This window comes from Lichenifustis flavocetrariae (assembly GCF_026130545.1).
GTDB lineage: Bacteria > Pseudomonadota > Alphaproteobacteria > Rhizobiales > Beijerinckiaceae > Lichenihabitans > Lichenihabitans flavocetrariae.
On the sequence record NZ_JAMOIM010000003.1, the window covers coordinates 171,872 to 228,047 of the forward strand.

The following is a 56,176-nucleotide window of genomic DNA, read 5'->3' on the forward strand; positions in this document are numbered from 1 at the left end:
CCGGCTCTTCGGCAAGCTGCCGCCGATCGAGAAAGGCGCCGCCGCATGAGCCTCGTCGTCACGGTCCTGGGCTGCGGCTCCTCGGGGGGCGTTCCGCGTCTCGGTCAGGGCTGGGGCGATTGCGATCCGACGAACTCGAAGAACCGCCGCACGCGCTGTTCGATCCTGGTAGAGCGAACCGCGGCGGATGGCGGGCGGACCACCGTACTGGTCGACACCTCGCCCGACTTGCGTGAGCAACTGCTCCGTACCGGCACTGACCGGCTCGACGGGATCGTCCTGACACATTCGCATGCGGATCACACGCATGGCATCGACGACGTCCGGCCGCTTGTCATTCACATGCGGCGCCGCATCCCGATCTACATGGATGCCCCAACCTGGAACATCGTGGGGCGCGCATTTTCCTATATTTTCGAAACGCCGTCGGGCAGCATGTATCCGCCGCTGCTCGACCGCCATGAGATCACGCCCCTCGACGAGCTGACGATCACCGGACCGGGTGGCCCGATCACTCTGATGCCGTTCGAACTGGATCATGGGGAGATCCCGGCGCTTGGCCTTCGTATCGGGTCCTTCGCGTATATGCCGGATGTCAAGCGGGTGCCGGATGCGGCCATCCCGGCGCTTTCGGGCCTGTCGATCCTGATGATCGACGCCCTTCGTTATCAGACCCACCCGTCACACTTCTCGCTCGCCGAGGCTCTCGACTGGATCGAGCGTCTCAAGCCGGAAACTGCGATTCTGACGAACCTGCATACGGATCTCGACTACGCGCGCCTCTCCGCGGAAGTGCCCCCGCACGTCCGGGCTGCATTCGACGGCTTGCAAATCGATCTGTCGGAGGGCGATCAAAACAGGTGAAGCAGGACCGATGTATTTGAGTCCACTTAGCTCCGGAGCATTCCGCAGAATTGGCGGCTCGGCCTCAACGATCTCGATGCTGAGTGGCCTATGAGGATAGCATCTCGAAGCATGCCCTACGGTCGATGCGCCATCGATGGTGGCTAACAGCGAGACTGAGGAACGGCGGGGTCAGGTTGGCCGGACAGCCTCGCGCCTGACCCGATATCCGATCCTATTGCTTGGCCAAGCACCCCTGCGAAAAATCCTTCCAGGTCATGCCGCTGGCAGCGCCGTTCTTCTTCATGCTCGACCATTGATGGCCACATTCCCGCATGCGGGACCGCGCCGCGTTGCGCGACTGGGCCGCGTCGGCGCCAGGCACGTCCTTTGCGGCTGAATTGGTGGTGTCAGCCACCAGGCGGCTCGCCGGAAGGGCCTGATTCACGGGTGTGCTCGACCGAGGATCTGTGCCGGACATTGCGGGCAAGGCCGAAGCCGGGCTCCCCAACAGACCAGGGCCGACGAGGGCGGCAATGGCCAACAACCGGATCAGCGTTCTCATATTCATCGTGGGTCGCGTTGGAGGTCGATACTCAGCCCACAGGTCGGAGGCCTGAGCCTTTCTCGGGGACGTCGGTGGCGAGATCAAGGCTGTCCCCGCGCTTGATCGTGATGCCGGCGCTTGACGTGATCGCGGTCCGGCGTGCAAGCCGAGGCTGTCACTCAAGGAGAACCAGATGCCCTTAACGCTGGCCACGGCCCAAACCCTCGTCACAGCTGCTCTCGCGCATGCCCGCCAGCAGGCGTTCAAGCCGCTCGTGGTCGTGGTTCTCGATGCACGGGGCGCCGTCAAGGCGGCGGCGGCCGAAGACGGAACCTCGCTCAAGCGGTTCGAGATCGCGCACGGCAAGGCCTTCGGGGCGCTCGCCCTTGGCATGGGATCTCGCGCGCTGACCAAGCGGGCCGGCGAACAGCCGAGCTTCATCGCGGCGGTCACGCATGCGGTCGGCGGGAGTCTGATCCCCGTGCCAGGCGGCGTGTTGCTCGTCGACCGGGACGGTACGCACATCGGAGCCGCGGGCGCCTCCGGCTGCCTGTCGGACAATGACGAAGCCGCCCTGCTCGCCGGAATCGCAGCCGCCGGCCTCACCGGCGACACGGGCGCGGCGTAGCGGACGCCGAGGACCGCCTACCCTCCGAAGGGACACCGCTCGACGACCACGAACCGGCCCTCCCGGTCGGGCTGGACGAACAGGCTGAGCGCTTCGACTGTCAACCTGAGCGGCACCTTCGCGAGAAGGTCCCGCAGGACAGGTTCGAGGCGATGCCGGTCGGCTGGCTCCATCGCGCCCGTCAGAGTCATGTGGAACTGGAAATCGTCGAACACATAGGGGTAGCCCCAGGTGTCGAGGTTTTCCACCTGCCTTTGGATCAATGTCTCCGGATGCCGCCGCTCCCGGTCCTCGGGTGTCAGTGGTGCCCGATAGGGATCGAAATGGCGGACACAATCTGCCGCGAGAGCGTCGATAGCCTGCTCGGGAGCCACGGCAACGAGGGCGAGGAAATGGCCCACGACGGCAAGCGTCAGATCGAGCGTGAACGGCTTGCGCCCCTTGCAAAAGCCGGCCAGATCCGCCTGCAATGCCGCCGCGTCGCCGCCTTCGGCCAAGTGAAATGGCGCCTTCAAGGTCGCGTGGAACCCATAGCGCCGCGGCTCGGCGCTCCAGGCGAGACTGAGCGGGTCGTGGAACACGGGATGATCCGGGAAGGGAACATCACGACCCGTCACCGCGTCGTATCCCAGGATCGACGACCCCAGATCCCAGAGTGCTGAATCGGTGGGCGGCGTCGCGTAGATCGCGTAGCGCGTCATTGAAGTTCCTGCCTCGGGTCATGCCGGCCGCTGCTTTACCGGCGCAGGCCGTTCTTTTAGGGTCTTTCGGTCCGCAGGGGAATGATGCGGTCGACTTGGGGGCACTCGAATGGAGCGATCACAAGCGACGGCGGAGGTCCCACGCCTGGGATTCATGTCGTCTGGCACTCCGGAAGCCGACACCGCGCTCCGTGTGCTCACCGACCGCTACGGGTGCGTCGCGCCAGAGAAGGCGGATGTTCTGGTGGCGCTTGGCGGGGACGGCCTCATGCTGCAGGCGCTGCACAAGGCCATGGAGTTGCGCAAGCCGATCTACGGCATGAACCGCGGCACGGTCGGCTTTCTGATGAACGAATATGCGGTCGACGACCTGATCGGGCGCATCGCGGCCGCCAAACCCTCGATTGTTCATCCGCTCGTGATGTCGGCAGAAACCGTGGACGGCTCGATCGTCACGGCGCGCGCCATCAACGAAGTGGCATTATGGCGTCAGTCCTATCAGGCTGCAAAGATGCGGGTCTCGGTCGATGGAAAGGAACGGCTCGACGAACTGGTCGCCGACGGAATGATGATCGCGACGCCCGCGGGATCCACGGCCTATAATCTTTCGGCCAATGGACCGATTTTGCCTCTGGACGCACCCTTGATGGCACTGACCCCGATCTCGGCCTTCCGGCCGCGACGCTGGCGCGGCGCACTGCTGCCGGACCGTGCCAAGGTGACGATCGACGTGCTGGAGGCCGAGAAGCGACCGGTGGCCTCAACGGCCGACCAGGTCGAGGTCAAGAACGTGATCCGCATGACGGTGTGGATGGATCATCAGATGGGCCTCGTGTTGCTGCACGATCCCGGACATTCGTTGGACGAGCGCATTCTGCGGGAGCAATTCGGCTACTGACGCCGGACAGCGCCAGTGCAGACCGGCCGGGCTTCGCGTTGGACGGGTAACTACAACCATCGAAGCGTCTCTCACGCGCAGAGGCGTGAAACCGAAGACTACGCGGCCGACAGAAGAGGCACACGGCCGACGGGCGCAACCGATGGGATCCTCCGGAGCGCCGGACCCGCCATCGGTTGTGCAACCGGCGGCGCTTCGAGCGCCCACATCGAGGCCTTCAGGCTGTCGCGCAAGGACTCTGCCTCGAAGCGGCGGAGCAAGGCCGCGACCCGCATGAACTCGGGATTCTCGGTTCGGGTACAGACCTGAAGCACATGAGTGACGGCAGGACGGAGGAGGTCTGAACGGACCGCCGCGGCCTGCGTTCCATGGCGTGCAACGGCTTCGAGGGCCGCGCAGAACACCGGGAGGAGCGCGGACGGCATGGCGGCCTTGCCGTAGAGCGACGCGAACCCGAGACCCATGGGGGACCGCAGATGGCCCATGGCCGTCTTCGACGAGACGCCCGCGAGTTGGGACAGGGCAGCCGCGAACAATTCGAGGTTGCCGCTCAGCAGTGAACGCAGAAGAAGCGCCGGCGTCAGATGACCGATCGCCCGGAGATGCGCGGCGAGATCGAGGGGGCCCTGAACGCCCAGGCTTCGGGCGCTGGTCGCGGCAATCGTCACCGCACCCTTTTCGCGTCCCTCACGCTTGATGCAATCGGCCCGCTGCGGCGACATCCAGGCGCAGGACATGGCGAAGGCCGTCAGGGCTTCGGCCGTCACGACGACGAGATCGTGACGCGTGGCCGGATCGAGATCGGTCCGCATCAGCAGCACCTCGCGCATCTCGGCATCGTGACCGAAGCGATCGACGATGCGGCGGAGAAGAGGCGGCGACAGCCGGCTCGACACATTGGCGGCGAGCGCGAGAACGGCGTCACGCCCGGCGATCTCGACCAGTGCCGCGGCCACGGCCCCGGACACGCCGGCTCGGGACGCCACCGCGACCTGCGCCGCCGTATCGCCCACCGCGACCGCATCGACGAGGTCTCCATCCGCCAGGAGGCACGAGGCCCGAAGCACCGGAACGGCGACGCGGCTGTCGTCGCGCGACAGAGCGACGACCACATAGCGGGGCACGTCGACACTGCCGGCCGCTGCCTCGGCCAGCGCGCAACGCACCAGCAGCGACGGATCGTCGAGGAGCGCGGAAAGCATCCGGTCGAGATGGATGGTGCGCTGACGATCCGTGCCGACCGTACCGCAAGCACCGACGAGCGCCCGGGCCGCGTCGGCCCGGGCCTGGGCGGGCGCGTCTGCAACCCATCGGAGAAATCGTTCCAAGACCATCGCGGGACCTTCGGCCGGATTCGCTGCCCACGCGGCATGCGGCTCCGTGGTCGAATCATCTCTGGTTTATGGTAAAGGCCATGTTAAGCGCGCCTTTGCGCGATCAGCTCTGAGAAGGAAATCCATGCGCTCCGTGCTGGTTGTGCCGGTCACCGACCCAAAAGCCCTCGATGCGGCCTTCGCGGCCGCTGCCGATGCCATCGTGCTTGATCTCGTCACCGACCGGAAGAGAGATCCCACAGCTCGCGTGGCCGTCCGGCGGACGGCACGCGACATTCTCCGGGCCGCGCAGATCGACGCGCATCGCCCTCACCTTTATGTCCGGCTCGAAGGTCTGGACGAGGATGCCTTCGATGATGACCTCTCGGCGGTCATGATCGGGGAACCCGACGGCATTCTTCTGGCCGGCAGCCGATCGGGGATCGACGTGCAGCATCTGGGCGCGAAGCTGGCGGTTCAGGAAGCCGAATACGGCCTGACGGACGGCGAAACCGGTGTCATCGCGGAGGCGGGCGCAAGCGCGCGCGCACTGTTCACCCTTGCGAGCTACGACGGAGCAAGCGCCCGACTTGTCGGACTGACATGGCACGCAGAGCGTCTGGCTCTCGATCTCGGCAGCGATCACGATGTGACCGAACTCGCCGATTTCGCGCCGTTCCAGACCGTGCGGCACCTGACCCTCTTCGCCGCTCGGGCGGCCGAAGTCGCGGCGCTCGATACAGCGAGCGCAATTGTCGACGAGACCCTCTTCCTGGCCGAATGTCAGGCTGCCCGACGGCATGGCTTCAACGCCAAGTTGACGACGTCGCCCAGCCAGGTCGCCATCATCAATGCCGTCTTCAGCCGCGATCCGGCTTGAACAAGAGGTCCGTTGCGGACGCGCCGGAATCGCCATTTACCGCAAAGAGCAACAATCAGTTAGACCGACACATGCCTGTCAAGACGCGCTGCTAACGGCTGCGGCTCAGGTTAAGCAAAGGGACGAAGATGGCACGCACTCCTCACGGCATCGCACTGGTTTCGGCTCTGGCGCTGCAAGCAGCCGCGGGCGCTGCCCATGCGCAAGCGCCCGAAGCCCTAGTTTCGGCCGCGAAAGGCGAGGGCCAGTTGACCGTGATCGCCCTCCCGCATGACTGGTGCGGTTACGGCGCCATCATCGACGGCTTCAAGGCCAAATACGGCGTCAAGATCAACGAACTCAATCCCGATGCCGGCTCTGGCGACGAGGTCGAGGCCATCAAGGCCAACAAGGGCAACACGGGCTCTCAGGCCCCGGACGTGATCGACGTCGGCTTGTCGTTCGGCCCGCAGGCCAAGACCGACAAGCTGACGCAGCCCTACAAGGTCTCGACCTGGGACACGATCCCGGCCGACCAGAAGGATGCCGACGGCTATTGGACGGGCGATTACTACGGCGTGCTGGCCTTCGAGGTGAACACCGACATCATCAAGAAGGCGCCGACCGATTGGGCGGACCTGCTGGGTGACGACTACAAGAACTCGGTGGCCCTGGCCGGCGATCCACGCACCTCCAACCAAGCCATTCAGGCCGTCTACGCCGCGGGCCTGTCTGTCGCCAAGGGCGACGCCGCGAAGGCCGGGGCCGCGGGCCTCGACTATTTCGGCAAGCTGAACAAGGCCGGCAATTTCGTGCCGACGATCGGCAAGGCGGCGTCGGTCGCTCAAGGCGCAACGCCTCTGGTGGTCCGGTGGGATTACAACGCGCTGACGGATCGCGACACGCTCAAGGGCAACCCCACGATCGACGTGGTGGTGCCGAAGACGGGTGTCGTGGCAGGCGTCTACGTGCAGGCGATCAGCGCTTTCGCGCCCCATCCGAACGCCGCCAAGCTCTGGCTCGAATATCTCTACTCCGACGAGGGACAGGGCGGCTTTCTCAAGGGATATTGCCATCCCGTCCGCTTCGCCGACCTGGTCAAGAACAAGAAGGTCGACGCGGCCGTTATGAGCAAACTGCCGCCGGCAGAAGCCTATGAGCATGCGGTGTTCCCGAGCCTGGCCGAACAGGACAGCTCCAAGGCAGAGATCACCAAGCAGTGGGATTCGGCGGTCGGCGCGAACGTCAAGTAGGCGAACGGTCGTCACCGGGAGGCGGGACAACCGCCGCGGCAATCCAGGCCAAATTGTTTGGTTCTGGATTGCTTTGCTCGGCTCCCGCTGATGAACTTCAAAGGCGGCCGGATATATTCCGACCGTCGCTTCGCCTGCCGCAACCTGACCGGATCACGATCTCCCCATGGAGCAGCCCCTCGAAGCCTTGGCGCTACCGACGGCCCAGCCGTCGCGGCCCCTCCGGCGTCTGCCGACGATGCCGCTGGCATGGCTTGGAGTCGTTCCGTTCTTCGTCTTCGCCCTCATGTTCCTGCTCCTGCCGACGCTGTTCCTGATCGCCGGAGCGTTCCAGGATCCCGACGGCCATTTCACGCTGCAGAACCTGCGCGACCTTCTCGCGCCCAACATCATCAGCGCTTATTGGATCTCGATCGAGATCAGTGCGGCGTCAGCGCTTGGCGGAGCTTTCTTCGGAGCCCTGCTGGCGGCGGCGGTCGTGCTCAACGGCCTGCCCGGCTGGCTCCGGCCGACGCTCATGACCTTCAGCGGCGTGGCGTCGAATTTCGCCGGCCTTCCGCTCGCCTTCGCGTTTCTGGCAACCCTCGGCCGCATGGGGCTCGTGACGGTGCTGCTGTCGAGCCTGCTGGGGTTCAACCTCTATCGCACCGGCTTCAACATCCTGAGTTTCTGGGGCCTCACGATCACCTATCTGTATTTTCAGATCCCGCTCATGGTGTTGATCCTCACGCCGGCGCTCGATGGGTTGAAGAAGGAATGGCGCGAGGCATCGCAGACGCTTGGCGCGACGCCCTGGCAATATTGGCGCATGATCGCCTTTCCGGTGCTGTGGCCGAGCCTGCTCGGCACCACGCTGCTGCTCTTCGCCAATTCCTTCGGCGCGGTGGCGACCGCCTATGGGCTGACGGGTAGCACGCTCAACATCGTTACCATCCTGCTCTATGCGCAGATCCGGGGAGACGTGCTGCACAACCAGAACCTCGGCTATGCGCTGGCTCTCGGCATGATCGTCATCACGGGCCTGTCCAACGTGGCCTATATCGTGTTGCGCACGCGCAGCGAGAGGTGGCTGAAATGAAGCGCGCCCGTCTCGGCCCCTGGATCGCCGTCATCCTCGGCGCGATCTACTTCCTGGTGCCGCTCATCGCGACTTTCGAATTCTCACTCCGGGTGCGCCGCAACCAGTATAGTTTCGACGCCTATGCCAATGTGTTGGGCGATCCGCATTTCCAGGCCTCGTTCCTGTATTCGACGCTCATCGCTTTCGCGACGATCGTGGTCGGCGTGATGCTGGTCGTACCGACCGCCTATTGGGTTCAGTTGCGACTGCCCAAACTCCGGCCCGTCATCGAATTCATCACGCTGCTGCCGCTCGTGGTGCCGGCCATCGTGATCGTCTTCGGCTACCTGCGGATCTACAATTCATCGTCCTGGCTGCCGCTGACTGGCAGCCCCGCTTCGACCAACGTGTTGCTCGTCTTCGGCTACGTGACGCTCGCCCTGCCCTATCTCTACCGCTCGGTCGACACCGGTCTGCGCACCATCGACGTCCGCACGCTGACGGAGGCCGCCGAAAGCCTGGGCGCCCGCTGGCCACGGATCCTCTTCACGATCATCTTTCCGAACGTCCGGGTGGCGATCATCGGTGGCGCGTTCCTGACCTTTGCGATCGTCATCGGTGAATTCACCTTCGCGGCGCTGCTGGACCGTCCGGCCTTCGGCCCCTACCTCCAACTGGTTGGTGCCAATCGGGCCTATGAGCCAGCGGCCCTTTCGATCATCGCCTTCGCGATCACCTGGGCCTGCATGGGCCTCATCCAGATCTTTGGCCGCGACCGCCGCACCGGCGTCGCGGCGCGGCCCTGAGAGCATCCATGACCTTCCTCGTTCTCGACGGCCTTCAGAAAATCTACGGCACCCATCAGGTGGTGCAGCGTTTCGACCTTTCGGTCGAGCGCGGGGAATTCATCTCCTTCCTGGGTTCGAGCGGCTGCGGCAAGACCACGACGCTGCGCATGGTGGCGGGGTTCGAGACGCCCACGGTCGGCACGATTCGGGTTGATGGCCGCGACGTGACACAACTCGCGCCGAACCAGCGCAAGGTCGGCATGGTGTTCCAGAGCTACGCGCTCTTCCCCAACATGACGGTCGCGCAGAACGTCGCCTTCGGGCTGAAGGTAGCGGGCAAATCTCCGGCCGAGATCAAGACACGGGTCGGGGAGATGCTGGAGCTGATCAAGCTTCCCAAGCTCGCGGACCGCTACCCCTACCAGATGTCAGGCGGCCAGCAGCAGCGCGTGGCGCTGGCCCGCGCCATCGCCACGAAGCCGCAGATCCTGCTGCTCGACGAACCCCTCTCGGCGCTCGACGCCAAGATCCGCGTCTCCCTGCGCGACGATATCCGCACCCTGCAGCGTGAGCTCGGCATCACGACGATCTACGTCACGCACGACCAGGAAGAAGCGCTCTCCATGTCCGACCGGATCGTGGTGATGAGCGAGGGCCGCATGGAGCAGGTCGGCACACCGTTCGAGATCTACAACCGGCCGGCGACCCGGTTCGTCGCCTCCTTCGTGGGTCATTTGAATTTGTTGAAGGCCACGGTCGTGGCCCCAAGCGAGGGCCGCATCACCGTCAATGGCCAGGCTATACGGACAGCGGCGGCCCTGAACGGCGTCCCGGTCGGCGCGCCGCTGACCTTGGCTCTACGCCCCGAGGCGATCCGGATCGGCGCGAGCGAGACCGGCAACCGCCTCGACGGCACGATCAGCGATGTCGCCTTTCTGGGGGCGATTGTCCGCATCCGCGTGCAGGTCGGCGACAACCGCCTCTCGCTCGACACTTTCAACAACCCTGGCTCACCGCCACCCGCACGCGGTGAAGCCGTGCATCTCGGCTTTTCTCCCGAAGATCTTCACTCTGTGTCGGACGCGTAGAGCCGAGGACCATAAAAGGTTCTGTGTTTCCGCTGCCGAGCATCGGGCCGTCGATATCGCCCCACATCTCCAAGATCCTTGCCGGGAGACCTATCGTAACGGTGGATGCAGCAATGACCGTCTATCGACCGACCCCGCTGGCCGCGCCCGCCAGCGCCGAAAGTTGATCCCGATCTGACTCCGACAGTCTGTCCGCGCCCGGATCGACGGTCACGGAAGGCGTCGCGGTCGCCAGATAGGCGCTGGCTCCCGGGCCGTTATATTCCTGCGGCTGTGGCGCTGGTCGTCCACCCTGCGCGATGTCGAGGTCTTCGTCGACGGGCGGCGGTTCCGGCAACGTGTCGTGGGCCGGAGGTTCGGGCAGCGCCTGCTCTGGCGCTGGTTTGCAGATCCGGCGCAGGCCCCGCGAGGTGCTGCCGTGCATCGCGAGATCCATATGAATGTGGTTGTAGTGAAAGACGTTGGAGCCCGGTGCCAGCACGGTCGTGAACAAGCCGCAGGCGCCGGCCTGGGCCTCGCGGAGGAACGCCTGTTCCTGCTCGTCGCCGCCCTTCCAGCCCCGCATGACGCTGATCTCGCGTCCGCTGCGCAAGACGAAACCGCCAATGTCGATCGCATTGCCGAAAGCGTGCTCGGACAGGTTGGCACCGCTCTGGTTGTTGATGCCGCGGCAGTTATAGGACCCCATCGTCTTGATCTCGGTGACCGGTTCCCCGAAACGCGCCGACGCGGCCGGTTGCAGTACGCCCGTAACCCAGCTGTCGAGAGCCGGGATCATGGAACAGTCGAGCGTTTCTGTCGCGTTCAGCACCACGGTGCCGTCGGCGAGGCCACGGACCTTGAAGGGATGGTGCAGTCCGCAGATCCCCGGTCCGGTGATTTCCCGGAACGGCTGGATATAGGCCGATTCATGGACGAGGTTCTGGGCCAGGCAGGCCTCTTCGGCATGCGTGCGCCAGGCCGGTCGCTCACGGTAATCGAAGCCCGAGCAGCCCGCGAGCGCCGCGAGGCCGCCCGCGACCGCGATGGCGGGCCAGGACCGATCCCCAAAAAGTGGCAAACAAAAACGCGCCATGGTCGAAGACCGTGGCGCGCGAAGGTTAAATCCGACTGAAGCTGTTTACACTCGATCCGCCAATCCGGCGGCTTTATTGAGCATTGCCCCCACGCGCGGCCATGAACCGATCGAATTCTTCTCGGTCGCGGGCGCGGCGCAGGTTGTCCATATGCTCGGCGAACTCGCGTTCGGCCGCGTCAAGCTTCCGACGCTGTTCGTCGAGCTTTTCGAGTTCGGCCTTGCGCCATTCATCAAAAGCCGCGTTGCCGCTCTTCGTCGCGCCGAAGGGCTGCCAAGCCTGACGCTGCGCCGTGGCGCGGCTCGCGAAATCCGTGAAACGGGCACGCGCGAATTCAAACACGTCCGGCACAGGATATCCCTTTCGTTGCAGAACCTTCCACCCCAGCACCGCGAGGCCGATCGGCCAATAGATCGCAAAGCCGACAACTACGGCCAAGATCTCGACCGGCTTCCATGCGAAAGCCCCGCCGCCGCAGCGCCGGCCCTGCCATGGTCCTCCGGACTGCCCGGCCGCCTGTTCGTATGCGCTCATCTCATCCTCCACCCCACGATGGGGCCACGATGTGAATGTTACGTACATTAACATCAGCGCGGAGCCCGCAGTCGTCAAGAGCGACCGGTAAAATTATCGACGGCCGCGGCCAAGGAGGCCACAATGCTTATCGCCTGCTCATCATCGCGAGCGAAGCGTGGCGATCCAGATCCCTGGCGCTACATGGATTGCCACGGCGGCTTCGCCGCCTCGCAAGGACGCGGCAGGGGTGCCGCATGCACGGGTCAGATGCAAATGCCCAGGCTGGACGCGCCTTAAATCGAGTGACCTACACAAACATGTACGAAAATCAGAACAGATGAGGTTGCTTCAGACGAAGGGTCTGGACCAGCGCGAAGCTCTTGAGATCCGGCAGCCGGCCCTCATCGGCTGAGGCCGCGAGCTCTGCCAGCGGCACCTCGACGACGGTGATGTTTTCATTCTCTTGGGCGAGGCCGCCGCCCTGCCCGGTTCGGTCGGCCGCCGCGAATGGGGCGAGAAAGAGCGTGATCCGCTCGGTCGAAATGCCAGGGCAGGACCAGATCGTGCCGACGAACGTCAGCGCCCCGAGCGTCACCCCGGTTTCCTCCATGGCTTCACGACGGGCGCATTGCTCTTGATCTTCGCCGGCGTCCAGCAGGCCGGCCGGCACTTCCAGAAGATCCGGTTCGCCAGCCAGAAGCACGGGAGCGCGTGGCATGCGGACCAGGAGCGCGACACGGCGTTCACGGTCATAGGGGAGCACCGCGACCGCGCTGCCGTGATCCTCGACCTCGCGGGTGAAACTGGTCGAACCATCGGAGAGCGTGACCTTCGTCATGCTGCTCCAGCCTTTGTAGACTTGCTCCTTGCCCGTGATCTCGACTGTCATCCGCTGCCCCCCGCCTCATCATGGTCACGCCGCCAGAAGGGCCCGGACGGCGGCCTTGCCGGAGCGCAGCGACCCCTCGATTGTCGACGGCAGGCCGTTCTGCACCCAATCGCCGGCCAAAACGACATTTGCAAGAGCAGTGCCGGGCGCGGGGCGCTTGGCATCCTCCTCGGGCAACGCCGCGAAAGTGGCGCGCTTCTCGGTGATGATCTTATGGCGAGGCACAGGGTCAGCCGGCAGGCCGGTCGCGGCCGCGACTTCGCGCCAGATCTCCACCGCAAGTTCATCCTTGTCGCGGCCGAGGAAGCGATCGGCATCGCTGATCGTCACCGAGAGGCGGCCGGGAAAGCGAAAGATCCATTCACTGGCGCTGTTGATGGTCCCGAGCATCGCCGGAAACCCGGGCGGGGCCTCGGCGAGGAAATGCGCGTTGACGATCGACCGGAAGGCGGTCGGCACCGAGAGATCGGGCAGCAGGATCTTGGCCACCGGCGCCGTCACGGCCAGGATCACGCGATCATCGGGGCCGAGCGCGACCGTATCCCCGCCGAAGTCGAGGCCCACGGCTCGACCGTTCTCAATCGCAATCCCACGCAGGCGACGGTCGAAGCCGACCGTGACACCGCGGCGCCCGAGCAGGGCCAGGGCCGGATCCACGAAGGCCTCGGCCAGGCCATCGTGCGCGATCAGTGGCCGACAGGCCGCGCCGCCCTTGGCCAGAGTCTCGCGGATGACGTTGGCGGCGAGTCCCGACGCCGAGGCCGCCGGCTCGGTGTTCAGGGCCGCGACCAGGAAGGGGCGCCACAGCTTGTCGTAGAGCGCACCGCGACACGGCATGGCGGCAGCGATCGGCGTGGCGGACTTCGCACGCAACAATTTGGCGAGGGCCAGATAATCGAACCAGGTCGTGCCGGGCACCCGCCGGCCTGTGGCGAAGATCCACCACGGGATCGGACCCGCGTTGGGCCGCACCTGCCAGCGCTCGCCTGTGGCGAGATCCATGAAGTCGAACACGGCCTCGGCCGGACCCGACATCTTGTCTTCCGCGCCGACCAGCCGGAGATGGTCGCGCACGGCCGTGTTGCCCGACAGAACCAGGTGGTTGCCGTTGTCGATCGCGATGCCGAGTTCGCGGTCGAAATAGGAGCGGCAGCGCCCACCGGCATGGCGCGCCGCTTCATGGACCACGATGTTGAATCGCTGGGGATCGAGTGCCAGCGCGGCCGAGAGGCCGGCGAGACCGGCTCCCACCACATGAACCGTCCCGTCGGGCATCAGAAGATGCCGTGGCGCAGCAAGGCGAGCATCAGGCGACTTTTCGGGACCTTCACCTTTTCGCGCGGCGCCGCAAATCCCTGTTCTTCGAGCTTGCCCAGGATCATGCGATAGACCGCGGCCATCAGGCGCGGCGCGCGGGTGGTGCGCCGGCGTTCCTTCGCCATCAGGGCCTCGGCACGATCGAAATGGCCGCGGGCCCGACCGAGGATGGTGGCGCAGACGTGCGGCAGCGCCGGATGAGCCAGCACGTCCTTCGGCTCCGTCGTGACGATGCCGGCCTGCTCCAGCAATTCGCGCGGCAGGTAGAGGCGCCCCATGTCGGCGTCCTCGTCGAGGTCACGCAGGATGTTGGTCAGTTGCAGGGCCCGGCCGAGATGATGGGCGAGATCTTCACCCACGTCGCCCGAGATGCCGAAGATCTTGACCGAGAGACGGCCGACGGCACTCGCGACGCGATCGCAGTAAAGGTCGAGCGTCGCCTCATCGGGCGCCCGAATGTCCTCGCGCCCGTCCATCTCCATGCCGTCGATGATGGCCAGGAAATCCACGCGGGCCAGCTTAAAGCGCCGCACGGGGTCGAGCAGCCCGACGGTCGCGGCCGTGGTGCGGCCGGCATAGACAGCCTCGATCGCGTCGCGCCAGCGCTTCAGGCCGGCCAGGCGTTCGGGCCGCGTGCCGCCCTCGTCCGCCACGTCATCGACGGCGCGACAGAAGGCGTAGATCTCGTACATGGCGTCGCGCTGCGCCTTCGGCAGCACCCGCATGCCGGCATAGAAGGACGAACCGGAGGCCTGGCGGGCCGCGGTGGGGAACTGCGGACCACTCTCATGATGGGGGGCGGTGCTCACGAATGTCTCGTCGCTGTCGTGGGCCGATGGGCCGGTCGGACGAGGCGGCCCGCAGCCGCGCCGAGCGCGCTGATGACTGCGATGCCCGCAAAGGCCGCTTTGCTGTGATGAACCTTCTGGCTCAAGGGATCGTGGGTTTCGAGGGTGGTCGTGAGGCGCCGCGCAAGGCCGATGATGATGGCCGTCTCGAGACTCAGGCGGAAGTCCCTGACCTGGGAGGGCAGGACGGCGCCGTCGTCGAGCAACAGCATGGTCCGCTGCGCGAGATCCCGCAGGAGGCCGCGCAAGGCCGGCGAGGCTTCCGGCGCGCCGAGTGCCTCGACCGGAACACCGGCCTTCGCGAGGGCGTCGTCGGGGATGTAGACCCGGTCGAGGTCGCGGAAATCCTTCCCGCAGTCCTGGATGTGGTTGATGATCTGCAGCGCGGCGCAGACTGCATCGGACGCCGGCCACGTCGCCTCGCTTTCCCCATGCACATCGAGCACGTAGCGCCCGACCGGCATGGCCGAGAGCGAGCAATAATGCAGGAGATCGGCCCAATCGGCCGTTCGGGGCTTGGTGCAATCGAGCCGGAAAGCGGCCAGGAGATCGAGCGCGTGCCGGGGCGACAGCTTGCGCTCGGCCAGCACGGTGCGGAGCGGTCGCGCCACCGGCTCCGTGTCGGTCCGGCCCAGGAGGCTCGCCTCCATTTGGTCGAGGATCGCGAGCTTCGCGTCGGGTGTCAGCGTGGCGTGGTCCGCGACATCGTCGGCGGCGCGGACGAAATCGTAGAAGGCCATCACGGCCGGCCGGTGTCGGGCCGCGATGAGATGCGACGCGACGGGGAAGTTTTCGTCCGTGGCGCCCTTGCCGGACGCGACATCAGCCGAAGTCGTCATGGAGGCGGATGGTCCCGGTTGTCCCGCGATCCGATCGGATGCGTTTCGCTCCAATAAGATGAAACAGCGGCAAATGCCACAGGATCATGCGGCGCGACGGTGACCGTCGAGCATGCCGGCGGCGCGAAACCACGCCAGCGCATCGGCCAGCGCCTCCCGGTACGGGCGCGCCCGATAGCCCAACTCCCGCTCGGCCTTGGCGGACGAGAAATACATCCGATATCTGGCCATCTTGAGCCCATCCACCGTGGCGAAAGGCTCCTTGCCGGTGAAGCGCGCCACGAATTCAGCCGCATAGGCCAGGGGAAACAGCGGGCCACGCGGCAACTTGACGGTGGGGGGCTTCCGCCCGACGAGTTCCGCGATGACCCGCAGCATGGTGCCGAGATCGACGTCCTCGCCGCCCAAAATATAGCGTTCGCCGATCCGGCCCTTGTCCCAGGCGAGCAGGTGCCCCTCGGCCACGTCGTCGACATGGACGAGATTGAGGCCGGTGTCGATGAAGGCCGGCATCTTGCCGGTCGCGGCCTCGACGATGATGCGACCGGTCGGCGTCGGCTTCACGTCGCGTGGCCCGATCGGCGTCGAGGGCTGCACGATGACGGCCGGGAGCTTCTCGTCCGCGATCATGCGCTCGACCAGCCGCTCGGCCAGGGTTTTGGACCTTTTATAGGCGCCGATCGCCTTGGCAGGGTCCTGCGGCGCCGTCTCGTCGACCGGCCGGCCATCCTGCCGCAGCGCGAGGGTGGCGACGCTGCTCGTATAGACGATGCGCGCGACCCCGGCCGCCTGCGCGGCCTGCATGATCGTGCGGGTGCCCTCAACATTGGCGCGCACGATCTCCTCCGGGTCGGGCGCCCAGAGCCGGTAGTCGGCCGCGACATGGAACAGGTGCTCCACCCCCGCCATGGCGCGGGTCATCGAGGCCGCGTCCCGCAGGTCGCCTTCCACGACCTCGACGTCGAGCCCGGCCACATTCGTGCGCGGGCTCGAAGGCCGCACCAGGACACGGACGCGATGGCCGCGGGCCAGCAGGGCGCGCGCCACGGCCGAGCCGACGAACCCGCTCGCGCCGGTCACCAGGATGGGGGCATTGGTCATGGCACGGCTCGCGGGACGCTTCGGGGTGAGGCCAAGCGGTGGCTACCCGCAGAGGATCGCGAAGGCAAGGCGGGGGATTATGTGTGAGGCTTTGGCGGGTGGGTGGAACCTGATTTTGGCATCGTCCGGCAACGACCGCTTGGGACCCACCCTTGACACTTGGAAGGAAGCCAAAGTGTTGCGAAGGCAGCCGTCCCTTTGCAGAACCGTCGTTTCCAGTTCCACCTGAAATGCGTGTTGACCCTCCACTTGGTGGAGGCCGTACTTGGGTTGTCATGGGAGCGAAGACTTACACTATTGGCGATCTGGCGCGTCTCACCGGGCAACCGGTCAGGCGTATACGGTTCTACTCCGACAAAGGCCTGCTGCCGCCTGCCCGGCGATCCGCGTCCAACTACCGGTTCTACACCGATGAGGACGTGGCCAAGGTTGAACTCATCCATGCATTGCGCGAGGCTGGGGTCAGCCTGGACATGATCGAACGACTTCTGGCGCGCCATCTGACCTTGTCTGATTTGCTGCAAACCCGCCTCGACATCCTTGAAGCGGAAATTGCAGCCAAGAATCGAATGGCCGCCGTCCTTCGTGCCACGCTTCGCGTTCCAAACCCTGCCGATGGTGATCTGAGGAGGATTTGGACCATGAGCAACCTGAGCAACCAGCAGATGAGGGCCCGCGTCGAACGGTTCGTTGACCGCATAGCCGCGGGTACGACCCTCAGTAGAGAGTGGCGGCGGCAAGTCTTAAACATGAGCATGCCAGAGCTGCCCGAAGTCCCAACGGCGGAACAGCTATCCGCCTGGGCCGAGCTTTCGGCCTTGTTATCCGACCCCTCGTTCGAGCGCGAGGTACAAGAGGGTACGAAGGAATTCTGGACCAATGCGCTCGACCCTGCCGCGTACGAGGTCGCCTCGACCAAGGCGTACGAGGTTGCAACCAGGGGCGTAGCTGATGGGCTCTCACCACAGAGTGCTCGGGCTCAGATCATCGCCCGTGACTGGCTCGAAGGATCGGCCCGTGCTTTAGGCCGAAACCCTGACTGCGCATTCCGCGAGTGGCATTTCACTCAGTACGAGAGGAATGCTGGTCGTCTCGGACGGTATCGTGAACTGGTCACCATCCTGCACGGCGACACACCGCTCGCAGCAGATCGGAAGGTCTGGAGTTGGCTCAACGACGCGATGAGGAGCCTCCAGCTATCCTGTTGAGGCGCTGCAATCGGAGGTCCGCTCGGGCGTCCATAACCAGAAGCAGACCTTCCGCTCTCCCGCTGCTGCCGACTTTAGCCTGAGCATCAAGCCTCAGATCTCCCCCCTACCCGCCCGCGCAATCGGCTTAGACATGGGATAGCCACCGTGGGCACCATGCTTATGCACAACGGGTCCATCGTCGACATAGCCGAGAGCGCGGTAGAAGCGATGTGCGCTCTCGGTGCTGGTGAGGGTGCAGCGCGTGCTGCCGCGTGCGCTGGCCCGTTGTTCGAGGGACTGCATCTTGGCCCGGCTGATGCCGAGGAATCGCGCTTCGGGCGACACATCGTTCAGCGTGATCTCTCCGGCGTCCGTGACAGACCCGGCCGCCAGGATGGTCGATCCCTCGACCCGCCACCAGCACCGAATTGTCCGACTTGCGAATCCATGCGCGGATGTTGTCGGGCGTCTTGTTCGCGAGCCAGCGCGCCAGGATTTCCGGATCGTCGCCATGGTCGACGGCGCGGAGGTCCGAGATCGAACGCCGCAGAACCTCGCAGATGCCCGCGGCCTCGGCCAGGATCGCCTCCCGTATCACCATGACGCGCCCGAAAAAAGCTGCCTGCCAAGGGGCTGAACAATTCGGGCGCCGCTCCATCGAGCGACGCCCCTTCTCATTCAATATCAGTGTTCCGAAGACCTCGACGAAGCTCGTCGTCGATCCTTAAGCCGCCACTGCCTTTTCGGCCGCCAGCGGCACCGACGCGATGGTCTTCAGGATCTGCGACGCGATCTGGTAGGGGTCGCCTTGCGAATTCGGGCGGCGGTCTTCCAGGTAGCCCTTGTAGCCATTGTTCACGAAGCTGTGGGGCACGCGGATCGAGGCGCCGCGGTCGGCCACGCCGTAGCTGAACTGGTGGATCGACGCCGTCTCATGCTTGCCGGTGAGGCGCATGTGGTTATCGGGACCGTAGACCGCGATGTGGTCTTCGCGAGCTTCCTCGAAAGCCTTCATCAGCTTCTCGAAATACTCCTTGCCGCCCACTTCGCGCATGTAGGTGGTCGAGAAGTTCGCATGCATCCCCGAGCCGTTCCAGTCGGTGTCCCCGAGCGGCTTGCAGTGATATTCAACGTCGACACCGTATTTCTCGGTCAGGCGCTGCAGGAGATAGCGGGCCATCCACACTTCGTCAGCAGCCCTCTTGGAGCCCTTGCCGAAGATCTGGAATTCCCACTGGCCCTTGGCCACTTCGGCGTTGATGCCTTCATGGTTGATGCCGGCCGCGAGGCAGATATCGAGATGTTCCTCGACGATCTTGCGGGCGATCGGGCCGACGTTGCTGTAGCCGACCCCGGTATAATAGGGGCCCTGCGGCGCCGGGTAGCCGGCGGTCGGGAAGCCGAGAGGCCGGCCATTCTCGTAGAAGAAATATTCCTGCTCGAAGCCGAACCAGGCCCCCGAATCGTCCAGGATGGTGGCGCGCTTGTTCGACGGATGCGGGGTCTTACCGTCCGGCATCATGACTTCGCACATCACGAGCACGCCGTTCTTGCGCTCGCTGTCCGGATAGAGCGCAACTGGCTTCAGCACGCAATCCGAGCTGCGGCCCTCGGCCTGCATGGTCGAGCTGCCATCGAAGCCCCAGAGAGGAAGCTCTTCAAGCGTGGGAAAGCTGTCGAAATCCTTGAGCTGCGTCTTGCCGCGCAGGTTCGGGGTCGGGGTGTACCCATCGAGCCATATGTACTCGAGCTTATACTTCGTCATCCTTGTCCTCTCAGCAGTTCGTGATGCGATGTCCAGTACACCCGAATCTGTATGTTGCCCCTCGGAGGCTGAGGACGGCAAAGCACGATCTGTGCCACCGTTCCGGCGGTCCGCGGCGGGCACTTCGGCATTTGCCCCTCTTCGCGGCACCCGAAGCTCCCTGCATAAGTTTTAGACAATGATCGATATTTAATGAGGCAAGTAGTGCAAATGCGAGGCATGTATGCGACGCTTCTCGTTCTTCCGTGTCGCTGCGCGGCATGGATGGAGGCATATGACATGACAACCACCGTTCGCCGTGAGTCGGCCAAGATCTACGTTTTCCCGCGCAAGCCCCGGACAGCGCTCAACGAACCTTTCCGCCAGAGCGAGAGCGCCGGCTGCGATTTTCAACGCACCGCCTACGCCGACTTCGGCAGCTGGTACCATGAAGCCGCCGTTCAGGAAGCGGAGCGCTCGCGCAAGTCGTGAGCCGCCGCGGGCGGTCGCGTCGCAGCCAGAGCAGCGCGCCGGCTTTTGATCATCCGAAGATCGACCACCCGGTCGCTTGCGCCAATCGCTCGAGCGCAATTCTGCCGAGATGCGAGTTGCCGGCCTCGTCGAGGCCTGGCGACCAGACGGCGATCGAGGCCTTGCCGGGGGCGACAGCCAGAATGCCCCCGCCGACCCCGCTTTTGCCAGGCAGGCCGACCCGATATGCGAATTCGCCCGAGCCGTCGTAGTGGCCGCAGGTCAGCATCAGGGCGTTGATGCGGCGCGCCCGCTCGGCCGACACGACCGACAAGCCCGTCGACGGATTTCGGCCGCCATGGGCAAGATAGCGCCCCGCCATGGCGAGCTGACGGCAGGTCATGGCAATGGCGCAATGATGGAAATAGACCCCGAGCGTGAAATCGACGGGGTTCTCGATCACGTCGAATGATTTCATGTAATTGGCAAGCGCCGTGTTGCGGAAGCCCGTGCGCTTCTCCGAGGCCGCGACGGCCTGGTCGATGGCGATCGCCGGGTCATCGGCGATGAATTGCATGAAGCGCAAAATCTCCCCGAGCGATTCGCGCGGCTGGTGTCCGGAGACGATCACGTCGGTCACGGCGATCGCGCCGGCATTGATGAACGGGTTGCGCGGCACGCCGCGCTCCCGCTCAAGCTGGACGATCGAATTGAACGGGTTGCCGGACGGCTCGCGGCCAACTCGCCGCCACAGACGATCGCCGATCATGCCCAGGGCGAGCGTCAGGGTGAAGACTTTGGAGATGCTCTGGATCGAGAACGGCACGTCGGCGTCCCCACCCGCCGCCACCTTGCCGTCCACGTCGATGACCGCGAGGCCGAACTGCCGTGGATCGACGCGGGCGAGTTCGGGAATGTAATGCGCGACCTTTCCGCGGTCGGTACGTTGCCGCATCTCGTCGGCGATGACTTTGACGATCCGGTCGAGATCGAGGGCTTTGGGACTCATCGCAAGGTCCGGGTGGCGGCTGGGAAAACGGCTCCCCATGGCATCGCCGGAGGGAATGCGAGTCTTATGCCGCCGGGGAGGACAGCTTCTCATTCCTGCCGCGTTGGCGACTTAGACGGACGGCATGTTCCGGATTCTCGAGTCGATCATCGACCCCACACGCAGCGGGGGAGTCGCGCAGCCGCCCGCGCGGCTCGCGAGCTTTTATTGGCATTACGCCCGTCAGGCCAAGGGGCTACTGGCCGCACTTTTCGCGGCGGGCCTTTGCGTGGCGCTCCTTGATGCGTCGGTGCCCTGGTTCATCGGACGCCTCGTGCGTTTCATCACCTCGGTGCCGCGCGACCTGTTCTTCGCCGAGCATGGCGGGTTTCTCGCCGCGATGGGGATCGTGGTCCTTGTCGCGCGTCCGCTCGCCATCGCGACCCAGAACCTCATCTCGAACGCCGGCATCGTCGCAAGCCTGACCAACCTCGTGCGCTGGCAGAGCCACCGCTACGTGGTGCGGCAGAGCTGGCCGTTTTTCCAGAACGATTTCGCGGGACGCATAGCGGCGCGCGTGATGGAAACCGGCCCGGCGGTGCGCCAGAGCGCCGTGTCCGGCATCACGGCCGTGTGGGGCATCCTGGTCTACGGCGTCAGCGCCCTGCTGCTGCTCGGCTCGGTCGATGTGTGGCTCACCGTGCCGATCGCCTTCTGGTTCTGCGCCTATGCGGTGCTGCTCCGCGCGATCGTGCCGCGCATCCGCGACCGCTCGAAGAAGAATTCGGAAGCGCGCTCGCTGATCGTCGGGCGCATCGTCGACAGCTACACCAATATCCTCACGCTGAAGCTCTTCGCGCGGCTGAAGCACGAGGACGCCTACGTGCGCGAAGCGGTCGACGGACACACGCGGGCCTTTCGCCGGCAATTGCGCATGATGTCGACGCTCACGATCGGCCTGCAGATCCTCAATGCGGTGATGCTCGCCGGCGAGGTGAGTTTCGCGGTGGTGCTCTGGCAACGCGGCTCGATCGACGTGGGCGTCGTCGCCATGGCGATCCCGCTCTCATGGCAGATCGCCTCGGCGGCCGGATGGGTGGCCGTGCAGGTCACCGACATCTTCGAGCAGATGGGCACGATCCAGGAAGGCATGATGACGATCGCCCGGCCGATCGCGCTGACCGACCCCGCCGACGCGAATGAGCTTATGGTGTCCAGCGGTGAGATCCGGTTCGAGCACGTGTCTTTCGGCTATGGGCGCGAAAGCGGGCTGATGAACAACCTCGATTTCGTGATCCGACCCGCCCAGAAAATCGGTCTGGTCGGCCGGTCGGGGGCTGGCAAGACGACGCTCGTCAACCTGTTGTTGCGCTTCCATGACGTGGAAGGCGGCCGCATCACCATCGACAATCAAGATATCGGCCTCGTGACCCAGGAAAGTCTGCGTGGCGCCATCTCGGTTGTCACGCAGGACACGTCGCTCCTGCATCGCTCGATCCGCGAGAACATCGCTTACGGTCGGCCGGAGGCGAGCTTGGCCGAGATCGTCGAAGCCGCCAAGCGCGCCCATGCGCATGAGTTCATTCTCGACCTGGAAGACTGGCAGGGGCGCCGCGGCTACGACGCCCAGGTGGGCGAGCGAGGCGTGAAGCTGTCGGGAGGCCAGCGACAACGGATCGCCATCGCGCGCGTGATCCTGAAGGACGCGCCTATTCTCATTCTCGACGAGGCCACGTCCGCGCTCGACAGCGAAGTCGAGAACGCCATCCAGGATAGTCTCGCGGATCTGATGACCGGCAAGACCGTGATCGCGATCGCGCATCGCCTGTCGACGATCGCCCGCATGGACCGGCTGATCGTGATGGACCAGGGCTGCATCCTGCAATCGGGGACCCACGCGGAACTCCTGGCGCGTGGCGGTCTTTATGCCGACCTCTGGAGTCATCAGTCCGGCGGTTTCATCGATGACGCGGAAAGCCCCATCGAAGCAGCCCGCCGCGCCGTTCACTGACGCGACGAGGTTCCGTTCGCGCGACTATTGTCAGGCTGACGACTCGCTGTTGTCTTCATCGACGTTGAAAGCGACACGCTGACAGGTCTCTGTCGGAAAGTATTTACGGTCGCGGACGAGCATGCCGTACTTCCGACAGATCTGTAAGCCGGTATTAAGGCGGCCAGCTTAGCGTCAGTCTCATTCCACATTTGACCGGACACCGCTGTGCAAACTCCCCAGACGATCAGTCTTCCCGGCGATTGCGTACTCTCTGACATCGCGGCAGTCCGGCAATCCCTGCTCGATGCATTCGCGTTCGGTGGCCCGATCGAATTGGATATGTCGAAACTCGCTCGGATCGACGTCAGTTTCGTCCAGCTTGTCGTGGCGGCATCCCGCACCGCGAGTCAGACGGAGACCCAACTCACCTTTTCGAATGTCCCCGATGCGGTGAAGGCAACGCTGCAGAACGCAGGACTCGATCTCGCGACCCTGATGGTCACCGGCCCGCACTGAGGCCCGCCCACCGTCGAGGATCAGGCATCTGAATGATGCCCCGCCCCAGCAAGGCCGCGCAGCTTTGTACCGCGGAGTCTTGCGATCTTCCTTCTGCATTCGGCAGGTTGGCTCATTGTTCGAAGTGTGAGCGCGTACGCTCAACTTCGTTGGAATCGTTGATGCGAGAGCATTTGGACAACGGCTGCAAATGCCGAGAGGCAACCGGCGACCTCATAAGTCACAACGATCACGGCCAGATTTTAAGTAATCGATAACGAGTTTCGCAGCAACGGCATCACCAACATCAATATATTCCGCAATAATCCCGCTAACCATATCAAAACAACCCCATCCGAATGCGCCTGTCATTAAGCCTGCATCAAGACCAAGCGGACATTTTGGAACCTAAGAATTTCAGAAGGTGACGGACAGTGTCGAGCAACGATATCGACCAAGTTGCGAAGGCCCTCTTCTTCGTGAGTCGCCGGCCGACCTTTGCGGCCGCCGAGGCAGCCTTCGACGATCGCAGATCAAGCCTGCGCGCTGCTTCTACGAGTTCACGCGTGGCACAGCCAACCCACCGGTTCCCATCCCTCCAAGAAGACGGGTCGGCACTCGCTTCGACGTCTGTGCCGTTGTTGCAATTTCGAGGACTCATCTCATGCCCACGATTCTGACTGTCGACGACTCACCCAGTGTGCGGCACGTGGTGAAGACGGTGCTGAGTGGCGCCGGCTACACGGTGATTGAGGCGGGCGACGGAGCGGAAGGCTTGGCGAAGGCCAAATCGACCCCGGTCAATATGATCATCACCGATTTGAACATGCCGGTGATGAACGGACTGGAGCTGATCAAGAACCTCCGCAAGGTGCCCTCCATCGTCGGCATTCCAATCGTGTTTCTGACCACGGAATCGAGCGACGGCACCAAGCAGGAAGCCAAGGCCGCCGGTGCGACCGGGTGGATCACGAAGCCGTTCAAGCCCGAGCAGTTGCTTGCAGTCGTCAGCAAGCTGGTGCGCAAATGATCGATCTCGACGCAGCCGCCATTTACCGGCAGGAAGCCGGCGAGCTGCTCGATAGCCTTGAAGGATCGCTCCTCGATCTCGGGCAAACGCCCGCAGATCGCACGTTGGTGGATCAAGCGTTTCGGGCGTTGCACACGATCAAAGGGTCGGGTGCCATGTTCGGCTTCGACCAGGTCGCGGCTTTCACACACGATTTCGAGACGGCCTTCGATCTTGTCCGACGGGGCACGGTGCCGGTCACCCAGGATCTGGTCTCCCTCGCCCTGGCCGCGAAGGACCACATACGCTCGCTGATCGAGACGCCCGACGAGGCCGATGCGACGGTCGGCCGGACGATCCTGGCGAACCTTCAGATTCTCGTCGCACGACCGGGTTCCATCGCCGAACCGCCGGTAGAGGCTGCGATCGCGCCGGACGCAGGTTCGTCCGAGACCGCTGGCGCCGGCTGGCGGATGACGATCGCCTTCGCGCCGGAGGTCTTGCGCAACGGCACCGACCCTCTCGCACTGCTCGACGAACTGCGTGGTCTCGGGCCTTGCACGGTCGTGGCACTGACCGACAGCGTGCCCGATCTCGGTGCCCTCGAACCGCAAGACCTGCATCTGCAATGGTCCGTCACGCTCCGCGGCGACTGCCCGCGAGAGGCGATCGACGACGTCTTCATGTTCGTGCTGGACGACATGAAGCTCGACCTGACGCCGCTCGGGGTTGAACCGTCCGGTGAAACTGTTGCCGCCGCCGCGCCTGAGCTGGTGATCGCCGAGTCCACTCCCTTACCTGTCGCTTCCACGCCCGCGACCCCGCCGGAACCCCAGAAGGCACGGACGGCCGACAAGGTCGAGCCGCCACGTCGTGCCGACGACAAGGTCTCGACGAGCGTGCGTGTGCAGGCCGAGCGGCTCGACGAATTGATGGACCGGGTCGGCGAATTGGTGATCGCCCAGGCCCGCCTCAGCCAACTGGCCCACACCCGCAACGACGGCGGTATTCAGGCCATCGCGGAGGAGATCGAACGCCTCGCCTCCGGTCTGCGCGACACCACCATGGGCATCCGCATGGTGCCGATCGGCTCGCTCTTCGCCCGGTTCCGTCGCCTCATTCATGACTTGTCGCGCGACCTCGGAAAGCCGGTGGAATTCGTCACATCCGGCGAGGACACCGAACTCGACAAGACCATGATCGAGCGTCTGGCCGACCCCCTCGTGCATCTGATCCGCAACGCCATCGACCACGGGATCGAGAATCCCGAACGCCGCGCCAAGGCCGGCAAGCCGCCGGTCGGCCGCATCGAGCTTCTGGCCCAGCATGTCGGGGCACAGGTGATGGTCACGGTGCGCGACGATGGCGGCGGCCTCGATACGACGCGGATCCGCGCCAAGGCCGAGGAGCAGGGCTTGATCGTGCCGGGCACGACGTTGAGCGACGCCGAGGTCCACCAGTTCCTCTTCCATCCCGGCTTCTCGACGGCCCAGACCGTGTCGGCCCTCTCGGGGCGCGGCGTGGGAATGGATGTGGTCAAACGCACTATCGAGGCCCTCCGCGGCTCGATCGATGTCTCGACCGAGCTGGGCCACGGTTCCGCCATGTCGCTCCGGCTTCCGTTGACGCTCGCCATCATCGAAGGCTTGCTGATCCGGGTCGGTGACAGCCGCTACATCGTTCCGCTGTCGATGATCGAGGAATGCGTGGAGCTGCCCGCCGACCAGGCGCGCGGCCGCAATTTCCTTAATATTCGCGGCGGCTTGGTGCCCTTCCTGCGCCTGCGCGACCTATTCGACGCACCGGGCGAGCCGGATGCCCATCAGAAGATCATCATCACGTCGGTCGGCGACGCGAGGGTCGGCCTCGTCGCCGACCAGATCATCGGCAGCCATCAGACGGTGATCAAGTCGCTGTCCAAGCTGCAATCCGACGCCACGATGTTCTCCGGCGCGACGATCCTGGGCGACGGCTCGGCCGCACTCATCCTCGACGTCGCCCAGTTGGTCGCGATCGGCCAGCTGAAGGCGGAAACGGAAACCATGACGAGGGCGGCATGACGGACGTACAAGCGAACGACGGCTCCATGCAGGTCTTGATGATCGGCCTGGGCGACGAGATCTTCGCCGTCGAGGCGAGCATCGTACGCGAGATCATCGATCCCGTGCCAGTGACCCGTGTCGCGGGCGCCAAGCCCTTCCTGCCCGCGGTGATGAATGTGCGCGGCAACGTGATCCCGCTCGCCGATCTGCGTATCCGCTTCGGCATGCCCTGCACGGCCGACGGCGGCGACACACGCATCGTGGTGATCGAACTCACCATCAACGACGACCCTGTGGTGGTCGGCATCATCGCTGACAAGGTTTACGAGGTCACGGAACTCTCCAAATCCTCAGCTCAGCCCACACCTCGCGTGGGACTGCGCTGGAAGCCTGAGTACATCCGCTTCATTGCCAAGTGGAATGATGAATTCATCATCGTTCCCGACATGGAACGCATCCTGAACTAAGCGAACGGCTCAGTATCTCTACGGATAGATGATCCGGTTACTTTCATTTTAGGACAATTGGCATGCGTCTGACAATCAAAGCCAAATTGGGCATTGGATTTGGAGCGGTCCTTCTCCTCGCTGGGATCGCCGGGGGCCTCGGCTATTCACGGCTCGCCTCGTCGCGCGACGACATGCAGGAAATCGCCCGCATGTCCCGCATGACAAACCTCGCGCAAGGGGTCATGGCGAGCGCGATCGAACGCGGTTCGCTCACCCGGGCCATGGTGCTTCAGACGGACGCCGCCACCATGAAGGCGATCGAAGCACAAGCCATCGCGAAGGTGGCCGAGAGCGAGACGTTGCTCGCCGAACTCGAAAGCTTGAGCCGGCGCGACGACATCAAGAAGGTGATCACCGACCTGAAGTCCGCCCAAGCCGAGATGACGGTTGTGGGCAAGCAGGTGCGGGCGACCACCTTGCTCAATTCGAACGTCTACGCCATGCAGCTCGTCCTCGGTGACGGCCGGCCGGCCATGGGCAACCTCCGCGACGCGGAGGATCTGCTCTACAAGACCGCCACCGAAAGGAATTCGGACGGGCTCCAGGCGGCCATCACGACCATGTTGCGGCAAAGCGAGCGGTTCTGGGGCGAAGTGCAGGGCACCATCGGCGCCCTCGACGTTCCCGCACTCAGGTCACGCGAAGCGGAAACCGCTAAGACACGCGACACCGTCCTGGCGGCTCGCGACAGCGTGATCAAGGGCCTTCGCGATGCGGGGATCCCGACCGAGGCCTTCGCCAAAAGCTTCGACGTTTGGCTTGCCGTTGCCGACAAGGCCTTGGCGACCAACACGGCAGCGGGCCAACTGATTGCCGGCGATCTCGCGACCGGCGATTATACGAAGAAGATCGATGCCGTTACGGCCGCAGCGAGGACGTTGGCGAACACGCTTACCGACCTTCAGACAGCCACGGTCGCCGATGGCACCGAGCGCGCCGGACAGGCGATGACCGTGATGATGATCGCCCTCGCGGCCGCGCTTATCGCCGGCATAGGCATCGCGGTTTTCCTGTCGATGAGCATTTCCAAGGGCATCGGCCGCGCCGTGGCCTTGGCCAATACTGTCGCCAAGGGCGACCTCAGTCAAACCGCCGCGATCACCACACGGGACGAGGTGGGAGACCTGCTCACGGCCTTGAACAGCATGACGGGGAGCCTCAATGCCACGGCCGCAGTCGCCGATGCGATCGCGGCCGGCGACTTGACGCTCGACACCAAGCGGCAATCCGACCAAGACCGCCTCGGTGTCGCCTTTGAGACGATGATCGGCAAGCTCCGCGCCATCGTCGGAGAAACGATGACGGCCGTGCAGAACGTGTCGTCCGGCAGTCAAGAGCTGTCGGCCTCGGCCGAGCAGCTATCGCAGGGCTCGACCGAGCAGGCCTCCTCGACCGAAGAGGCCTCGGCCTCGATGGAAGAGATGGCCGCCAATGTGAAGCAGAATGCCGAGAACGCCAGCCAGACCGAGAAGATCGCCCACCAGTCGGCCAAGAACGCCGAAGCGAGCGGGGTCGCGGTCGGCAAGGCGGTCGAGGCCATGCAGACCATCGCGGCCAAGATCACCATCGTGCAGGAGATCGCCCGCCAGACCGACCTCCTGGCCCTCAACGCCGCCGTCGAGGCGGCCCGGGCCGGCGAACATGGCCGCGGCTTCGCGGTCGTGGCCTCCGAGGTGCGCAAACTCGCCGAACGCAGCCAGGCGGCGGCGGCCGAGATCGGCACCCTGTCGTCCGAGACCGTGAAGGCCGCGCAGGAGGCGGGCTCGATGCTGGCCAAGCTCGTGCCCGACATCAAACGCACGGCGGAACTGGTGGAAGAGATCACCGCCGCCTGCCGCGAGCAGGATGTCGGATCGATGCAGATCAACCAGGCCATCCAGCAGCTCGACAAGGTCACCCAGCAGAACGCCAGCGCATCGGAACAAGTGTCCTCCACCTCCGAGGAACTGGCCTCACAGGCCGAGCAGTTGCAGGCCACCATCGCGTTCTTCCGCATCGATACGACAGCATCACGCCAGACGTCGGTCAGGGCCGACAACCCGGTGGCGCATCTCCGATCCAAAGTCGCGATCGGCGTGAAGACGATCCGGTCTCCCACCCCCAACGCGCCGCGTCGCCCCAGGAAGGTCGCCAACAGCGGCGGCTTCGCGCTCGACATGGATGAGGGACAGGACGAACACGACGTAGAATTCAAACGTGCGTGATCTGAGCACTTCCGCCGTCCTTGTTGTCGGCTCACGTGCTCGCGCCGTGCGGCCAGAGCCGGCCAACACACCGCCCTTCAGGAGCTACAAAAAGTGAGATTGACAATCAAAACGAAGCTCGGCGGTGCGTTTGCTGTCGTTTTGCTTCTTTCGGCAGCCTCGGGCGCGGTCGGTTATCTGTGCATCACGGAGCTCGCCGACAATCAGGCCGTCCTGGCCGGACAAGGGGCCATCCTGGCCAAGATGGGCGATGTCGACGACGCCCTTCAGGCGGCGACGCGTTCGGAAAAGAATATGATTATCGCCAATGACGATGAGACCATCGCCAAGCTCGTCAGCGACCTCCAAGACCAGCGCAAGACGCTCGATCAAGTCCTGAGCGATCTGAACGCCACCGCCTTCGCCGAAGACAGGCCCGCGCTCGCCGCTCTCAAGGGCAAGATCGACCAGTGGGCGCAGCAGGAGGACAAGACGGTCGAACTCGCCCGCCTGAACTCGAGCAACCACGCCTATCAGGTCTGGAAGAACGAAGCAGGTCCGCAGCTTCGGAAGTTCACCTCACTCATGGAGGAGCTTTCCACGGCCCTCGAAGACAACGGCTCCCTCGATGCGCAGCGGGCCGCCCGGGCGTTCGACAAGGCGCGCGTCGGCTGGCTCCGCCTGTCCCGCTCAGCCCTGGAGGTTCTGAGCGCGCCATCGGTCTCCGAACTGCAGTCTTCCGTCGCGGCCATCAATCAGCAGATCGCGCCCGTCCGCGCCGAGATGGAAGGGAGCCTGGCGGCGGCACAACGCGCCGGGGTGTCGTCCTCCGCGGTCGGGGCGCAGCTCGATGTCGTGACGGGCCTTATGTCAAAGATGATCGGTGTCGCGGCCGAGGGCGGTAACCTGAGGGCATCCGACGCGACCATGGGCCCCGGTCGGGACACCACCGCGGCGGCGGTCAAGAGCATCAACGATCTGATTGACACAATAACGGCCCGCATGTCGCAGACCGCCGAACGCGCGCGGGCAAGTGGCCAGACGGCAAAACTGCTTGTTCTCTCGATGCTCGGCGTTTCGCTTCTGATCGGCATCGGGGCGGCGACGTGGATTGCTTTGAGCATCAGTCGCAGCTTGCGGCAAGCCGGTCGGCTCGCCGATGCGGTCGCGTTCGGTGATTTGTCTCAGACCTTGGCGGTGAGCAGCAAAGACGAGATCGGCGACCTCGTGGTCTCTCTCAACACAATGACCAAGAACCTGAACGCGACCGCTCGCGTGGCCGACGCCATCGCGGCCGGCGACCTCGATGTCGAAGCCAAACCGCTGTCCGACAAGGATGCGCTCGGCCTCGCCTTCGAGCGGATGGTCCGGAGCCTACGCGGCACCGCGGCGACCGCCGACAGTATCGCGGCAGGAGATCTTGGCGTCGAAGCTCAGCCGCTGTCGGAGAGGGATCGCCTCGGTCGGGCCTTCCAGAACATGATCGCGAACCTCAACGCCACGGCCCGTGTGGCGGACGAGATTGCGGCCGGCAATCTCACGATCGAGGCCAAGCCGCTCTCCGACAAGGACCGTTTGGGCCTCGCCCTGCAGACGATGCTGGTCAGGCTCCGCACCATCGTGGGCGAGACAGTGTCTGCTGCGCAGAACGTGTCCACAGGCAGCCAGGAATTGTCGGCCTCGGCCGAGCAGCTGTCGCAGGGCTCGACCGAGCAGGCCTCCTCGACCGAAGAGGCGTCCGCTTCGATGGAGGAGATGGCCGCCAATGTGAAGCAGAATGCCGAGAACGCCAGCCAGACCGAGAAGATCGCCCACCAGTCGGCCAAAAACGCCGAGGCGAGCGGGGTTGCGGTCGGCAAGGCGGTCGAGGCCATGCAGACCATCGCGGCCAAGATCACCATCGTGCAGGAGATTGCCCGCCAGACCGACCTCCTGGCCCTCAACGCCGCCGTCGAGGCGGCCCGGGCCGGCGAACATGGCCGCGGCTTCGCGGTCGTGGCCTCCGAAGTCCGCAAGCTCGCCGAACGCAGCCAGGCGGCGGCGGCCGAGATCGGCACCCTGTCGTCCGAGACCGTGAAGGCCGCGCAGGAGGCCGGCTCGATGCTGGCCAAGCTCGTGCCCGACATCAAGCGCACGGCGGAACTGGTGGAAGAAATCACGGCGGCCTGCCGCGAGCAGGATGTCGGCTCGATGCAGATCAACCAGGCCATCCAGCAGCTCGACAAGGTGACCCAGCAGAACGCCAGCGCATCGGAACAAGTGTCCTCCACCTCCGAGGAACTGGCCTCGCAGGCCGAGCAGTTGCAAGCCACCATCGCGTTCTTCCGCATCGACGCGACAGCATCACGCCAGGCCTCGGTCGGAGCCGACAACCCGGTGGCGCATCTCCGATCCAAAGTCGCGATCGGCGTGAAGACGATCCGGTCTCCCACCCCCAACGCGCCGCGTCGCGCCAAAAAGGTCGCCAGCAGCGGCGGCTTCGCGCTCGACATGGATGAGGGACAGGACGAACACGACGCGGAGTTTAGACGAGCCTGAACGGTACGCTTGAAATCCTCGCGATACTTTATCAACACAGATTCACGTTTTTGTCGGTCTAACGGAAATATGAGCGACTAACGAACGTCTATCGTAAAAGAGGCGATCATGAAAAGTTTCAATAATTTATCGATACCCAAGAAACTCATTGTAGCGCTCGGCCTGATGCTTCTGACAGCGATCGGAATCAATGCGCTCATCTACTGGAAGTCTGCCGAAATCAAGCAGACGACCAAATGGTCTGACCACACCGTCAAGGTCATCGATGCGGCCAACACAGTTGTTGCAGCGATGGTCAATCAGGAAACGGGCTACCGCGGCTATCTCCTTTCCGGAGAGGACAAGTTCCTTGAACCTTACCGTGGCGGCCTAGAGGACTTCAACAAGGCCTGGAGCCACGCCAAGGAATTGACAGCCGACAATCCGGCCCAGCAGGCCCGGCTCGATGACATTCGCAAACTCGCCGAAACGTGGCGTACCGGTGTGGCCGACCGGGCCATCGGCATGATGGCGAATGCGCAGACGCGCGAGGCGGGTCGGCAAATCGAGATCAGCGGCGCCGGCAAGGAATCGATGGATGCGCTTCGTAAGAAGGTTGCGGAAGTCATCGAGGCCGAGAACGCACTGATGTCGGTCAGGCAGCAAGCACAAGACTCGGCTTTTGAGATGACCAGCACCGCCATCTTCGGCGGCATGGCAGCCAACATCATGTTCGCATTCGGCATCGGATATCTGCTGACGCGAACCGTTGCCAAGCCGATTGCTCAAGTCAGCGCCTCGCTGGCCGCTCTTGCTTCGCCCGTGGCCACGGGGCGGCGTGACGAGATCGGACAGATGCAGGGAAGCGCCATTGCCGTCGAACAAGCTTTTCGCGACCTCTCGGAGGTTTTGAGCGCCGTCTCGGTGGGCGACATGTCAAAGAACCTTCAGAGGGAATATGGCGGTCTAAGCAAGGAGGTCGGCGATAATCTGGCCAAGATGACGGGCAATCTACGGGTGACCGCGGGCGTCGCGGAGTCCATCTCGAAGGGTGACCTGACCGTCGAAGCCAAGGCTCTCTCGGACAAGGACATTCTGGGACTGGCGCTGACAAATATGGTGGCCACGCTGCGAACGGTCGTGACCGAGGCCGTGACGGCCGTGCAGAACGTGTCCTCGGGCAGCCAGGAATTGTCGGCCTCAGCCGAACAGCTGTCGCAGGGCTCGACCGAGCAGGCCTCCTCGACCGAAGAGGCCTCGGCCTCGATGGAGGAGATGGCCGCCAATGTGAAGCAGAATGCCGAGAACGCCAGCCAGACCGAGAAGATCGCCCACCAGTCGGCCAAGAACGCCGAGGCGAGCGGGGTTGCGGTCGGCAAGGCGGTCGAGGCGATGCAGACCATCGCGGCCAAGATCACCATCGTGCAGGAGATTGCCCGCCAGACCGACCTCCTGGCCCTCAACGCCGCCGTCGAGGCCGCCCGGGCCGGCGAACATGGCCGCGGCTTCGCGGTCGTGGCCTCCGAGGTGCGCAAGCTCGCCGAGCGCAGCCAGGCGGCGGCGGCCGAGATCGGCACCCTGTCGTCCGAGACCGTGAAGGCCGCGCAGGAGGCCGGCTCGATGCTGGCCAAGCTCGTGCCCGACATCAAGCGCACGGCGGAACTGGTGGAAGAGATCACGGCCGCCTGCCGCGAGCAGGATGTCGGCTCGATGCAGATCAACCAGGCCATCCAGCAGCTCGACAAGGTGACCCAGCAGAACGCCAGCGCATCGGAACAAGTGTCCTCCACCTCCGAGGAACTGGCCTCGCAGGCCGAGCAGTTGCAAGCCACCATCGCGTTCTTCCGCATCGATACGACAGCATCACGCCAAGCCTCGGTCGGAGCCGACAACCCGGTGGCGCATCTCCGATCCAAAGTCGCGATCGGCGTGAAGACGATCCGGTCTCCCGCCCCCAACGCGCCGCGTCGCGCCAAGAAGGTCGCCAGCAGCGGCGGCTTCGCGCTCGACATGGATGAGGGGCAGGACGAACACGACGCAGAATTCAGGCGAGCCTGACCATACAGACCCAACGGCTGACTATCCGTGTCGGTCGCTGCATCAACTTCGCTGACACCGTTGCCTGCCTGGAATTGGCCAGCTCCTCCTGCCGATAATAGAGAGATCTATGATGCGAATGACCATCAAGGCAAAAATGGGATTGGCCTTCGGCAGTATCCTGGCGCTGATGGGCGTCGCGGGAGCGCTGGGCGTCAGCAGCCTGTCCTCGGCCAACAACCGGATGCAGGAATTCACGGCGCAGCCCTTCACGCGGATTCAGCGGGTCGGTGAACTCAACGCCAAGGCCCTGACCACGACGAGAGTCCTCTCTATGGCACTTTCGGACCCTTCGGACGCCGGCAAAGCGAACCTACGCAAGACGTTCAACGACACGGCCGCCGAATTCGACACCGTGTTGAAGCAATATGCCGATGCGCTGCCGGCGGACGTGCGCGACACCACCCTGCAGCCGGCCCGGACTGCCTGGACGACCTACCAGGCCGAGGCCGGCAAAGCCTTCGACATGACGCAGCAGAACGCACAGAACCGGGCAACCGACCTGGTTTTTGGTAAGGCCGCAGATGCCATGTCGCAGACCTTGGCAGCGCTGGACGTGCTGGAAGGAAAGCTGAAGGTAACGGCGAACCTCGCACAGGCCGCGCAAAACGTCGGAGGACTCCGCTACGATCTTCAGACGGTTGTGCTTCTGGACTTCCAGATAATCGTGGCGACGGACGACGCGCAGCTCAAATCGCTGAGCGACGCCTTCGCTGCCAGCATCGGAAAGATCGACAAAGATCTGGCGGATCTCGGCGCCGCGACCCCACCTGATGTGAAGCCACAATTTGAAGCTGTTCATTCGGCGTGGCAAGCCGACGCCGGTGTTGCCCGGGAAGTCGCTCGCTTAGGCAATGTGAACTCGGACTCCAAGGCCGCAGCCATGGTGACCACGGGTGGTGCAAAGGACGCGCGGGACGCTCTACTGTCGGAGCTCGGCAAGCTGACTGTCTATGAGCGCCAAGTCGCGGACGGCTTCATCAAAGAGGGGGCGAGCAGCTACGAGTCCACCCGCATGGTCCTGATCGCGGTGGTTGCCGCCGCTCTGGTCGCTGGTATCGTCATGGCACTCTGGATCGCCCTCTCAATCTCGCGTGGCCTTCGACGGACGGTCAGCCTTGCGAACGCGGTTGCTCAAGGCGATCTCCGCCAGACGGTCCCGGCAAAAGGCAATGATGAGATCGGCGACCTCGAACGGGCGATTAGCGCCATGGTTCAACAACTGCGTGACGTCGTTGGTCGCGTAACCACGGCGGCGCAAAGCGTCTCTTCCGGCAGTCAGGAGCTGTCGGCCTCGGCCGAACAGCTGTCACAGGGCTCGACCGAGCAGGCCTCCTCGACCGAAGAAGCCTCGGCCTCGATGGAAGAGATGGCCGCCAACGTGAAGCAGAATGCCGAAAACGCCAGCCAGACCGAGAAGATCGCCCACCAATCGGCCAGGGACGCCGAGTCCAGCGGGGCCGCCGTCGGCCGGGCCGTCGAGGCCATGCAGACGATCGCCGAGAAGATCACGATCGTCCAGGAGATCGCCCGTCAAACCGATCTCCTGGCGCTCAACGCGGCCGTCGAGGCCGCCAGGGCCGGCGAACATGGCCGCGGCTTCGCGGTTGTGGCCTCCGAAGTGCGCAAGCTCGCCGAACGCAGTCAGGTGGCGGCGACCGAGATCGGCAAACTGTCGTCCGAGACCGTCAAGGCGGCCCGGGATGCGGGTGGCATGCTGTCAAAGCTCGTGCCCGACATCAAGCGCACGGCGGAACTGGTGGAAGAGATCACGGCTGCCTGCCGCGAGCAGGATGTTGGATCGATGCAGATCAATCAGGCCATCCAGCAACTCGACAAGGTGACCCAGCAGAACGCCAGTGCCTCGGAGGAAGTCTCCTCGACATCCGTGGAACTCGCGTCCCAGGCCGAGTTCCTGCAACACGCGATCGCGTTCTTCAAGGTCGAGGCAATGGATGTGGCCGCAACACCTACCCAGAGCGTTGCGCACCCGGTCGCGCAATTGCAGCGCAGGGTGGCGCAGCATGCCATGACGGTCCGCGGCCCGGCGGCGCCCAAGCCGAAACGCGCCCGGCAAACCATCGGAAGCGGCGGCTTCGAACTCGATATGACAAAGGGTGAAGACGACCAGGACGTGGAATTCCGCCGCGTCTCGTAATCGCCGGAGGCGTACCATCCCGGTGCGCCTCCCCGGATCTATCTCGATTTTCTGCGCAGGGAGCCTCCAGCGTGCCTGACCTCACTCAATATTTGACGCTCGGCCTGGACCAGGATCTGTTCGGCATCGACATCCAGCATGTCCACGAGATCCTGGACATGCGGCCGATCTCGGGGCTCCCGCAGGCGCCCGCCTTCCTGCTTGGGATGATCGACGTCCGCGGCGCCGGCTATCCCGTCGTCGACCTGCGGCTGAAACTGGGGCTGCCGCGTGCGGCCCCGACCCCGCTCACCCGCATCGTCATCCTGAACGTCGCGATCGGCGGGCGGCACACGGGCGTGGGCTTCGTGGCCGACCGGGTCCTTGAAGTCACTACCTTCGACGACGCGAGGCTCGAACCGGCTCCCGAGGTCGGCGGCCGCTGGCGTTCGGACTACATCGCCGGCATCGGCCGCAGAAACGGCGGCTTCGTGGTCGTCTTCGATATCGAACGGTTGATGAGCGCCGACGGGAACGTGCTGGCCGCCTCGGTCAAAGCCGCAGCCGCATGATGTCCGCCGCGCCACAAATCTCTGGCGAGCAACTCGCCGATCGGCACTTCGCGTCCATTGTCGACATCATTCAGACGCAAGTCGGCATTCAGCTTCCACCGGCCAAGCGAACGATGGTCGAGGGCCGGCTCCGCAAGCGCGCGCGCGCCCTGGGGCTCATCAATATCGACGCCTATGGTCACCATCTGTTCGCGGGCAATAATCTTGACAGCGAACTGGTGCACCTCATCGATTGCGTCACGACCAACAAGACGGACTTCTTCCGCGAACCGTCGCATTTCGAGTTCCTGACCCAGACAGCCGTTCCTGGGCTCCTGCCGCCGGGCGAACGCCGGCCGCTGAAATTGTGGAGCGCGGCCTGCTCGATCGGCGCCGAGGCCTACACGATCGCCATGGCTTTGGCCGAGATGCAACGCTCGGGACCGCGCCTCGCGTTTTCCATCCTCGGCACCGACATCTCGACCGACGTGCTCACTGCCGCAAAGAAGGGGATCTACCCGGCCGCCATGTTCGATCCGGTGCCGCCCAACATGCGCGAGCGCTACGTCATGATGTCTCGCGACCCCTCCCGGCAGGAAGGCCGCATCGTGCCGGAACTGCGGCAGCGTGCCCAGTTCCATCGCTTGAACCTGATGGACGAGCGCTATCCGTTCGATCGCGACGTCGACGTGATCTTCTGTCGCAACGTTTTGATCTATTTCGATAAACCGACCCAGAAAACCGTGATTGGAAAACTTGCCAGCCATTTGCGGCCGGGCGGGTTCCTGATCCTCGGCCATTCCGAGTCTATGGCCGGCGGCGCCGAATGCGGGCTCCGCCAGGTTTTGCCGACCATTTTCCAGTCCTCATGATGCCGAGCGCCGGGAACACCATGAAGCAGCCCATCCGTGTACTCATCGTCGACGACTCGGCCTCGGTTCGCCAGACCCTCAGCAGCATTCTGAATGCGGCCCCTGACATCGAGGTGGTCGCGACGGCGTCCGATCCTTATGTTGCGGCGCGGCGAATCCAGGACGACATTCCGGATGTCATCATCCTCGATCTCGAAATGCCGCGCATGGATGGGCTGACATTCCTGCGCAAGATCATGGCCCAGAAGCCCTTGCCTGTGATCGTCTGCTCGACCCTCACCGAGGAGCGGTCACAGATCCTCCTCGACGTGATGGAGGCGGGAGCGGTCGACATTCTGCCAAAGCCGCGCATCGACACCAAGCAGTTCCTGCTCGAATCTTCGGTCCGGGTCTGCGACTCGGTGCGGGCCGCGGCGCGGGCGCGGCTGCGGGGTGGAGCGCAGCGACGGCCGCTCGTCGAGGCCAAGCTGACGGCCGATGCCATGCTGCCGCCCGCAGTCCTCGGCCGAAAGATCGGCGACACCCAACCGGTCGTATGCATCGGCGCTTCGACGGGGGGCACCGAGTCGGTCCGTGAAGTCCTGGAAGTCCTGACCCCCGATTGTCCGGGCATCGTCATCGTGCAGCACATGCCGGAGCATTTCACCGCGGCTTTCGCCAAACGTCTCAACGGGCTATGCACCATCACGGTCAAGGAGGCCGAGGACGGGGACGCGGTCATGCCGGGCGTCGCGCTGATTGCGCCCGGAAACCACCACCTCCTCCTGCAGCGGACAGGTCACCGCTACAATGTCGCCGTCAAGGACGGCCCCTTGGTGTCCCGTCATCGCCCGTCGGTCGACGTGCTGTTCCGGTCGGCCGCCCAGTGCGCGGGACGCAACGCAACCGGTATCCTGATGACCGGCATGGGCGACGACGGCGCGGCCGGCCTGCTCGAGATGCGCAAGGCTGGCGCCATGACGGTGGCCCAGGATGAAGAAAGCTGCGTCGTGTTCGGGATGCCCAAGGAAGCGATCGAACGCGGCGCCGCCTGCAAGATCCTACCGTTACGTCAAATCCACCTTGAGATCATGCGGGCCGCGACCATTCTCGAACCCCAGGACTGAGACCTGTGACCACAATCCTGGATCAGGCGCTCGCGCCGATCGACCGCAGTGCCGCTTCCATCGAACAGGCCTTCCTCCAGGCGGGCGAAAGCCTGGGCCGAGGGCTCGACACATTCGACCGTCTCGGCGCCGAAATGACGGCTTTTCTGGCCGGCTGGCAGTCGGACGGGATGGGGCAGACCTCGGCCAAGGTCGATGAACTCGCGGTTCAGCTGATCCGGATCAGCCAGGCCCTGCCGAAGGATCTCGCCATTCTGGAAAGACTCGTCGCGGGTAACGAAGACATTGCCAAGCAGCTCGAACTGCTGCTCGAAAATATCCGCATGATGACCATCATCGCGCGTTCAGCCCGTATCGAGGCGGTGGTGTTTGGCCCGGAGTTGGGACTAGCTACCTTCACGGACGAGATGAGCCTGCTGACCCGTACGGTGCGCCAGGAAATCAGCGGCTGCGCGGAGGACCACAAGCGGCTGACGGACCAGATCCGCGACGTCGCCCGAGCCCAGGCCCGCATGGATCGCGATTTTCGGGATAAACTCGCCGCCCTCGCAGAGGAGCTCACCCAAACCTTCGCGCTGATCAGGCAACGACAGGCGGGCGGGCTCGGGTTGATGGAAGAAATCGTCACCCGATCCAAGCGCCTCTCGCAGGCGTCGAGCCTCGCCATGGTGTCGCTGCAATCCGGCGATGCCACGCGCCAACGCCTTGAACATGTGTCCGTCGCCATCGGCTTTGCGCGCGCGTTGATGCATCCGACGTCAAGCGACGACAACCCCCTCGCGGCGACAGTGCGGCCCGATGCGATCGCGGCCCTATGCCGGTTGGGAAGCGCCCAACTTCAAGACACGGTCGATAGCTTTGGCCAAGACGTCGACAGCCTCGACGACATGCTGCGGCGCCTCGTCGAAGACACCAGCGACCTCGTCAGCCGCGGCCAGGCCATCTACGGCGCCCAAACGCAGAACCAGGGCGTGCACTCGTCCGAGAGTTTTCTGGCGGTGTTCCGCGCCCGCCTCGCGACGGCAGCCGATTTCATGCGCGCCTGCGAGGACTCGCGGCACGAGGTCGAGAGTGCGACGGCCGACCTCCGGGTGCGCCTAAGCGCGCTGAGCCACACGGTTGCGACCCTGAGTTCCACCACGGAGGATCTCGTCATGATCGGTCTCAACGCCGGTCTCAAGGCGGCGCGGCTCGGTCTGGAAGGGCGGAGCCTTGTTGTCATCGCGGACGAACTCAAGCGGCTCGCCCGCACGATCTCCGGTGCGGCGGAGGGGCTCATTCAGGTCTTCGACGACGTGCAGACGACGTCTCACACGCTGGACCGCACGAGGGTCGATCAGGACGGGTCTCAGGGAGCCGGAGATGTCGACCTCGGGAAGGCGATCCGTGGTATCAGCGATGCGGTCGAGGCCAGCGACGCAAGTGTCGGTCGCTTCCTGCTCTCACTGGACGAAACGGCCACCGGATTTGACAAGGAACTCACGCACGCCCGCGAGACGTTTCGCGCCGCCGTCGCAACCAGCCTCGCCTTGCTGACCACCGCCGACGCTCTGAACGACGACGCCGACCAACTGGCCGATGGCCAAGCCCCGCGAGAGGCTGCCGCGCATATCGATTCGCTGATGGGTCATCGCTACACGATGGCGCGTGAGCGCGACATCCACGCCGAGGTACTGGGCCTTTCCGCCGACGCGGCCGCCGCGCCGGTTGAGAGCGCGGAGGCGTGGGACGCTGACGATTTCCTGTTCTCCGAAGCGAGCTGACCGAGCGCTGGGATCGCACTTCGTTGCTCGACCCGGAGACCGAGGCACGGATCTTCACGGCCGCAGCGTCACTCCGCCCTCCCGCACGATCTTCAACCCACCGGGGTCACGGGCGAGGCTGAGGGTGACGCGCGAGCGGCCGCTTCGCGTGCCACGCGCCCCGCTCGTTCTCCATTCGAGGATTGCCGTGATGACGCAGCGATCCCCACTGCTCTCACAGGTTTTTGACGCTGTTCCCGGCTCGACGGAGTAGCGGCGCTCCGGCCACCGGCTGATGAAATCCAGTTTGTCGCGATACAGGCTCTCGCGCGTCATCGGGTGACCATAATAGATCACGTTCGCGGCGTAGAGCCTCTCGACATTGTCACGCGTGACACGACTGTTGTCGTCCCAGATCGCGAAATAAGCCCCGATCAATTCGTCCTGCCTGGGCGTCGACGCCGCATCAGCGGACGTAGCCGCGCCGCACAGGACGGCCAGTAGTGTCATCAAAGCCCGCACTTGGACCTCCCCGGTGCCAGATGTCCGACAACGTGGAAGCAGGCCCGCCGGTTGGCCAGACCCGATCGGATTTTGAAAAAAGGCTCCCGTCGGCAACGGCCTCGCTCGACCTCGGAAACCAGGGCGGAACCTCTTTGGAGAGGGGCGGTCTACCGACGCTAGCGGATCAGCGGTCGAATGCCACTCCGAAACCGAGGATCAACGCCCGGAGCTCCGGCTCCGTCACGACTTCGGCGGCCTCGACATAGGAGAACCACTGCCGGGCGCGCTGTTCGCGTTCCCGCCACGTCCGCCGTTCTACCCGAACTTCGAGCGGAAACACATCGACCTTGCAGGGCCAGCGTTGTCCACCGATGCCGCGCTTTATGTAGGTGTAAGACCCGATCGGGGTCTTGGCGATGTGGCCGCTGATCCCCGCTTCCTCCATGGCCTCCCCGGCTGCCGTGCCGCGTGGCCGGCGCCCTTTCATCGGCCAACCCTTGGGAATGACCCAGCGACGCGTCTCGCGCGACGTGATCAACATGATCTCGATGCCGTCGATACGGCGGAACGGGAGCGCGCCATATTGCTGCCTGACCTGCTCAATCTGCCCGGGCCTGTGTGGCCTGTTCATTCCTGGCCGAACCTCATCATATCGTGACACCCCTGCCGTGAAGGCTCCCATCTCTCTCCAAGCGAGCCTCGCTGCCACAGACCAGCAATACGGAATCATCATTCAGTACGATCCGGCATCCGGGCAGCGGCCAATCTATAATCTGCCGACTTGGGGGGCGAACCGCCTGGATCAGACGCGCCGCCGTCGCTTCGAGACTATCGCGATCTGCTCAAGCGCAATCGCTTCGGCCGGACTTGGTTGCATCTTGCATCTGCTTCAATCTTGAGAGTCAAATCAATTGCGGATAATCCAGCGCGAAGGCCCGCGCCTGCATGGCACCAATCACATCATAGGCCCCCGGCGGCAGGATCTCGATGCCGTCGAGCAGCAAATTTCCCGCTGTCTCCTCGGAAGGATCGCAAGCTTGCGCGAGCGCCTGCCGCAGCTTGGCGACATCGGTCTCCGGCATCTCCGGCGCGGTGATGAAAGGCAAGCCAGGCGCCGGGTCGGTATAGGCGATGACCTTCAATCCTGCGACCTCATCGGGGAACGCTCTGGCGATCAGCGACAAAGTGACTGCGTCGATGGCGGCAACGTCAGCACGATTCGATCGGACCGCCGCGAGCGAGTTGCGATGGGCTCCGGTCGCGATCCCGGCGGCGAAGAAACGGCCCTTCACGGCGAGCGGGGCCACACGCGCCCGCAGGCTGTTATAGCCGGAGTGCGAGTCTGTGCTGTTGTAAGCCACGCGGCGTCCCGCCAGCTCTACGAGATCGGTCAGGGGCTCTTCCACGCGAACGACGATCGCGCTGCGATAGAGAGGGCCGTCACAGCCGGGCGCCCGAAACCGCGGCGTCGCCACATAACGAACGGCACCCGATAGCGCCGTCACGAAGGGATAACCGCAGGTTTGACTGAGCAGAAGGTCCGGACGACGCCAATGTGCCAAGAGGTCGGTGGGAACCGCCAAGGCGTGCGGTACGCCATCGAGGCCGGCAGCTTCCAAGCGTCGCCGTAGCACGCCCCAGAAAGCTTCGACCGCGGCCTGATCGACGGCATACATCGGCCAGGAGACTGTTTTCACCATTCTGGTCACGTTCCAAATCGCCCACGTGCTTCGGACATGTCAAGCACGCCCGATGACTATGCGGGCACGTCCGGAATGCGAAGCTCACAATGCGCAACCCAAGGCGATCGTGCCCGTCAGGCCGGTCTTGAAAGTCACAATGCCTGTAACATCCATGTCATTCGCTGATGCTGTCACGTGATTACGCTTTGTTTTTCTTGTTTCGCATTTCCCAGCCCAATTGCATCTCCGACGTGCCCTTCGAGGACGAACCGGGCCCTCCAATCCCCCTGACTTAATCGATTCGCAAGGGCTTGGACCTAATTCTGACTTGGCTTGAAGAGTTGCGCTGAGCGCGGCCAGACAGGCTGCGTTACTTGGGTGCGGGAAGCATGCGACGTTACTTTAGACTGCAGCGGTACAATGTCTGTGTTCCAGAAAGCGTCGGCCGCAGTGCTTACACATCTATACTCCCTCGGCTTGAGGGCCGTCATACCGCCAAGTCGTTTCCGGCCTAACAAGTCGTTTCCGGTCTGACCGGAGCGATCGTTGTTCCTCACGATCTCAATGGATCCTCGATGCCAATCATTTCATCCGATCCTTCGACCGCACCACACGCTCTGGTTCTCGACGAGACGTTGGATCTCAACGCCGCGTCAGAACTCGCAAGAACATTCTCGAGCCTGCGTGGAACGCCGGTGACAGTGGATCCCTCCCATGTCGGTCGGGTGGGTGCGCAGTGCATCCAGGTTTTGATCGCCGCCTCGAAGTCCTGGGCGGCCGACAACGTCTACTTCACCGTGACACCAGGATCGGAGCCATTCAACGAGGGGCTGGACCTGCTCGGGCTGACCTCCTTCTTCTCCAACGAGAGAGTGTATTCATGAGCAAGACCATCCTCACCGTCGACGACTCGCGGACCATGCGAGACATGCTACGCCTGGCCTTATCGGCCGCCGGCTACTCCGTGATCCAGGCTGAAGACGGCATGCACGGCCTTGAAGTATTGGCCGATTCCGATCCCGACGTGATCATCACCGACATCAACATGCCTCGCATGGATGGCTTCGGTTTCATCTCGGGCGTGCGTCAAGGTGGCCGCCACCGCGCCGTGCCGATCCTGGTTCTCTCGACTGAAAGCGATGTCGAGAAGAAGGCTCGTGCGCGTAGTGCCGGAGCCACGGGATGGATCGTCAAGCCGTTCGATCCGGTCAAACTGGTGGACGCCGTTCGCCGCGTTTCAGCCTAAAAAATTTTCGCCGAAGCTTTTGAGGAGTTTCTCGCTTGGACACGATGGCAGCCATCAAGCAGACCTTTTTCCAGGAATGCGAGGAACAACTCACTGAATTGGAGGCGGGCCTCCTACAGCTGGATGACGGCAATCACGACCCGGAGGTCGTCAATGCCGTTTTCCGCGCGGTTCATTCCGTCAAGGGCGGAGCCGGAGCCTTCAACCTGACGGCCCTGGTGCAATTCGCCCATGTGTTCGAAAGCGCCATGGACTGCCTGCGCACAGGCAAGCTGACGCCCACTCCAGAAGTGCTGCGCATCATGCTTCGCGCCGCCGACGTCCTGGGCGATTTCGTCCGCGCCGCCCGCGTCGACGAGGATGTGCCGGCCGAACGAAGCGCCGGAATCGTAATGGAGCTAAAGGGCTTGGCAGAAGGTCCGGCCGCAGCATCGAGTGCCGCCGCGTCGGCAGCTGCCGCGGAACCTGTGGCTGATCTCGAATTTGTCCCGATCATGATCGATCTGGCCTCCTTCGACGACCTGGCTCTCGATGCACCGGCGGCCAGCACCGGCTTCCGGATCCTCTTCAAACCGCATCCGGCCCTCTATGCCAATGGCAACGAGGCCGTCATTCTGATCCGCGAAGTGGGGCGGCTCGGCACCATGCGGGTCATCTGCGATACTGATCAGGCCCCGACCCTGGACCAGATGGACCCTGAGGGAGCCTACCTGTCCTGGATCATCGAACTCGAAACCGACAAGGACGAATCCGACGTCCGTACGATTTTCGATTTCGCTGAATGGGACTGTGTGCTGACGATTGAGCCTCTGACGGGCGCGGCGGACGTGTCCGACATCTCGGCGTCCGTTGAGATCCAATCGACAGGCGACGACATCCAGCCAGTCGAGGTCGCCGCCATAGAGGTTCTGCCTCCTGCGCTCGAAACGCCGCTTCCCGCAGCGATCGAAAAGGGGATCGCCCCCGGCCTCGACCTGCATGCCGAATCTGCCGGAGGAGCTGCCGGCGGCAAGCGTGACTCGGCGGCAGCCGCGCCGACCATCCGGGTGGACCTCGAACGGGTCGACCGCCTCATCAACCTCGTTGGCGAGTTGGTGATCAACCAGGCCATGCTCGCGGTACGTGTGACGGAAGCCGGCCTTGCCCGTGTCTCCGCCGTCGCGGTCGGGCTCGACGAACTCGAACAGTTGACCCGTGAGATCCAGGATAGCGTGATGGCGATCCGCGCGCAGCCCGTCCGCTCGGTGTTCCAGCGCATGCCACGTCTCGTCCGCGAACTGGCGGCGCAGACCGGAAAATCGGTGCGCCTCGTGACGGAAGGCGAAGGCACCGAAGTCGATAAGACCGTCATCGAGCGCTTGAGCGACCCGCTCACCCATATGATCCGCAATGCCATCGATCACGGGTTGGAAAAACCAGAGGTGCGACGGAAGAACGGCAAGAGCGAGGAAGGTCTCGTCAAGCTGTCCGCCTTGCATCGTTCTGGACGCATCGTCATCGAAGTGTCGGATGACGGCGGCGGCATCAATCGGGAACGCGTCCGGCAGATCGCCGTCGACAAGGGCCTGATTGCCTCCGATGCGAAATTGGGCGACGACGAGATCGACAATTTGATCTTCCTGCCGGGCTTCTCAACAGCCGCCGTGGTTTCGGATATTTCTGGCCGTGGCGTCGGCATGGACGTGGTCAAACGCTCCATTCAGGCGCTTGGCGGTCGCATTGCGATCAGTTCCCGGCCCGGGCTCGGCTCCACCTTCACGATGAGCCTGCCGCTGACCCTCGCGGTGCTCGACGGCATGGTTGTTACGGTCGCCGACCAGACGCTGGTGATCCCGCTGACCGCCATCGTCGAAACGCTGCTGCCGCGCTCGACCACCGTGCACAGCTATGGCGAAGGCACCCGACTGATCGGCGTCCGCAACGGGTTCATCCCGCTGATCGACGTGGGCGAGATGCTGCAGTTCCGATCGGGCGTCGACGACCCGAAAACCGGCATTGCGCTCCTGGTGGAAACCGAAGGCGGCGCCCGCAACGCGCTCCTTGTGGATGCCATCCAGGGTCAACGCCAAGTCGTGATCAAGAGCCTCGAAACCAATTACGGCCACGTTCCGGGGATCGCGGCCGCAACCATCCTGGGAGACGGCCGCGTGGCTCTGATCCTTGATGTCGATGCTGTCGTGTCGGCCTCCCGCGCCGACGGCACGAGCCAATCCTCTTTCGCGCTAGCAGGGTGATCAATCATGGCTGACCGGACCAAGGAAGGCGGCAAGATGCAGGAACTCGTCTCGTTCCGCATCGGCGACCAGGAGTTCTGCGTCGACATTATGTCGGTGCGGGAAATCCGGGGATGGACCCCGGCAACGGTTCTACCGCATTCGCCCATGTATGTGCGCGGCGTGATCAATCTGCGCGGCGCGGTTCTGTCGATCGTCGATCTCGGGTCGCGCTTCGGCCTGCCTCTCGCCGAACCTTCGGCGCGCCACGTCATCATCGTGGCGCAGGTCGAGCATCAGGTGGTCGGCCTGCTGGTCGATGCCGTATCCGACATTCTGACGGTTGCGACGGACACGATCCAGCCCACGCCGGATGTCGCCTCCGAGCTGGCACGCAGCTTCGTCCAAGGCGTGCTCGCGATCGACAACCGCATGATCAGCCTCATCTCTCTCGACAACGTGTTGCCCGCACCGAACCGGATGGCAGCGTGATCAATTCCGAGAAGCGACCGTCAGCCAGTACAGGACGCGCGTTCGTGGAAGGCGACTTCCTGTTCCGGGCCGAAGATTTCAGCCGGATTGCAGCCATGCTGCATGCCGACGCCGGGATCTTCCTGCCTGAAAGCAAAGCGACGCTCGTCTACTCGCGCCTGGCCAAGCGGCTCCGGACCCTCGGGCTGCAGTCGTTTCACGATTATTGCGAACTCGTGGCCGGTGCCGACGGGATGGACGAGCGCCAGAAGATGCTCGTCTCGCTGACCACCAACGTCACGAGCTTCTTCCGGGAGCCGCATCATTTCGACATGTTGCGAACCACAATCCTGCCCCCCTTGCTGCAGGCGGCCAAATCCGGCCGTCGCGTGCGGATCTGGTCGGCGGGTTGCTCGAAAGGACATGAGCCCTATTCGATCGCCATGACGATCCTGGCCCTCATGCCGGATGCCGCAGACTACGACGTTCGCATTCTCGCGACCGACATCGACACGGAGGTTCTGGCCGAGGGGCGGGCCGGACGCTACGAAGAGAGCCTTGTCGCGGCCGTACCGCCGGCGGAAAAACGACGTGGATTCACCTCCGTGTCGTCCGCCGACAACCGGATCCTCAGCGTCACGCCGGAGATGCAGCGGCTCGTGTCCTTCCGCGAACTGAACTTGATTGGGCAATGGCCCATGAAGGGACCGTTCGATGTCATCTTCTGCCGGAACGTCGTGATCTACTTCGACGACGATACGCAGGCGAAAGTATGGACCCGGTTCAGCAGCCTGCTGGTTCCGGGCGGCGTGTTGTTCGTGGGCCACTCGGAGCGGCTTCTCGGTCCGGCGCAAGCCCGTTTCACCAGCATCGGCACGACGGCCTATCGCATGCACGGAGCCAAAGCGTGAGTAAGATCAGGGTCATCGTCGTCGATGATTCAGCCAGTATGCGGCGAATCATCAAGAGCGTACTCGACCGTACACCCGATATCTCGGTCGTGGGCGAAGCTCAGGATCCGCTCGAGGCGCGCGAGGCGATCAAGGCGCTCAATCCCGATGTCGTGACGCTCGACATCGAGATGCCGCGCATGAACGGGCTCGAGTTTCTCGAAAAAATCATGCGGCTCCGGCCGACGCCAGTGATCATGGTGTCCAGCCTGACCGTGAGCGGTGCCGAAACGACGATCCGGGCGCTGGAAATCGGCGCCGTCGATTGCGTCGCCAAGCCCGAGGCGGGTGAGCGTGACCTGTTCCATAGCCTGCCCGACAAGATCAGGGCGGCCGCCAAGACAAAGGTCGGATCCCTGGCCGATCGCTTGCGGGATCGTGCCGACGACCGTCCCACGGCACCGAACAAGACCTTCAGAACGGATGGGTCGGTACTGGCGATCGGCTCGTCGACGGGTGGTGTGGAAGCTCTGACGGCCATCTTGTCGTGCTTTCCCGCCAATTGTCCGCCGACCGTCATCACGCAGCACATGCCGCCGCTGTTCACAAGAAGCTTCGCGGAACGGTTGAACCGGCTGTGCGCCCCCACCGTCGCCGAGGCCAGCGATGGCGCTCAACTTCTCGACGGACATGTCTACATCGCGCCTGGAAGCCTCACACATCATCTGGAGGTTGTCGGTACGGGGCGTCTGCGCTGTCGCCTGCGCCAGGCCGAAGCGGTGAACGGCCACTGCCCTTCCGTGGATGTCCTGTTTCACTCCGTCGCGAAGGCCGCAGGAGCGGGTGCGGTCGGGATCATCCTGACCGGCATGGGGCGCGATGGGGCCGCCGGTCTTCTGGCCATGCGGCAAGCCGGTGCGCGAACGCTCGGCCAAGATGCTGCCTCGTCCCTCGTGTACGGCATGCCCAAGGTCGCCCACGAGGTCGGCGCTGTCGAGCGCCAGGTTCCGCTCCGCCGAATGGGCAACGAAATTTTGCAACTCACGAACACAGCAACGGACACGCCGCCATGCCTCTCGCCGCAAGCCTCAAAGTGATCATCGCGGACGATCAGCAGACCAGCCGTCTGCTGATTCGCGCCGGCCTCGCCGAACTGGGCGTCCAACACATCGCCATGGCCAAAGATGGCGAGGAGGCGCTGCAAATGCTCAAGCAGCAACCAGCTCACCTTGTGATCTCGGATTACCACATGCCGAAGGTCAACGGCGTCGAATTGCTGCGCGCCGTGCGCAGCAATCCTGCCACGAAGGGGGCTGCCTTCTTCCTTTTGACAGGCGTCGAGGGCAAGGAGTTCCTTCAGGAAGCGATCAACCTCAAGATCAACAACTACCTGAAGAAGCCCGTCTCGGTCCCTGAGTTGAAGGCCAAGATCGAAGCGGTGTTCGGAGCTCTGCAATGACCCTGCCGAGTCGGCCCGGTCAGATTGGTGCGGCCGAGAAATCGGTTCTCGTCATCCAAGGCGAGTACAAGATCAGTGATGACCCCAACGTGGTTCTTGCAACGCTGCTCGGCTCTTGTGTCGCGGCCTGCATCCGCGATCCCCTCGCCGGGGTTGGCGGCATGAATCACTTCCTGCTCGCAGAGGGATCGGCGTCCGACACGCGCCATAATGCGGAGCGCTACGGCGTCCACGCGATGGAGCTTTTGGTGAACGGTCTGCTGACGCGCGGCGCGCAGCGGAACCGGCTGGAGGCGAAGCTGTTCGGCGGAGCCAAGACAATGGACGGACTGGCGGATGTTGGCGCCACGAATGCCCGGTTCGCGCAGGAGTTCGTGCGGCGGGAAGGCATCAAGCTCGTAGGCGAATGCCTTCTCGGCAACCGGGGCAGGCGCATCCATTTCTGGCCGGTCTCCGGCCGCGCGCGACGGATCTTTATGTCGGAGCCGGTGCCTCTTCGTCCTGTCGCCCCGCCCGTTGTGCAGCCGAACAGTGGCGCGCTCGAACTTTTCTGAGCGGTCGATGGAGCAATCTCATGGCGCCTATAAGTGGATCGGCTCTCGAGGCCGATACAGCCGAGTGGAATGGGCTGTTCGACCGCGTGGGATCGGAACTGCGAACGCTCGCGGACGCGGTCAACAGGCTGCAGCAGTTCTTGACGCCCATTGTGGCCGATGTGGTCAGTCGTGACCCGCAGGCCATCACGCGTCTGCAGGATCTCGACCTGCTGGAACAATCGCTGCACGGACTGTCCGACCTCATGTCCTGTCTCGATGCGTCAACGACGCTGACTGACGCCTCAACTCTGTCGACCGGCGTCCGCACGCTTCGCCTGGCGGGCCTTGCGAAGCGATTGTCAGGCCCCGAGCAGGGAGACACCGAGCCGGCCCTCATCACCTCCGACCTTGAGCTTTTTTGAACACGCTTCCAGTTCCCTGCTGATTAGAACGGCGCATTTCGAAAAAATGCTAAAATTATGGGCAACAGGCCATCCTGTCGCCGCACTCGCCGTGTGAAAAGCGCCTCCCTCCGGCGTGAAGCGATCCTTTTGCAAGGTTTCGTCAAGCTCGGTGTGGCCCAGTGGATCGAGCGTGATTGCACGCCGTGACTCAACCTGCATTTCCCGTCCTGCACGGCGAGATGGGAGACAAAGATGACACCGTTCGACGCCCGCATTCTTCGGCAGACCTCGATGAATCTGGCCCGCGAGGGGGATCGTCTGACGGCGGCATTCGAGATCGCGCTCGCAGAACGAGCCCCGACCTTGCATGCAACCCTGTCTCGACTCCGGTTTGAGGAGCGTCGGACTTTCGCGCAGGTTGTCGTTGGCGCAATCGCGGACCTTGGAACCAATGTGGCCGACAGTGCGGACCTCGCGGCTCTTCGTCGGTGCAGGCGCGCCTATCGGTGGGAGCCGCGCCACGACGCCATTGTCGGGCAGGCTTTGATCACAGCCCTTGCCGAAATCCTTGGACCAGCCTTTGGAGAAGACGGGCGCAATGCCTGGACAAATGGCTACGTGAGTTTGGCCGAAACCCTGGTTGCCGCGACATCAAATCGGGTGGATCTCGTCGCCTGATCCGTTCAGTCCGGTTGAGAGCGCTGTTCCTCGATCATCGTCTCGATGGCCACGATTGCACTTTCGAGGTCCGAGATCTGGCGCAAGGCGCCAGCGGCAGGAACCGTCTCGGTTTCCGCGGCCTGAAGAATCAATCCACGCTGCGCTTCCACCAAACGTTTTCTCAACGCGATCAGTTTACGTTCCACACTCATATCGCTCACCAATACACCCCAACCCACCCGCTGCTATCCGCAACGTCGGCGACTTCGAACCAGAGACGATCTTCGGTGTTTGCGGGTTTGAGCTCGGACGTCGGCGAGCGCAGCCTATGCATCGACCGGACTCCTCAAACCAGCGTGAACCGGCTGAAATCGCCTCACTTTCGACATAAGCTATCTAGCATCGCGGAGCCGAATTGTCGCTCCGGAAAAGGCGCGGCCGGCGCGTTATGAGTTTTTTAGTAAATTTCTGCAGGGTGTGTCTTCTTGGATGCCCGTGGGCGCCGAGCAATGAAATGCAAGCCGATGCCGGGGCGGCGCCTTATCTCGGCCGCCCCGCCATGTTGTCGCTCGGGTCTAGTTGCGGGCTTTGTCGACCATCTTGTTCTTGGAGATCCAGGGCATCATGGCGCGAAGCTTCTCGCCGACCTGTTCGATCTCATGCGATGCGGCCTTCGCTCGCGTGGCCTTGAACGAGGTCTGGTTGACCTTGTTCTCGAGCATCCAGTCGCGCGTGAACTTGCCCGACTGAATGTCGTGCAGGACACGTTTCATCTCGGCCTTGGTCTCGGGCGTGATGATGCGAGGGCCCGTGACATACTCGCCGTATTCGGCGGTGTTAGAGATCGAATAGTTCATGTTGGCGATGCCGCCCTCGTAGATGAGGTCGACGATCAGCTTCACCTCGTGCAGACACTCGAAATAGGCCATCTCGGGCGCATATCCGGCTTCCACCAGGGTTTCGAATCCGGCGCGGATCAACTCGACCAAGCCGCCGCACAGCACGACCTGCTCGCCGAACAGGTCGGTCTCGCATTCTTCCTTGAAGGTCGTCTCGATGATGCCGGCGCGGCCGCCTCCGATGGCTGACGCGTAGGACAGGCCGAGGTCATGGGCATTGCCGGATGAATCCTGCGCGATCGCAATCAGGCACGGCACGCCTCCGCCCTTCTGATATTCCGAACGCACCGTATGGCCCGGGCCCTTCGGCGCCACCATCAGCACGTCGATATCGGCGCGCGGCTCGATGAGGTTGAAATGGACGTTCAGTCCATGGGCGAACAGCAGTGCGGCGCCCGGCTTCATGTTGGGGGCGAGATCGGCCCGGTAGATGTCGGCTTGAAGTTCGTCCGGCGTCAGCATCATGACGACGTCGGCCCATTTGGCGACCTCGGCCACGCTCATGACCTTGAGGCCTTCACCTTCCGCCTTCTTGGCCGATGGGGACCCCTCGCGCAACGCCACCACAATGTCCTTGATGCCGCTGTCGCGCATATTGAGCACGTGGGCATGCCCCTGGCTGCCGTAGCCGACCACCGCGACCTTCTTGCCCTTGATCAGATTGAGATCGGCATCCCGATCGTAGTAGACGCGCATGGTCGTTCAGTCCTTTGATGTATTGGCAGCCCGGAGCGGGAGTGGGCTGCTTCTAGTCGTGACAGGCTGTCCCGGCAACCCGGCTCAACGCGCCCTTACGCAAAGGATGGCGTTTCGAGGGAATAGGCCTGATAGGCTTGAGTCAGGCTCTGCCAATCGTCCATGGCCGGAAAGGCCTCGAACCGATGGACGGCCGGCGTCGTCACCCAGTCAAGCTTGTCCTTGGTGCAGGTTTCGACGAAAGGCGTCGTCCAGCTGAGGTCGTCGATGAGGGTGGAGCGCACGTTGACGAACCCGTCCATGCCGGGCATTCGGGTGAACAGCCAGCTCTTGCACTCTGGACAGAAGGAATGCTGCAGCTCCTTTTGCAAGCCGCCGAGAACGGTGTCGCCCTGGGTCACCGCGAAACCTTCACTCGGAATGGCGACCGAGAGCGAGAACGCGCTGGCCGTCATGCGCTGGCACCCCCGGCAATGACAGGCCATGGTGAGCAGGGGCAGCATGGAGACGCGGAAGCGCACATGACCACACCGGCACCCGCCGTCGCGAGGATGATCGAGAGTGTTCATCGGCTCTTCCCTTCGGCTGAGGCAGCGTCTGGTCGCGGCTGGATCAGGTCCCAGCGATTTCCATAGAGATCTTCAAACACCGCGACCGTGCCATAGGCCTCGCGCCGCGGTTCTTCAAGAAAGTTGACGCCACGGGCTCGAAAAGCGGCATGGTCGCGGTCGAAATCGTCGGTCTCGAGAAACAGGAACACACGGCCGGCACCCTGCATGCCGACCGCCGCCGATTGCGCGTCATCGGCGGCTTTCGCCAATAACAGACGCGTTGTGGACCCGGGGGGTGCGACCGTCACCCACCGTTTGCCGTCACCGAGCGGAGTGTTGGAGGTCAGCGTGAATCCGAGCCCGTCGCGGTAGAAGGCGATCGCCTCGTCGTAATCCGTGACGATCAGTGCCACCGTGGCGATCCTTTGGGCCATGCCGGTCACTCCTGGAACACAGGATAGAGCGAGGCGATCAACAGGGCCGCCATGGTGTAGTTGAAGATCGCCCGGTTGCGCGGCTGGCTGAGCCACCGCTGCAGCGCCGCGCCGAACGCGACCCAGGCACCGGAGCAAGGGGCCGTCACGACGGCAAAGACGGCGGCGATGAGCAACACGCTCAGCGTGTAGCGGTTCGGGTCCGTATAAGTGGCGCAAGCCGTAATGGCCATGATCCAGGCCTTCGGGTTCACCCATTGGAAAGCGGCCGCTTGCAGGAACGTGAGGGGTTTCGCGCGGGTGTCACCGCTTTTGAGCGGGCCGGAGCGGGCGATCTTCCAGGCCAGCCAGACCAGATAGGCGGCCCCCAACCACTTCAATATGACGAGCAGCACAGGTGCGCGCACGAAGATTTCAGCCAAGCCCAGCCCCACCAGCAGCGTCATCAGCGCGAAGCCGAGGTCGACACCCCAGAAATGTGGCAGCGTGCGCCGCACACCGAAGTTCAGGCCCGAACTCATCAGCATGAGGTTGTTGGGTCCCGGCGTCCCGGAACTGACAATGGCGAAGAGAATGAGGGCGGGCAGGAGGGACAGCATGGGCTCCACGCAGCGCGGCGGATTAGGAGGACATTTGTTGGTCCCGGCCTCGGGCCGGCATGCACGTTGCGACGCGACGTGCATGGCCGAGCCTGCGCTCGGCCCTGACGACCGCCGCTAGATCGTCTCCGGACCGCGCGAGATCGCCGCGACACCGGTACGGGCCAGTTCCACGAGCCCGATCGGCCGCATCAGCTCGACGAATTGATCGATCTTCGAGGGCGCGCCGGTGAGCTCGAACACGAAGCTTTCCGTCGTGGCGTCGATCACCCGCGCCCGGAACGCATCGGAGAGCCGCAGCGCCTCATTGCGGTTCTCACCCTTGCCGCGCACCTTGATCATCGCGAGCTCGCGCTGGATGAAGGGCTTTTCGATCGTCAGGTCGTTGACCTTGTGCACCGGCACAAGCCGCTCCAGCTGATGCCGAATCTGCTCGATCGCCTCAGGCGTCCCCGACGTCACGATGGTGATGCGCGACAGGTGTTCGCCATGCGCCACTTCGGCGACCGTCAGGCTCTCGATATTGTAGCCACGGCCGGAGAACAGGCCCACCACTCGGGCGAGCACACCCGGCTCGTTGTCGACCAGCACCGAGAGCGTATGGGTCTCGACATTCGACGTGGCGAGCGCGGAGGAATAGGGGGACGGTGGTTGTGTCGCAGGGGCGGAGGCGTTCATGAGGCGTCGCTTGTTTTGGTTCGAGAGGAAGAAAGGGCGAAGTCGAGCAGCGCGTCGCAGTGAAGCGCGGTCGTGTCGAAAACAGGCCGGCTCGTGTCGACCTGAGAGATCAGGAGACCGATCTCGGTGCAGCCGAAGATGATGGCATCGCAGCCATCGCGGTCTGCGGCGTCGATCATGGCGAGCACGACGGCTTTCGCGGCCGGCGTGACATGGCCTTGGCAGAGCTCGTCGAAGATGATCGCCTGCAACGCGTCGCGCGCCGCTTTGTCCGGCACGAGGGCGTCGACGCCGAAGCCGGCTCCGAGATGGTTGCGATAGAAGTCGTGCTCCATGGTGTAGCGGGTCGCAAGAAGCAGCGGCCGCTTCGCGCCGCGGGCCGCAAGTGCGCCGCCGGTGACATCCATGATGTTGACCAGAGGCAGCGTGGTTGCGGCGGCCAGGGGACCCGCCACCTTGTGCATCGTATTGGTGCAGAGGGCGATGCAATCCGCCCCCGCCGCCGCAAGCTGCCGCGCTGCGGTCGCGAGGGCCGCCGAAACGTGGTCCCACCGGTCGGCCGCCATCGCCGCGGCCAGGGGCGCGAAATCGAGCGAGGTGAGGACGATCCTGGCCGAGGCCAGGCCGCCGACCCGTGTTCGCACGCCCTCGTTCAACAGCCGGTAATAGACTGCGGTCGATTCCCAGGACGTGCCGCCGATGAGGCCGATGGTGTTCACTGTGTGATTCCTTGACGGGCATCTCCCTTCTCCTGCGCGAGCGGGAGAAGGTGGCCCGGCGCAGCCGGGTCGGATGAGGGCCGGCGCGAGGCTTGCCTTTTGATCTCCGCGAGCACGAGTTCGCTGCCCGTAAGCACGGCATCACTCGAAAACCGGAGCACACGCCAGCGTTGTCGTGTCAACCACGTGTCCCCTGCCACATCCTTGTCCTTTTGCTCCGGCGCGTCGTGCGCCGGACCGTCGATCTCGATCATCAGCCGCACCTCCATACAGGCGAAATCCGCCACGTAAGGCCCCATAGGAAACTGTCTTCGGAACTTGGCCGCGGTGCCGCGCCTGCGTAGACCGCGCCAAAGGATCGCTTCGGCCGTGCTCATCTGCTGTCGCATTCTGCGAGCAAAGCCAAGTTGCTCCGCCGGAACCCGCGGGGGCATGGATTTCCATTCCTCTCATTGAGCCGGCCCTCATCCGACCTCGCTCCGCGAGGCCACCTTCTCCCGCTCACGCGGGAGAAGGGTCGTTTCACACCAACAACTTGCCCCGCTCGTCGATCACGCTGCCGAGTTCGATGCCGGCATCGTCCGACAGGTCGGCCAGGATCATCTCATTGTGTGCCTTGCCCGATGGGATCATCGGGAAGCAGTTCTCCTGCTTGTCGACCACGCAATCGAAGATCACGGCCTTGGGGCTGTCGATCATCTCCTGGATAGCCGCGTCGAGATCATTCGGGTCGGAGCAGCGGATGCCGTGGCCGCCATAGGCTTCCGCCAACTTCACGAAATCGGGCAGCGCTTCCGAATAGCTCTCCGAATAGCGGCCGCCGTGCAGCAGTTCCTGCCACTGCCGGACCATCCCCATGTAGCTGTTGTTCAGGATGAAGACCTTCACGGGCAGCCGATATTGCAGCGCCGTCGACATCTCCTGCATGTTCATCAGGATCGAGGCTTCGCCCGCGATATCGACCACCAGCGCCTCCGGATGCGCCATCTGGACGCCGATCGCGGCCGGGAGGCCGTAGCCCATGGTGCCGAGGCCGCCGGAGGTCATCCAGCGGTTTGGCTCCTCGAAACCATAGTGCTGCGCGGCCCACATCTGATGCTGGCCGACCTCGGTGGTGATGAAGGTCTTGCGGTTCTTCGTCAGCTCATAGAGGCGTCTGATGGCGTGCTGCGGTTTGATGGTGGTCTTCGAGGGCCCATAGGCGAGCGACTTCTTCTGCCGCCAACCGTCGATCTGCCCCCACCATTGCGCGAGCGCGGCCTTGTCGGCCTGCGCGGCCGACGACCGCCACAACCGGACCATGTCTTCGAGCACGTAAGCACAAT

Annotated in this window: 59 protein-coding genes (2 of these 59 cut by a window edge); 34 read left to right on the top strand and 25 right to left on the bottom strand. The window is 63.9% G+C overall.

Going from position 1 to position 56,176, the window contains the following annotated elements:
• A protein-coding gene (locus M8523_RS06225; protein WP_282583979.1) for a TatD family hydrolase crosses the window boundary here: on the top strand, window positions 1–49 show its end. The gene continues 749 nt to the left of window position 1, outside the view; only the last 49 of its 798 coding nucleotides appear in the window; its start codon lies off the left edge, out of view; the stop codon is at window positions 47–49.
• Complete coding sequence (locus M8523_RS06230; protein WP_282583980.1) at window positions 46–864, top strand: MBL fold metallo-hydrolase; 819 nt, start codon at window positions 46–48, stop codon at window positions 862–864. The genes M8523_RS06225 and M8523_RS06230 overlap by 4 nt, the downstream gene beginning before the upstream one ends.
• 214 nt (window positions 865–1,078) lie before the next feature.
• On the opposite strand, the gene M8523_RS06235 is transcribed toward M8523_RS06230, so the two are convergent.
• Window positions 1,079–1,414 carry a hypothetical protein gene (locus M8523_RS06235; RefSeq protein WP_282583981.1) on the bottom strand — a complete coding sequence of 112 codons (336 nt, stop codon included), beginning with the start codon at window positions 1,412–1,414 and terminating at the stop codon, window positions 1,079–1,081.
• A gap of 169 nt (window positions 1,415–1,583) precedes the next feature.
• Here M8523_RS06235 and M8523_RS06240 point away from each other — a divergent pair, with 169 nt between their 5' ends.
• Window positions 1,584–2,018, top strand: coding sequence for a GlcG/HbpS family heme-binding protein (locus tag M8523_RS06240; RefSeq protein WP_282583982.1), 435 nt, complete (start codon window positions 1,584–1,586; stop codon window positions 2,016–2,018).
• A 17-nt stretch (window positions 2,019–2,035) separates the two neighbouring features.
• Here M8523_RS06240 and M8523_RS06245 read toward each other — a convergent pair whose 3' ends face one another.
• A complete protein-coding gene (locus M8523_RS06245) occupies window positions 2,036–2,719 on the bottom strand; it encodes a DUF1045 domain-containing protein (protein WP_282583983.1) in 684 nt (227 codons plus the stop codon).
• A gap of 109 nt (window positions 2,720–2,828) precedes the next feature.
• On the opposite strand from M8523_RS06245, the gene M8523_RS06250 reads away from it, so the two are divergent.
• Window positions 2,829–3,617 carry an NAD kinase gene (locus M8523_RS06250; RefSeq protein WP_282583984.1) on the top strand — a complete coding sequence of 263 codons (789 nt, stop codon included), beginning with the start codon at window positions 2,829–2,831 and terminating at the stop codon, window positions 3,615–3,617.
• Between the two features lie 98 nt (window positions 3,618–3,715).
• Here the strand turns inward: M8523_RS06250 and M8523_RS06255 are convergent, their stop codons facing one another.
• Entirely contained in the window at window positions 3,716–4,951 is a 1,236-nt protein-coding gene (locus tag M8523_RS06255; protein WP_282583985.1) for a DUF2336 domain-containing protein, read from the bottom strand.
• A 124-nt stretch (window positions 4,952–5,075) separates the two neighbouring features.
• On the opposite strand from M8523_RS06255, the gene M8523_RS06260 reads away from it, so the two are divergent.
• From M8523_RS06260 to M8523_RS06280, 5 genes are all read left to right on the top strand, one after another.
• Complete coding sequence (locus M8523_RS06260) at window positions 5,076–5,810, top strand: aldolase/citrate lyase family protein (protein ID WP_282583986.1); 735 nt, start codon at window positions 5,076–5,078, stop codon at window positions 5,808–5,810.
• 128 nt (window positions 5,811–5,938) lie between these two features.
• Window positions 5,939–7,042, top strand: a complete 1,104-nt coding sequence (locus M8523_RS06265; RefSeq protein WP_282583987.1) for an ABC transporter substrate-binding protein — start codon at window positions 5,939–5,941, stop codon at window positions 7,040–7,042.
• 238 nt (window positions 7,043–7,280) lie between these two features.
• Entirely contained in the window at window positions 7,281–8,120 is an 840-nt protein-coding gene (locus M8523_RS06270) for an ABC transporter permease (protein WP_282584209.1), read from the top strand.
• Window positions 8,117–8,908 carry an ABC transporter permease gene (locus M8523_RS06275; RefSeq protein ID WP_282583988.1) on the top strand — a complete coding sequence of 264 codons (792 nt, stop codon included), beginning with the start codon at window positions 8,117–8,119 and terminating at the stop codon, window positions 8,906–8,908. Before M8523_RS06270 ends, M8523_RS06275 begins: the two co-directional genes overlap by 4 nt.
• A gap of 8 nt (window positions 8,909–8,916) precedes the next feature.
• Window positions 8,917–9,978: an ABC transporter ATP-binding protein gene (locus M8523_RS06280; RefSeq protein ID WP_282583989.1), complete on the top strand. Its 1,062-nt coding sequence runs from the start codon at window positions 8,917–8,919 to the stop codon at window positions 9,976–9,978.
• Between the two features lie 121 nt (window positions 9,979–10,099).
• Here the strand turns inward: M8523_RS06280 and M8523_RS06285 are convergent, their stop codons facing one another.
• From M8523_RS06285 to hpnA, 7 genes are all read right to left on the bottom strand, one after another.
• The gene (locus M8523_RS06285) at window positions 10,100–11,053 is read right to left on the bottom strand and encodes an extensin-like domain-containing protein (protein ID WP_282583990.1); all 954 of its coding nucleotides are present in this window, start codon (window positions 11,051–11,053) and stop codon (window positions 10,100–10,102) included.
• A 73-nt stretch (window positions 11,054–11,126) separates the two neighbouring features.
• Entirely contained in the window at window positions 11,127–11,588 is a 462-nt protein-coding gene (locus tag M8523_RS06290; RefSeq protein ID WP_282583991.1) for a DUF2852 domain-containing protein, read from the bottom strand.
• 310 nt (window positions 11,589–11,898) lie between these two features.
• Window positions 11,899–12,459 (bottom strand): NUDIX domain-containing protein, encoded by a 561-nt coding sequence (locus M8523_RS06295; protein ID WP_282583992.1) that lies wholly within the window; start codon window positions 12,457–12,459, stop codon window positions 11,899–11,901.
• A 24-nt stretch (window positions 12,460–12,483) separates the two neighbouring features.
• A complete protein-coding gene (gene hpnE, locus M8523_RS06300) occupies window positions 12,484–13,734 on the bottom strand; it encodes a hydroxysqualene dehydroxylase HpnE (protein WP_282583993.1) in 1,251 nt (416 codons plus the stop codon).
• Window positions 13,734–14,585, bottom strand: a complete 852-nt coding sequence (gene hpnD, locus M8523_RS06305; RefSeq protein WP_282583994.1) for a presqualene diphosphate synthase HpnD — start codon at window positions 14,583–14,585, stop codon at window positions 13,734–13,736. Before hpnD ends, hpnE begins: the two co-directional genes overlap by 1 nt.
• Window positions 14,582–15,463 carry a squalene synthase HpnC gene (gene hpnC, locus M8523_RS06310; RefSeq protein ID WP_282583995.1) on the bottom strand — a complete coding sequence of 294 codons (882 nt, stop codon included), beginning with the start codon at window positions 15,461–15,463 and terminating at the stop codon, window positions 14,582–14,584. The genes hpnD and hpnC overlap by 4 nt, the downstream gene beginning before the upstream one ends.
• A gap of 84 nt (window positions 15,464–15,547) precedes the next feature.
• Entirely contained in the window at window positions 15,548–16,564 is a 1,017-nt protein-coding gene (gene hpnA / locus M8523_RS06315) for a hopanoid-associated sugar epimerase (protein WP_282583996.1), read from the bottom strand.
• 275 nt (window positions 16,565–16,839) lie between these two features.
• Here hpnA and M8523_RS06320 point away from each other — a divergent pair, with 275 nt between their 5' ends.
• A complete protein-coding gene (locus tag M8523_RS06320; RefSeq protein WP_282583997.1) occupies window positions 16,840–17,772 on the top strand; it encodes a MerR family transcriptional regulator in 933 nt (310 codons plus the stop codon).
• Between the two features lie 93 nt (window positions 17,773–17,865).
• Here M8523_RS06320 and M8523_RS06325 read toward each other — a convergent pair whose 3' ends face one another.
• Window positions 17,866–18,267: a GNAT family N-acetyltransferase gene (locus tag M8523_RS06325; protein WP_282583998.1), complete on the bottom strand. Its 402-nt coding sequence runs from the start codon at window positions 18,265–18,267 to the stop codon at window positions 17,866–17,868.
• Between the two features lie 211 nt (window positions 18,268–18,478).
• Entirely contained in the window at window positions 18,479–19,519 is a 1,041-nt protein-coding gene (locus tag M8523_RS06330; protein WP_282583999.1) for a glutamine synthetase beta-grasp domain-containing protein, read from the bottom strand.
• Window positions 19,520–19,798: 279 nt separating this feature from the next.
• Here M8523_RS06330 and M8523_RS06335 point away from each other — a divergent pair, with 279 nt between their 5' ends.
• Window positions 19,799–19,990: a DUF2735 domain-containing protein gene (locus tag M8523_RS06335; RefSeq protein ID WP_282584000.1), complete on the top strand. Its 192-nt coding sequence runs from the start codon at window positions 19,799–19,801 to the stop codon at window positions 19,988–19,990.
• A gap of 49 nt (window positions 19,991–20,039) precedes the next feature.
• Here M8523_RS06335 and M8523_RS06340 read toward each other — a convergent pair whose 3' ends face one another.
• Window positions 20,040–20,978, bottom strand: a complete 939-nt coding sequence (locus tag M8523_RS06340; RefSeq protein ID WP_282584001.1) for a glutaminase — start codon at window positions 20,976–20,978, stop codon at window positions 20,040–20,042.
• A gap of 124 nt (window positions 20,979–21,102) precedes the next feature.
• On the opposite strand from M8523_RS06340, the gene M8523_RS06345 reads away from it, so the two are divergent.
• From M8523_RS06345 to M8523_RS06405, 13 genes are all read left to right on the top strand, one after another.
• Window positions 21,103–22,968 (top strand): ABC transporter ATP-binding protein, encoded by a 1,866-nt coding sequence (locus M8523_RS06345; protein WP_282584002.1) that lies wholly within the window; start codon window positions 21,103–21,105, stop codon window positions 22,966–22,968.
• Window positions 22,969–23,175: 207 nt separating this feature from the next.
• Window positions 23,176–23,466 (top strand): STAS domain-containing protein, encoded by a 291-nt coding sequence (locus tag M8523_RS06350; RefSeq protein WP_282584003.1) that lies wholly within the window; start codon window positions 23,176–23,178, stop codon window positions 23,464–23,466.
• Between the two features lie 643 nt (window positions 23,467–24,109).
• On the top strand, window positions 24,110–24,475 hold the full coding sequence (locus M8523_RS06355) for a response regulator (RefSeq protein WP_282584004.1): 366 nt from the start codon (window positions 24,110–24,112) through the stop codon (window positions 24,473–24,475).
• Window positions 24,472–26,514 carry a chemotaxis protein CheA gene (locus tag M8523_RS06360; protein ID WP_282584005.1) on the top strand — a complete coding sequence of 681 codons (2,043 nt, stop codon included), beginning with the start codon at window positions 24,472–24,474 and terminating at the stop codon, window positions 26,512–26,514. Before M8523_RS06355 ends, M8523_RS06360 begins: the two co-directional genes overlap by 4 nt.
• On the top strand, window positions 26,511–26,963 hold the full coding sequence (locus M8523_RS06365; RefSeq protein ID WP_282584006.1) for a chemotaxis protein CheW: 453 nt from the start codon (window positions 26,511–26,513) through the stop codon (window positions 26,961–26,963). The genes M8523_RS06360 and M8523_RS06365 overlap by 4 nt, the downstream gene beginning before the upstream one ends.
• A 62-nt stretch (window positions 26,964–27,025) precedes the next feature.
• Window positions 27,026–29,209: a HAMP domain-containing methyl-accepting chemotaxis protein gene (locus M8523_RS06370; RefSeq protein ID WP_282584007.1), complete on the top strand. Its 2,184-nt coding sequence runs from the start codon at window positions 27,026–27,028 to the stop codon at window positions 29,207–29,209.
• 93 nt (window positions 29,210–29,302) lie between these two features.
• Window positions 29,303–31,726: a HAMP domain-containing methyl-accepting chemotaxis protein gene (locus tag M8523_RS06375; protein ID WP_282584008.1), complete on the top strand. Its 2,424-nt coding sequence runs from the start codon at window positions 29,303–29,305 to the stop codon at window positions 31,724–31,726.
• Between the two features lie 108 nt (window positions 31,727–31,834).
• Window positions 31,835–33,763 (top strand): methyl-accepting chemotaxis protein, encoded by a 1,929-nt coding sequence (locus tag M8523_RS06380; RefSeq protein ID WP_282584009.1) that lies wholly within the window; start codon window positions 31,835–31,837, stop codon window positions 33,761–33,763.
• A 109-nt stretch (window positions 33,764–33,872) separates the two neighbouring features.
• On the top strand, window positions 33,873–35,960 hold the full coding sequence (locus tag M8523_RS06385) for a HAMP domain-containing methyl-accepting chemotaxis protein (RefSeq protein ID WP_428349951.1): 2,088 nt from the start codon (window positions 33,873–33,875) through the stop codon (window positions 35,958–35,960).
• A 71-nt stretch (window positions 35,961–36,031) separates the two neighbouring features.
• Window positions 36,032–36,511, top strand: coding sequence for a chemotaxis protein CheW (locus tag M8523_RS06390; protein WP_282584010.1), 480 nt, complete (start codon window positions 36,032–36,034; stop codon window positions 36,509–36,511).
• Window positions 36,508–37,362, top strand: coding sequence for a CheR family methyltransferase (locus M8523_RS06395; RefSeq protein WP_282584011.1), 855 nt, complete (start codon window positions 36,508–36,510; stop codon window positions 37,360–37,362). Before M8523_RS06390 ends, M8523_RS06395 begins: the two co-directional genes overlap by 4 nt.
• 20 nt (window positions 37,363–37,382) lie before the next feature.
• The gene (locus M8523_RS06400) at window positions 37,383–38,468 is read left to right on the top strand and encodes a protein-glutamate methylesterase/protein-glutamine glutaminase (protein WP_282584012.1); all 1,086 of its coding nucleotides are present in this window, start codon (window positions 37,383–37,385) and stop codon (window positions 38,466–38,468) included.
• Window positions 38,469–38,473: 5 nt separating this feature from the next.
• Window positions 38,474–40,231, top strand: coding sequence for a methyl-accepting chemotaxis protein (locus M8523_RS06405; RefSeq protein WP_282584013.1), 1,758 nt, complete (start codon window positions 38,474–38,476; stop codon window positions 40,229–40,231).
• 54 nt (window positions 40,232–40,285) lie between these two features.
• On the opposite strand, the gene M8523_RS06410 is transcribed toward M8523_RS06405, so the two are convergent.
• From M8523_RS06410 to M8523_RS06420, 3 genes are all read right to left on the bottom strand, one after another.
• On the bottom strand, window positions 40,286–40,732 hold the full coding sequence (locus M8523_RS06410) for a hypothetical protein (RefSeq protein WP_282584014.1): 447 nt from the start codon (window positions 40,730–40,732) through the stop codon (window positions 40,286–40,288).
• 166 nt (window positions 40,733–40,898) lie between these two features.
• Window positions 40,899–41,345 (bottom strand): NUDIX hydrolase, encoded by a 447-nt coding sequence (locus tag M8523_RS06415; RefSeq protein ID WP_282584015.1) that lies wholly within the window; start codon window positions 41,343–41,345, stop codon window positions 40,899–40,901.
• Window positions 41,346–41,616: 271 nt separating this feature from the next.
• On the bottom strand, window positions 41,617–42,414 hold the full coding sequence (locus tag M8523_RS06420) for a phosphate/phosphite/phosphonate ABC transporter substrate-binding protein (RefSeq protein WP_282584016.1): 798 nt from the start codon (window positions 42,412–42,414) through the stop codon (window positions 41,617–41,619).
• 557 nt (window positions 42,415–42,971) lie between these two features.
• Here M8523_RS06420 and M8523_RS06425 point away from each other — a divergent pair.
• The 10 genes from M8523_RS06425 (at window position 42,972) to M8523_RS06470 (ending at window position 50,293) form a co-directional block, all read left to right on the top strand.
• Window positions 42,972–43,280 carry an STAS domain-containing protein gene (locus M8523_RS06425; RefSeq protein WP_282584017.1) on the top strand — a complete coding sequence of 103 codons (309 nt, stop codon included), beginning with the start codon at window positions 42,972–42,974 and terminating at the stop codon, window positions 43,278–43,280.
• Window positions 43,277–43,642 (top strand): response regulator, encoded by a 366-nt coding sequence (locus M8523_RS06430; protein WP_282584018.1) that lies wholly within the window; start codon window positions 43,277–43,279, stop codon window positions 43,640–43,642. Before M8523_RS06425 ends, M8523_RS06430 begins: the two co-directional genes overlap by 4 nt.
• Before the next feature lie 44 nt (window positions 43,643–43,686).
• Window positions 43,687–45,876: a chemotaxis protein CheA gene (locus tag M8523_RS06435; protein ID WP_428350022.1), complete on the top strand. Its 2,190-nt coding sequence runs from the start codon at window positions 43,687–43,689 to the stop codon at window positions 45,874–45,876.
• A gap of 6 nt (window positions 45,877–45,882) precedes the next feature.
• Entirely contained in the window at window positions 45,883–46,347 is a 465-nt protein-coding gene (locus M8523_RS06440; protein WP_282584020.1) for a chemotaxis protein CheW, read from the top strand.
• On the top strand, window positions 46,347–47,237 hold the full coding sequence (locus M8523_RS06445; RefSeq protein ID WP_428350024.1) for a CheR family methyltransferase: 891 nt from the start codon (window positions 46,347–46,349) through the stop codon (window positions 47,235–47,237). Before M8523_RS06440 ends, M8523_RS06445 begins: the two co-directional genes overlap by 1 nt.
• Window positions 47,234–48,313 (top strand): protein-glutamate methylesterase/protein-glutamine glutaminase, encoded by a 1,080-nt coding sequence (locus tag M8523_RS06450; protein ID WP_282584022.1) that lies wholly within the window; start codon window positions 47,234–47,236, stop codon window positions 48,311–48,313. Before M8523_RS06445 ends, M8523_RS06450 begins: the two co-directional genes overlap by 4 nt.
• Window positions 48,310–48,675, top strand: coding sequence for a response regulator (locus tag M8523_RS06455; protein ID WP_428349956.1), 366 nt, complete (start codon window positions 48,310–48,312; stop codon window positions 48,673–48,675). The genes M8523_RS06450 and M8523_RS06455 overlap by 4 nt, the downstream gene beginning before the upstream one ends.
• The gene (locus M8523_RS06460) at window positions 48,672–49,229 is read left to right on the top strand and encodes a chemotaxis protein CheD (RefSeq protein ID WP_282584024.1); all 558 of its coding nucleotides are present in this window, start codon (window positions 48,672–48,674) and stop codon (window positions 49,227–49,229) included. The genes M8523_RS06455 and M8523_RS06460 overlap by 4 nt, the downstream gene beginning before the upstream one ends.
• 20 nt (window positions 49,230–49,249) lie before the next feature.
• Window positions 49,250–49,633 (top strand): DUF8776 family protein, encoded by a 384-nt coding sequence (locus M8523_RS06465; protein WP_282584025.1) that lies wholly within the window; start codon window positions 49,250–49,252, stop codon window positions 49,631–49,633.
• Between the two features lie 234 nt (window positions 49,634–49,867).
• A complete protein-coding gene (locus M8523_RS06470) occupies window positions 49,868–50,293 on the top strand; it encodes a hypothetical protein (protein WP_282584026.1) in 426 nt (141 codons plus the stop codon).
• Between the two features lie 5 nt (window positions 50,294–50,298).
• Here M8523_RS06470 and M8523_RS06475 read toward each other — a convergent pair whose 3' ends face one another.
• The 9 genes from M8523_RS06475 to M8523_RS06515 all read right to left on the bottom strand — a co-directional run.
• Window positions 50,299–50,487 carry a hypothetical protein gene (locus tag M8523_RS06475; protein ID WP_282584211.1) on the bottom strand — a complete coding sequence of 63 codons (189 nt, stop codon included), beginning with the start codon at window positions 50,485–50,487 and terminating at the stop codon, window positions 50,299–50,301.
• A gap of 363 nt (window positions 50,488–50,850) precedes the next feature.
• Window positions 50,851–51,870: a ketol-acid reductoisomerase gene (gene ilvC / locus M8523_RS06480; protein ID WP_282584027.1), complete on the bottom strand. Its 1,020-nt coding sequence runs from the start codon at window positions 51,868–51,870 to the stop codon at window positions 50,851–50,853.
• A gap of 95 nt (window positions 51,871–51,965) precedes the next feature.
• The gene (locus M8523_RS06485; protein WP_282584028.1) at window positions 51,966–52,439 is read right to left on the bottom strand and encodes a GFA family protein; all 474 of its coding nucleotides are present in this window, start codon (window positions 52,437–52,439) and stop codon (window positions 51,966–51,968) included.
• The gene (locus M8523_RS06490) at window positions 52,436–52,855 is read right to left on the bottom strand and encodes a VOC family protein (RefSeq protein ID WP_428349959.1); all 420 of its coding nucleotides are present in this window, start codon (window positions 52,853–52,855) and stop codon (window positions 52,436–52,438) included. Before M8523_RS06490 ends, M8523_RS06485 begins: the two co-directional genes overlap by 4 nt.
• A 5-nt stretch (window positions 52,856–52,860) precedes the next feature.
• Window positions 52,861–53,454, bottom strand: coding sequence for a LysE family translocator (locus tag M8523_RS06495; protein WP_282584030.1), 594 nt, complete (start codon window positions 53,452–53,454; stop codon window positions 52,861–52,863).
• Between the two features lie 117 nt (window positions 53,455–53,571).
• Entirely contained in the window at window positions 53,572–54,132 is a 561-nt protein-coding gene (gene ilvN / locus M8523_RS06500; protein ID WP_282584031.1) for an acetolactate synthase small subunit, read from the bottom strand.
• The gene (locus M8523_RS06505; protein WP_282584032.1) at window positions 54,129–54,851 is read right to left on the bottom strand and encodes an aspartate/glutamate racemase family protein; all 723 of its coding nucleotides are present in this window, start codon (window positions 54,849–54,851) and stop codon (window positions 54,129–54,131) included. Before M8523_RS06505 ends, ilvN begins: the two co-directional genes overlap by 4 nt.
• Complete coding sequence (locus M8523_RS06510; protein WP_282584033.1) at window positions 54,848–55,285, bottom strand: endonuclease domain-containing protein; 438 nt, start codon at window positions 55,283–55,285, stop codon at window positions 54,848–54,850. Before M8523_RS06510 ends, M8523_RS06505 begins: the two co-directional genes overlap by 4 nt.
• Window positions 55,286–55,373: 88 nt before the next feature.
• Window positions 55,374–56,176: the 3' portion of an acetolactate synthase 3 large subunit gene (locus M8523_RS06515; protein WP_282584034.1), read on the bottom strand. It continues 970 nt past the right edge of the window; only the last 803 of its 1,773 coding nucleotides appear in the window; its start codon lies beyond the right edge, outside the window; the stop codon is at window positions 55,374–55,376.

Excerpts from the sequence above, each read along its gene's own strand:
- M8523_RS06230 (WP_282583980.1), top strand. The coding sequence starts at position 46 with ATGAGCCTCGTCGTCACGGTCCTGGGCTGCGGCTCCTCGGGGGGCGTT.
- M8523_RS06235 (WP_282583981.1), bottom strand. The coding sequence starts at position 1,414 with ATGAATATGAGAACGCTGATCCGGTTGTTGGCCATTGCCGCCCTCGTC.
- M8523_RS06240 (WP_282583982.1), top strand. The coding sequence starts at position 1,584 with ATGCCCTTAACGCTGGCCACGGCCCAAACCCTCGTCACAGCTGCTCTC.
- M8523_RS06245 (WP_282583983.1), bottom strand. The coding sequence starts at position 2,719 with ATGACGCGCTACGCGATCTACGCGACGCCGCCCACCGATTCAGCACTC.
- M8523_RS06250 (WP_282583984.1), top strand. The coding sequence starts at position 2,829 with ATGGAGCGATCACAAGCGACGGCGGAGGTCCCACGCCTGGGATTCATG.
- M8523_RS06255 (WP_282583985.1), bottom strand. The coding sequence starts at position 4,951 with ATGGTCTTGGAACGATTTCTCCGATGGGTTGCAGACGCGCCCGCCCAG.
- M8523_RS06260 (WP_282583986.1), top strand. The coding sequence starts at position 5,076 with ATGCGCTCCGTGCTGGTTGTGCCGGTCACCGACCCAAAAGCCCTCGAT.
- M8523_RS06265 (WP_282583987.1), top strand. The coding sequence starts at position 5,939 with ATGGCACGCACTCCTCACGGCATCGCACTGGTTTCGGCTCTGGCGCTG.
- M8523_RS06270 (WP_282584209.1), top strand. The coding sequence starts at position 7,281 with ATGCCGCTGGCATGGCTTGGAGTCGTTCCGTTCTTCGTCTTCGCCCTC.
- M8523_RS06275 (WP_282583988.1), top strand. The coding sequence starts at position 8,117 with ATGAAGCGCGCCCGTCTCGGCCCCTGGATCGCCGTCATCCTCGGCGCG.
- M8523_RS06280 (WP_282583989.1), top strand. The coding sequence starts at position 8,917 with ATGACCTTCCTCGTTCTCGACGGCCTTCAGAAAATCTACGGCACCCAT.
- M8523_RS06285 (WP_282583990.1), bottom strand. The coding sequence starts at position 11,053 with ATGGCGCGTTTTTGTTTGCCACTTTTTGGGGATCGGTCCTGGCCCGCC.
- M8523_RS06290 (WP_282583991.1), bottom strand. The coding sequence starts at position 11,588 with ATGAGCGCATACGAACAGGCGGCCGGGCAGTCCGGAGGACCATGGCAG.
- M8523_RS06295 (WP_282583992.1), bottom strand. The coding sequence starts at position 12,459 with ATGACAGTCGAGATCACGGGCAAGGAGCAAGTCTACAAAGGCTGGAGC.
- hpnE (WP_282583993.1), bottom strand. The coding sequence starts at position 13,734 with ATGCCCGACGGGACGGTTCATGTGGTGGGAGCCGGTCTCGCCGGCCTC.
- hpnC (WP_282583995.1), bottom strand. The coding sequence starts at position 15,463 with ATGACGACTTCGGCTGATGTCGCGTCCGGCAAGGGCGCCACGGACGAA.
- hpnA (WP_282583996.1), bottom strand. The coding sequence starts at position 16,564 with ATGACCAATGCCCCCATCCTGGTGACCGGCGCGAGCGGGTTCGTCGGC.
- M8523_RS06320 (WP_282583997.1), top strand. The coding sequence starts at position 16,840 with ATGGGAGCGAAGACTTACACTATTGGCGATCTGGCGCGTCTCACCGGG.
- M8523_RS06325 (WP_282583998.1), bottom strand. The coding sequence starts at position 18,267 with ATGGCGACGATCCGGAAATCCTGGCGCGCTGGCTCGCGAACAAGACGC.
- M8523_RS06330 (WP_282583999.1), bottom strand. The coding sequence starts at position 19,519 with ATGACGAAGTATAAGCTCGAGTACATATGGCTCGATGGGTACACCCCG.
- M8523_RS06335 (WP_282584000.1), top strand. The coding sequence starts at position 19,799 with ATGACAACCACCGTTCGCCGTGAGTCGGCCAAGATCTACGTTTTCCCG.
- M8523_RS06340 (WP_282584001.1), bottom strand. The coding sequence starts at position 20,978 with ATGAGTCCCAAAGCCCTCGATCTCGACCGGATCGTCAAAGTCATCGCC.
- M8523_RS06345 (WP_282584002.1), top strand. The coding sequence starts at position 21,103 with ATGTTCCGGATTCTCGAGTCGATCATCGACCCCACACGCAGCGGGGGA.
- M8523_RS06355 (WP_282584004.1), top strand. The coding sequence starts at position 24,110 with ATGCCCACGATTCTGACTGTCGACGACTCACCCAGTGTGCGGCACGTG.
- M8523_RS06360 (WP_282584005.1), top strand. The coding sequence starts at position 24,472 with ATGATCGATCTCGACGCAGCCGCCATTTACCGGCAGGAAGCCGGCGAG.
- M8523_RS06365 (WP_282584006.1), top strand. The coding sequence starts at position 26,511 with ATGACGGACGTACAAGCGAACGACGGCTCCATGCAGGTCTTGATGATC.
- M8523_RS06370 (WP_282584007.1), top strand. The coding sequence starts at position 27,026 with ATGCGTCTGACAATCAAAGCCAAATTGGGCATTGGATTTGGAGCGGTC.
- M8523_RS06380 (WP_282584009.1), top strand. The coding sequence starts at position 31,835 with ATGAAAAGTTTCAATAATTTATCGATACCCAAGAAACTCATTGTAGCG.
- M8523_RS06385 (WP_428349951.1), top strand. The coding sequence starts at position 33,873 with ATGATGCGAATGACCATCAAGGCAAAAATGGGATTGGCCTTCGGCAGT.
- M8523_RS06395 (WP_282584011.1), top strand. The coding sequence starts at position 36,508 with ATGATGTCCGCCGCGCCACAAATCTCTGGCGAGCAACTCGCCGATCGG.
- M8523_RS06400 (WP_282584012.1), top strand. The coding sequence starts at position 37,383 with ATGAAGCAGCCCATCCGTGTACTCATCGTCGACGACTCGGCCTCGGTT.
- M8523_RS06415 (WP_282584015.1), bottom strand. The coding sequence starts at position 41,345 with ATGAACAGGCCACACAGGCCCGGGCAGATTGAGCAGGTCAGGCAGCAA.
- M8523_RS06420 (WP_282584016.1), bottom strand. The coding sequence starts at position 42,414 with ATGGTGAAAACAGTCTCCTGGCCGATGTATGCCGTCGATCAGGCCGCG.
- M8523_RS06425 (WP_282584017.1), top strand. The coding sequence starts at position 42,972 with ATGCCAATCATTTCATCCGATCCTTCGACCGCACCACACGCTCTGGTT.
- M8523_RS06430 (WP_282584018.1), top strand. The coding sequence starts at position 43,277 with ATGAGCAAGACCATCCTCACCGTCGACGACTCGCGGACCATGCGAGAC.
- M8523_RS06435 (WP_428350022.1), top strand. The coding sequence starts at position 43,687 with ATGGCAGCCATCAAGCAGACCTTTTTCCAGGAATGCGAGGAACAACTC.
- M8523_RS06440 (WP_282584020.1), top strand. The coding sequence starts at position 45,883 with ATGGCTGACCGGACCAAGGAAGGCGGCAAGATGCAGGAACTCGTCTCG.
- M8523_RS06460 (WP_282584024.1), top strand. The coding sequence starts at position 48,672 with ATGACCCTGCCGAGTCGGCCCGGTCAGATTGGTGCGGCCGAGAAATCG.
- M8523_RS06465 (WP_282584025.1), top strand. The coding sequence starts at position 49,250 with ATGGCGCCTATAAGTGGATCGGCTCTCGAGGCCGATACAGCCGAGTGG.
- M8523_RS06470 (WP_282584026.1), top strand. The coding sequence starts at position 49,868 with ATGACACCGTTCGACGCCCGCATTCTTCGGCAGACCTCGATGAATCTG.
- M8523_RS06475 (WP_282584211.1), bottom strand. The coding sequence starts at position 50,487 with ATGAGTGTGGAACGTAAACTGATCGCGTTGAGAAAACGTTTGGTGGAA.
- ilvC (WP_282584027.1), bottom strand. The coding sequence starts at position 51,870 with ATGCGCGTCTACTACGATCGGGATGCCGATCTCAATCTGATCAAGGGC.
- M8523_RS06485 (WP_282584028.1), bottom strand. The coding sequence starts at position 52,439 with ATGAACACTCTCGATCATCCTCGCGACGGCGGGTGCCGGTGTGGTCAT.
- M8523_RS06490 (WP_428349959.1), bottom strand. The coding sequence starts at position 52,855 with ATGGCCCAAAGGATCGCCACGGTGGCACTGATCGTCACGGATTACGAC.
- M8523_RS06495 (WP_282584030.1), bottom strand. The coding sequence starts at position 53,454 with ATGCTGTCCCTCCTGCCCGCCCTCATTCTCTTCGCCATTGTCAGTTCC.
- ilvN (WP_282584031.1), bottom strand. The coding sequence starts at position 54,132 with ATGAACGCCTCCGCCCCTGCGACACAACCACCGTCCCCCTATTCCTCC.
- M8523_RS06510 (WP_282584033.1), bottom strand. The coding sequence starts at position 55,285 with ATGCCCCCGCGGGTTCCGGCGGAGCAACTTGGCTTTGCTCGCAGAATG.